Genomic DNA, 57,671 nt, shown 5'->3' on the forward strand with positions numbered 1-57,671 from the left:
TAGGCATAATTTCACAGCAATATAAAAGCAATCTTACCATTTCTTCAGCACGTTCATCATCAGAAATCCAATCATTATACTTTACATAAACTGTAGCCTTAAGCAGTTCCTCAAACCAAAATTGATATAATTTGTTTTCTATTTGAGGATTATTTACAAAATCTTGATGACCTATGAGCCATGTCGAAATGTGAATTGAACGCCAATGATTATCATCGATCAGCTTTAAATCGAAATTTGTTGGATTTTTAAAATCCTTTTTTAAAAAATTATTGCTTACAATCCTGTAAGTATCAGAAATCAAGGCAATGGAATTTAGTCCTCCCGCTACAAAAAAATCAGACGGTTTTAAATAAGAATCTGGACATTTCCTTAAATGTGTAACCAGTTCAAAAACATCATATTTAGACATAAGCATAATTTTGTTGTGAAAACTCTGATGCAAACTTTAAAAGTTCGGCCTCATTTGTAACATAATAAACATTCCATCCCATTTTTTCCAATCGAATTACCAAATCTTTATTATAATGAGGAGGAGAATGCAAGACCATTGTTCCATGTCCGCCAGCATTTTTTAAGGCAATTTCGGCTAGTTCCCAATGTGTTTGTTTTGTTCCTGTATTGGCATCCAGCATACTGAATATATCGTTATCTGTTACAATGACAATATGTGATTTTTTATCTGGTTTTACTTCAAAAGGTTTTCGTAATCGTTCAATTCCATAGGCATAACCGGTTCCCAAATAAGAAGTTAAAGTTGTTAGCAAATCTGTTTCATCTGTAATAAAACCATTTGTTTCCAAATAACTTCCGGGTTCGCCAGAAAGACATCCCATAACAGAAGCTCCTGCGCGCAAAGCAGACAATCCTATAATTGTGGCCGCCAAAATTGGCCAGGAAAAGTTGTGTCTCGGATTTCCCATCGAACCTGAACAATCTATACCGAGATATACATTTAGCGGTTTTTTTGAAATGGAATTATCTGAATCTGAACCATATGTTCTCTTTTGCGTCGTTAATCCCGGAATAAGCTCAGGCGACAAAATCGCAGACTGCAACCAATCTACCTCTTCAATAGCATCGCCAATATCCCAGGTTTCCAAACCTTCTGGTAAATCCAGCGATACATTTTCAGAAATTTCTACGGGAAAATCAATTAAGTGCGGTAAAGCAATTTCTTTGTAATAGGCATTGATCAAACGCTGTTCATCAGCATTTGGATTGACCTGCTTCATCAAATCAATGTAACTTCCCGGCCCCATATAACCTTCTCTTGGTCCGTGTCCTCCCATTTCATTTTTTTCAAAACCTAAACTTTCTTTTTTATGTTTATCGTCATTTTTTTCTTTTGAGTCTAGGGCTTCTTTTCGCATATCAATTATCTCATCATAGCCTTCTAAATCAAGCTTGGTTAAACCTGAAATATCCATAGCGCCTTTTCCTGCATCCTCGGCGTCTAGTAGTATCAGAATCTTTTTTCGTGCATCTTGAAATTTTTTGTCATCCATCAAATAAGGATATAACATTACGGCAAAACGGCCACCGCCATGAATCCAATTTTTTGAATAACTTCTTATCAAAGAGGCTAATAATGACGCATCAGAATCTATCTTTTTACTATGAAGAGATAATTTTGTTGCTAATTCTCCCCTATTTAAACGCCACAAATATTCATAAGTACGCATCATCAGCGTCCAAAATTCCGAAAAACTATCCTCCGAATTAATCGCTTTATAAACTTCTGACATTCTTAATTTATTGATGCGCTGTAACTTATCATTTATTAAAAAATCAGCGTATAAATTAGCGACCATTGGCGCCCTATCCTCGATACCAGGCAATCCTAAACGAATTCTGTTTAATAAAATAGCATTATCATATAAATTTGCTGGCGTAAAAATATGATGTCCAATTTCATGTGCCAGCACTTCAAGAGGATAATTACTAATATTGCGTTCGACGATTTCTTCTAAATTAATCACAATGCGATGATCCGTTAATCGAATCATTGCAAAACTGCCTGTAAGCCCTTCTTTGTAAGCGTCCTGATGCAACAAACACCAAATAGGTTCTTGCAAACGCAACATAGGATTCCATTCCAACTTTGCCTGTTGCCAATGTGATTTCCATAAGGAGAGCGTTTCTTCTATTTTGGCTTGTTTATGCATTTCCAAGACTGTATAAATATATAAAATAGGAATTCTCTAATGTAAAAACCAACGTATCTCGTGTTGCTACAACAGATGAAATAGCAGCTGTATCTATTTCATTACTATCTCTTCCTAACCATTTTTCTAAGCTTGTAATTCGTTTAGAATTTGATGAAATATCAGTTGCATCAACAGTGTTGGCCGGAATTAAAACCTTGCCAAATTGATCCGCAAATAACGCATAACTGCTTTTTGAATCGGCAACAAAAATATATTCTCCCATTTGAGCCAGCAATGGCGGTTCCTCAAAAAAACCAGTCATGCCTTTAAAACCGCCTTGGACACCTTCAAATTTTGCTTTATTATTTTTCCATGGATTTTCAAAAAACCGATTTGCATTAACAGGCACATTAATAGCTTTGGCAATTGTATGTTGCAGTCCTTCAGAAAGTCCATCAAAATCAGCTTTTAAACGAATTCTTAAATGAGCCAAACCGCATTTCCATGCATAAATACGTCCTACGGTTTTAAAATCTTCAATCGTTTTAATCTCGGTACAACTAATCTTAACCAGTTTGCACCACTCTATAGTTTTCTCTGGAGCATGCACTTGAAGATTGGAAAGCACATCATGCAGCAATGAAATGGTTTTTATCGGAAATTTCACCGCTAAATTTGGTATTTGTACCATTAATAGCCAAGCTTCTTTATACTCGTCTTTATAACGAATTGCCATACCGCTTCCAATTAATTTCAACGATTCCAAGTAAAGTGCTTTTACTACTTCATGAATTTTTTCTGAGGCAGTGTTTAAAGCAACAATAGCTTCAACAATAGGTTCAACAACTTCTACCATCCAGTTGGCAATAATGTGAGCATCTAAATTGCCAAATTTCATTTCACTTTCATTGTACCATTGATTGTACAACGCGCTATTATCGCTTAATTCTGTAATGAGTGGCGGAAAGCTTATTTTTTCCATTGCAGCCATCTTTTATAATTAGTATAACGCTGGTGCAGATATTTCAGTTTTAAAATATCATCTGCTCTGTATCCATAAAGCTTTTTCTCCTGAGACCATATCTGAAGCTGTTTTTCGATATTTAAAAGTCTATTATCAATTTCTTTTGAAGATATATTTTCAAGTCCTTTTTTAAATTCTGCTTCAAAATTATCTACAGGATCATTTCTGTCTAAATCTTGGCTCACATATTCAGCACAAGACAAATCAAACAATTCACGAAGCCATACAATTCTGTCCACTCTATAGACTTCGTTGCCTGCTTGATCAAAAAATGGCGATTCTAAATGTGGTGTCAAGCTATCATGCAAAACAAATGGCAAAACTTGTCTCACATCTTCTAATTCAACTTTTTTATTGCCTCTAAAATAAGCCAAAGCCTTAGAAAACATCAATAAAGTCATTATTTTTCTGACTGACAAACCGTTTTTTGCCTGAGACCCTAAATCTTTAATTGGATCTTTTCCTGTTTCTTTTCTAAAAAGGGTGCGCATGTCTATACCCGACAATTTTGCCGTGTCTTTTGTCATGTATTCCAATCGATTCGATGCCGGTTCAAAAAACTCAAACTGACGGCAAAAAAACTCGATTCGTTTACGTAATTCGGGCTCTATCTGAATACCTCTAATTTGTTTATTTATGGTATTCAGCTCTTCTTCAGTAAAAATAATTTCCTCTGGAATTATGGATTCTGGCTTAAAATTGAGTTCTATGCGCTGCAATAAATCATCAATAAATCTTGTATTAAAGTGCATGGCTCTAATCACGATATCTATTCTGTCTTTTAGAGCTTCAATTACTTGATACGTTCCTCCGCCCGCATCATCATTGGCAGTTAAATACCAAGCGCCGTCAGGGCATTCATAAATCTGATCAAAGATTTCAGCATAATTATCCGCCAGAACCGTTAATAAAGCAGATTGTGTTCTGGTGGGAATTCGGTTGTATTCATCAATGATTTTCACTCTCATACCCAGCCATTTTCTCCAAGCAATTCTTATATCCGAAGTTTTTTCAGCCTTTACCATGTCTGAAGGCAATGGATGTCCTAACAAATCTGAAATTGTCATTTGAGGCTGACCGTGCTGAATAGCACGCATTACGTCCTTTTTGTCATATCCCGCCAACAAACCCATCAAAACAGAAGTAGCTGTTTTTCCACGGCCTGGTCCTCCAACGATAAGACATTTGCCATTAGAAGCTAAATTCAACAAAGGCATTAATACAAAACTGGAATAACTTTGATCTGTTGGCAAATAAACAGGCACTTTGCTGTCTCCAAATAAAAACTTTTTAGGATCGCCATCGTTGAATTCTATATCATAATACGGACTGATAACGGCAGTATTTGTAATCCAAAAATACGCTTGACGTAGTTTTTCATCCAAAGCAACAGCATCACTTGATTCATTTTGGTCATTATCGCTTGAATAAAGATCTTCAATTTGAAATTTGGTCGTTTTATGAGTTTCTTGCGGATTTGTAGGTGATTCTGGGACTTTCTTAAAAAATCCCATTGTTTTATTTATTAAATCAGACATGGTTATATTTTATTTCTAAGTTAGATTAAATTTACTGTTTTCTTTAGCTGCTACTACTTTTGACACCTGTTCAATTCTTTCTTCAATGTTACCGCTGAGCATATAATATTTAAGATTTCTGGCGTTTAAATCGTCAATTATTCTTTCTTGAAATTGCTTTCTTTTCACATCACCAGATCGATCCCAAGTATCATCATAAGGAATATCGGTATCACATACAAAGATTATGTCGTGTCTGCTTTCGGCAATTTTAGCTAAATCTTCTAAGTCTTTCAGCGCTTTTCCATGATAATCCAACGAAAACAAGTACGTAGTAATAGCATTAGTATCAGAGAACAAAAATTGGTTTGACTGCAACACCAAAGCATCTTCTTTTTCAATATGGATTTGAGCAATTTTTAAGAGATCTTCTAAAGTAAGTCTTTTATTTATTTGGTGTTTTTCCCAATATTCTCTCCCATATTCAGGCATCCATTGGGTATCAAAATGGATTGCTAGTTTTTCTGCCAAAGTCGTTTTGCCAGTTGATGGTGCGCCAAGCAATACCACTTTTGTAATTAAATCGCTATATACTTTAGGATGAACAAATTCCTTGTGTTTATAAGAATCATTTCTGATTTTCGTTGCTGATATTGGAATGGTATGCCGACTGATATCAACCTGCCTATTCATTGCTTTAAGAGCAACGCTCATGTGTTCGCCATAAGGTTCACTAGAATAAAAATGTGAGACTGTACGGTCGTCCAAAATTTTCAGAACATAATCCTCCTGAATTTTCATAATTTCAGACGTATACCCACTATCGTTAGGCGAATTTGTGCCTTCAATAACTGTAATTTCTGGATATATTTCACGAATCCAGCCCGCTCGTATGGATAACGGAATATTGATTATTGGATCATCGTAAACCAGTACTATCAATTCATCAACTTCCTTAATAGCCGTTTCTATTAATAGTTGATGGCCTTTATGAAAAGGAGCAAATTTTCCTAATGTTAGTCCAACTGTATTTTTAATTCTCATAAATAAATTCTTGATTGTATGCTTTTTTCCATTCGAAGTAACCAAATATTGCCATAATCAAAAAAAGCACATACAATACTGCGGTAAAATATAACTCTTTATAGGCATATACTCCAATGGCAACTACGTCAACAGCTATCCAAAAAAGCCAAGATTCTAATATTTTAATAATCATCAAATATTGAGCAACTAGACTTGCAACCATTATAAAAGCATCTATATAAGGGCAAGATGCATCAGTTCTTGTCTGCATAAAATAACCGACCAATAGGGATATAAAAATCGTTAAACCGATCCAAAGAATTCTTTTCGTAAGCAGTGTAATACGCAATTCATCTTTATTGGCACCACCATATTTCCAACTATACCAGCCAAATACCTGCAGGAATACATAAATAATATGCAAAATCATATCTGAATATAATTTTGATGTGTAGAAAACAAAGCAATATAACATTACCTGAATTAAACCAAAAAACCAACACCAGATATTTTGTCTGATTGTAAAATAAACGGCCAAAAAGCCGAAGATTGCGCCAAAAATTTCTAAAACTTTATCCATAGTAATGGATAAAGATATAATAATGAATTGAAATTTTAGAAGCTATATTGCATTTTTTGAAATAGTATTTTACTATAATTTCGTCTTACAATTTTTACTGCAAAATCGGCATTTATTAAAAAATGCTATACATTCCTCCGCCAAAAATATGTAACTGGCCAAAACCAAAATGATCTAATAATATTAGTACAATTCAATACTTACAAGCAACAGAAATTTGTTTACGGGCAACGATATTAAACAGCTATTTTAAAGTTTGTTTCAAATTATAAGATGAAACAACCTTCATCAACATTGCCATACAGCATAATCGGAAATGATTTAATTTTATGATGTCTGAATGATTTTTTAAAAACCGTCCAAAGAATCAATCCCCTATAGCTTTAAATCAAATCAAGAGCGCACCCCAAATTAAAAAAGAGTTTTTTAACGAACCTTTATTCTTTTACTATGAACGACACATCACAACTTCGAAGCTCCATTTTTAGACATCTTGATGGTTTAGCCACTGCGCCAGTTGCAATAGCACTAAAAAACAATGGCGTTTTAGAATTTATTTTGGATAAAAAACAAATAAATCTGACAGAGTTGGTAAGCGTTTTTAAAGCAAATGAAGGCTATTTGAACATAGGTTTGAGAATTTTGGCTTCGCAAGGCTTTTTAGATTATGAAGTTCACAACAGTACACAGGAAATCATAATTTCTGTAAATGAAAAGACTGAAATAGCTTTTTCAATGTTTCATCTTTATGAAGATGTCGTTGATTTGCTTCAGTTTTCAGGCCAGTTTCATCCACGTCTTTTTGAAGATGCTCCATTTGAAAAACTCGATTTAATTTTCGAAAAATATAAAAAGAATTATGGTATTCTGCCTTCTGGTGACTCCCTGACAAATAGTATCCAAGAACAAATTTTAAAGCATATTGAAGGCTATTTAATTGGCCCGACAATAGTACGCTTGGCGATGAAAGGAATGTTTCACAAATATTTCATGGAAACCTCATTCAAACCAGAAGAGTTTCATAAATCACCAGAAAATTTCAAAAAAATATTAGACTTTTTTGCGCATCTTGGATGGTTTACCGAAAAAAAAGGCAATTATCAATTTACAGAAATGGGATTGTTTTTTGCAAAAAGAGCAAGCGCTTATGGCGTTACGGTGTCCTATTTGCCAACATTTGCCAAAATTGAAGAATTGATTTTTGGAGATCCGGCCGTTTTAAGAATGATTACGGAAGGCGAAAACGAAATTCATGTTGACCGTGAAATGAATGTTTGGGGAAGCGGCGGTGCTCATGACACCTACTTCAAGATTGTCGATGAAATTATAGTAAAACTTTTTAATCTGCCAATTGAAGAACAGCCAAAAGGAATACTCGATATGGGCTGTGGAAATGGTGCCTTTCTGCAACATATTTTCGAAGTAATTGACAGGCAGACTTTAAGAGGAAGAATACTTGATAAATATCCATTGTTTTTAGTTGGAGCCGACTATAATCAGGCAGCATTAAAAGTAACTCGAGCTAATCTTATAAAAGCTGATATTTGGGCAAAAGTAATTTGGGGAGATATTGGGCGTCCAGATTTGCTTTCAGAGGACTTGAAAGAAAATTACAATATTGACCTAAGAGATTTGCTGAACGTACGGACATTTTTAGATCATAACCGAATTTGGGAAGATCCTAAACACGTCAACAAAGACAGAATCAGTAAATCAACCGGCGCATTTGCCTTTAGAGGAAAAAGAATCAGCAACAATCTAGTAGAAGATAATCTATTGGAACATTTACAAAAATGGTCCCCTTATGTTCATAAATTTGGACTTCTTTTGATTGAACTTCACACCATAAATCCCAAACTTACTGCCAATAATTTAGGAAAAACTCCTGCAACAGCTTATGATGCCACTCATGGATTTTCTGACCAATATATTGTTGAAATTGATGTTTTCAATAAAGTAGCTGCCGAAGCTGGATTATTTCCTGATAAAACATTTTTCAGAAGATTTCCAGACGCCGATACTGCAACTGTAAGTATTAATTTATTGAAAGGAAAAGATTTTTAACCGTATTTTGAAACAAAAATAATGCACGCCTATATGTTTTAGGCATTCAATTTTAAGCATAAAAAAACCTCCAAAACTAAAAAGCTTTGGAGGTTCTTTTATATTGAATACAATGTATTACATTGAATCGTTGAATTCGTGTAATGATTTCAATGTGCTTTCGTAAAACAAAATAGCAGCGATAAGGTTACCTTTATCTGAATATGGCATCATTTTTCTTTGAAACTCTACTGTAGTATCTAAGAAAGTTGTAGTACCAACTGCTTGACCATCTAATACTTTTTTGTGCTCAGCGTCATCTGGAATACCTAAGTCTGACATTGTAACTCCTGGTTTAGTAACCAAAGCGATGTAAGGAAGAGTTTTAACTAAAACCTTAATACGCTCAATATACAATTCCAAAAGTTCTCCTTTTTGCATACCGCTCAATTCTTTTTGATCATGGTATTTACGGATAATAGCTGTTGTACTGATAATACTTCTTGGAGCATTTTTAGCCTGCGCTGATACAGCTACAGTTGCCATGAAGCAAAGGAAACTTAGTAAGAAAATCTTGCTCTTCATTTGTTAGTAGATTTGGTTAATTGGATGGAAACAAAAATATATAAATTAACTTAAATTGCAACTTTATTAATTTCTTTTTTGCAATTATTTTTTCACTTTGTAATTTATGTAGTTAAAATACTACATTTTATATTAAAAAATAATCAATAATAAATCATTTAAGATTTGATTATTCTAAAACGGCCCGGATATTTTATCCAAATACTTTTTTTATTGCCGTAATAGTCCATATAATCTTCGCAAACAAATACGGCATGCGCTGTAGACCACGCTACAACACCGCAAAATTCACTTCCTGATTCCCTTTTTAATTTTTCGATTTGCTTGCCTCTTTGAAATCCTAAATATTTGTATATCGTTGGAGTATAGACCTCACCACTCTCTAAATCCTCTAAAGCTCTGTCAAAAGTATCTTCTTTATCAATAATCTGCTTGTATTTTGCCATTACGGCGTAAGTCAATATTGCATATTCGATAATTTTCTCGTTTTCACAATTATCCTTGATGCAGATAAAATCAGCAGAAATTTTTGCTTTGCCTATTTCATCACTATTAAGATTAAATGACTCATTATTTTTCAGCGTTATTTTTTGAAGATTGTCGTCTATTTTTTCAGTAACAAAAAGGTTATCCAATCCATAAATATTTAAAGAAGCCTTAATAAAAGCAATCGATGAACAGTTTGTTCGTTCTCCTTGCTTAAAACTTTCAAATATTTTATCTGAACTTAATTGCGCATAAGAACTTGACCAGACAAACATTAAAAATAAAAATATTGAAGTAACAGATTTCATTGTCTTTAGATTTTATTATTGTTTCTCAACTTATCTTTAGAATGCATTGATTTTACAAATCTATAAAAATCAGCTTATACTTTTTTTTTCTTCTCAAATTTTATTGAAAAATCTATAAACAATTCCGCAGACATCCTTTTGAGCATACTGTAGCTTAATTTTCTCGCTTATTTGCTCATCAAAAATTTCCCTTTTCACAAACCTTGTTAACTATCAAAAAAGTTAAAAATCTAATTTTATAAGCGCCACAGCCTGACGTTCTAATTTTAAATCTAATACCGCTTGCCCCGAAATTATTTTTATTTTTTTATTTGAGATTCGTTTCAATTTACCTGATTTTTCCAAAACTGCAATTTGTTTGGCAGTGGGATTTTGAGGAGAACCCATATTTTTCCAGACCTCGTACGAATTGCTGTTTTCCTTATCAATCAAATAAATATTTACATCAGCTTTTGTGGCTGGTATATTTTGGAGTACTATTTTTACTGTTTCTGCTTGAGCTGGCTTGTCTTCATCATGATAATTCCATACCATTACAGCAGCAGATTTTGCATCTTTTGTACCGATTGCTCCAATATCGGACTGTGCTCCTCTTACACTCGATTTCAATACTTCTGCAACAGGATACATACGATTACTTTTCACATTTAAACGGTTACCTTTCATCATTCCAAACATCCTGAACACATTCAAAACCGGCTTATCAACTCCGTTTGTTGCAAGATCTCGAAAACCATAAAACCAAGGCTGATTTTCAAACTCAAAAGACCAAGAAACTGCACCCAGAAAATTAACCTTTGTCTGGTCTGCCAACAGATATTTTCGTGCAAAAGATGCGGCTGTATAACTGGAATACATAGTACCGTTGCGATAAGCATTTTCAGGATTGGTGGCCATACCGCAGGCAGCGCATCCTTCTGGATCAGATTCGCCAATAATTATGGGCAGATTTTTTGTCTCCTCATAGGACATTGTAAGTTTAAAACCCGTTTCTATATCATTGAGCTGTGGCGCCATATCCATTCGCACTGAACCATCAATCAATTTAGGCGATCCTTTTGCATGAAAAAGTATAGCATCCATAGGTGCTCCTTTTTTTCCTGTTGCATAGTTTGTACCGCTGATGCAATGTTTAATAAAATCATTTGTCCATTCCTGAGCGCCTTTTCCTCTGGTTCCTGCAATATTTATTCCGCCAATTTTTGCTGTTGGTAATGCTTGTTTAAGGCCATCTGCAGCATAATCATACATCTTGAAAAATTCCTCTCTTGTGCCTTTCCAATAATGTCCATTTGGCTCGTTCCAAACTTCCCAATACCAGCTTTCCACTTCTTTTTGTCCGTACCTTTCAACCGAATGTTTTACCCATTCATAAACAAGTTTTCTCCATTTATCATAATCTTTTGGCGGATAAGCCCAGCCGGTGATAATATCTGTGTATGGATCTCCAGGTTTCCAATAATGTCTATAAGGTGTAGGATGAGTTGACAATGCTTCGGGCATAAAACCTATTTGTGCCAAAGGTTTCATTCCTCTGGAAACATAAGTGTCAAAAATGCTGTCCACTATTTTCCAATTATAAACTGGATTACCATTGCTGTCCTCTGTATAAGCATTGGTTGAACCCCATTTTAATGCGGCAGTTCCATCACCAGTTACCAGCAAACTGTGCGTGCGTACATAAACCGGCACAGGACTTAAGGAAGCAATTTCACTAAGCAATTTTTTTCCGTCTTTCATATAAGTGTAATTTGGCTCATCATAACCAAACCAAGCCCACACAGGATTCATAGGTCCAATTTCTTGTTTAAGATCAACCACAATTTCTGGCGCCTGACTATATAGTTTTCCTGAAAAAGAAAGAAATACAAAAAAAGCAATGAAGTACTTAAAAAATTTTAGCATAGTATAATTTCATTTTATGCGAAAATAACGCATAGATTAAATTTAGAAAACGAGTTTACTCCTATTCAACAATGTTGATAAAGATATAGAAATATATTATTAAAACAGTATCTTTATATTAAATTTAGATTCAAGCTATCAATTAAATGGCTCATTTTTAAATCTTCTATGTATTATTAAATGCATTATTGCAACAAAAGCGAACTAACTATTTTGGAAAAAGAAAACAAAAACAGCACTGCTATTATTGGAAATGATATTGAAGTTGGTACAAGAATAAAATTGCTTCGTACAAGCCAAAAAAGAACGCTGCAGGAAATCGCCGACAGTTGCGGATTATCCAAAAGCATGATTTCCAAAATAGAAAACAATAAAGCTGTTCCTTCCGTTGCTGCTCTTGTAAAAATAGCTTCGATTTTGGGCACTTCTATCTCTGGTTTACTGGAACAGGAAAGCTGGGATAAAACTATTGTAACAAGCTATAAAACTGCAATGGATAAATTGATAAAAACAGAAAAAGGGTATCATATTTTTCCTTATGCATCTGCATATCATAATAAAAAAATGCAGCCTTTTTTGTTTGTAGCCCGCAAAGGCGAAGTTATCCCGCATCAATTATCGCATGAAGGAGAAGAATTTGTTTTTGTAATTGAAGGCAATATGAAGATGCAGGTTGGCGATACCGAATATGTACTTAAAGCGGGAGACAGTTTATACTTTAATGCACTTCATAAACACGGTATCACTCCATTATCTGATGAAGTTACTTATATTGATATTTTTGTTTAAAAAGGCACAAGATTTCAATATAAAAAGACAAAAGGATTGTTTCAAAATAAATGAAACAATCCTTTTTTATGTATTCTAAAATTTTATTATCCAAATATTGGAAAGTCTTAAAACTTAAACGTCACATTTGCTGTTACACGTGTTGGATTTTGTGCAGCAAGCCTGTATGACCAGTATTTTTCATTCGTTAAGTTATCTACCTTTAGACCAAGCCTATATCTTGGCTGATCATAAAAAAGCGAAGCATCCAGAACTGTATAAGACGGAATTGAGAATTTGAAAGTTGTTGTATTCGTCTGATAATATTCACTTCCGTAAATACCTCCAAAACCAATTCCTAAACCTTGCGCAGGACCTGTAACAAGTCTATAACTTGCCCATAAGTTAGCTGTTCTCGGAGATCCGGCAGTTGTTGGCCTTAAGCCTTGAACACTGGCGTTACTCTTTTCGTATTTACTATCATTATAAGTATAACCTGCAACGATATTTAATCCTGAAATCGGATTGGCAATCAACTCTGCTTCAAAACCTTTACTAACCTGCGTTCCATCCTGAATGGAATAGTTAACATGATCAGGATCATCACGTGTTATATTGGTTACAGCAATATCATAATAACTAAGTGTAGCCGATATTTTATTGAGATCAAATTTAAAACCACCTTCCCATTGATTAGCCTGATTTGGTTTGAAAGTATTTCCGTAGAAATCAGAACCAGAAACATTACTAAAACCATTCATATAATTACCAAACGCTGCAACTTTATCTTTTACGATTTGATAAACAACACCAAATTTTGGAGAAACTGCTGTCTGGTTATAATTTCCTGCAATAGAATCCTTGCTAGGATAATAAGTGCCATGATTCTCATATTTATCAATACGAACACCACCCATCACTAATAATTTCTCGGTTACATTCAAAACATCAGAAACATAAGCGCTATATGTATCCTCATCGTTAGATACAAAATTTGTAAAAGTAGCATTGGCAAACATTGGCTCTACTTTTTGGATATTAAAGTTATCGTAAGCCGCACCTGGCTTCTTATAATCCATTGCTGGCATATTCACTATCGCATCATTTCTTGTAGCACGCAGACTATAAAAATCCAAACCAGCCACTACTCTATTTTTAAGTTTTCCAATATTAAATTTCCCAATAAAATTTTGCTGAATATCAGTTCCATAAAATGGTGATTCCTGAAAGGTTACCTGCTGTCTTAATGTTGTAGGCGATCTCATTTGCAAAGCCACTACATAACCATCAGACGATGATCTTGTTCTTGACAATATAGTTTGAGAGGTCCATTCATCAGACATTTTATATTTCAACTGCGCAAAAATATTGTATTGCTGACTTGTATAATTGATCGTATTATTTGCAAATGATAATTTATAAGGGATATCAAGTGCCTCAATACTACTTTGTGTGTTTGCCACAACAAACGGAGCAAGTCTAGTTGGTGAAGTAGCTTTGTACATACTAAATTCGGCATCAATTAAAAGTGTTAATCGGTCATTGATTTCGTATGAAAAACTTGGCGCAATAGAAAAGTTTTTATTGAATCCAGCATCCTGAAAACTTCTTTCACTGTGCAACGCCGTATTAATTCTCAATAAAGCCGTTTTGTCTTGATTTATAGGCGTATTAACATCAAAAGTCAATCGGTTAAGGTCCCAGCTCGCTGCTGAATACGACACTTCACCTTTAAAAGTGTCAAAAGGCTTTTTGGTTACACGGTTAAACAAACCGCCAAATGATGATAATGTACTTCCAAAAAGTGTTGCAGACGGCCCTTTGATAACCTCAATTCGCTCTAAATTTGAAGGGTCAATTGTAGTGTATGTAAAGCTTCCAACACCGTTTCTAACCACTTGCGGCGTAGGAAAACCTCTTGAAATTGAAGTAGTACGACCTTGGTTTCTAACTTCGGCAATACCAGCACCTGGAACATTTTTAAAAGCACTGTTATAATCTGTTACAACCTGTTCCTTCATTAATTCTTTGCTGACCACAATATAAACCTGTGAATTTTCAATGTTTTTCAGAGGCATTTTAGCAACATCAATACTTTCTTTTTTCGCAAATCTGTTTCCTCCAGTTCTAATGACTACATCATCTAAATTTTCTATCGATGAATTTACTTTGATATCAACAGCAACTGATGGTGTTTGTTCTGTAACTTCAACAGTTTCTAAAGAAGATTCATAACCTGACATGGTCACTTCTAAAGTATATTTTCCAAACGGAACTTTTTTAAACTCATAATTTCCAGCTGAGTTGGTCACAGCGGTTTTATTTACTTCAACCAATTTTACTACTACTCCTTGACCAGCATTTCCTTCATTGGTAATTACACTTCCAGAAATTTGCCCTGATGAAGCGGTTTGGGCTTGAAGAAATCCACAATTAAAAATAGTAAAAAACAGCATAATGGCTGCATTGCTTCTAAAACTGGATAATTTTATAAATGTGGGAATTAAATGTAATGCTATCTTCATGTTATTCTTATTTATACTTATTCTAAATTAAGGCGCAAAAGAACAATATTAAATTGAAAATATCAACTGAAGTTCGTTATTTTTTCAGAAAAAAAATTTAAATATAAACGTGTAATACAAACTAAAGGATAACAGTTTATTGCTCTATTATTATTTGGACTGTTTCTAAAATACAGTTATATTTGCCCGCATCATCTTAATATTCTGCCAAAGAATTACCTCTTTTTATGATTTCAAAACAAATTAAAAATACAGCGCGCCAAATTCATTTATGGATTGGATTAGCAACCGGACTTATTGTTTTTATAATTAGTATTACGGGCTGCATTTATGTTTTTGAAGAAGAAATAAGAAGTTTCTCGAAAGAAGAAAAAGTAGTTGTTCCAATTCAGGAAAAACCTTTTGCTGGACTTGAAAAAATTGTCAGCAGTTTTCAGAAGGAATTTCCAAAGGAAAAAATTACTTCGATCAAAATCAATCAAAAAAATCCGAATGCCGCGGTAGAACTTTCTACAAAAAAGAAAACCTATTATTTTAATCCGTATGATGCAACTTTAATTAACAGCGAAAAACAAGATTGGCTCACTATTGTTAGAAAGCTTCATACAGAACTGCTTTTAGGCGAAACAGGAAGTTTTATACAGCGCTGGGCAGTTGTACTTTTTGCATTGATGCTTATTACCGGATTAATTTTATGGTTTCCACAGCAAATGAGATCTTTAAAACAATCTCTGACTATTAAATGGAGCGGTTCTATTAAAAGAGTTAATTATGATTTGCACAATGTATTAGGATTTTATGCTTCCTTTTTTTTGATTGTAATTGTATTTACAGGGTTATTTTTTGCTTTTAAAGAAGTTAAAAATGTGACTGCTTTTGCAACAGGAACAAAACTCAGTGAAGGTCGAGAAGTAATAGCTCAACCAATTTTACAAAAAGAATCTTTGGCAGCGCGTTATGACAGAATCTACAAAACTGAAAATCAAAACTATCCCGGTGCAAACACCGTAACATTTTCAATAAAAAAGGGGAAAGAATTACGATTAAGAATGCTTTACCCTTATAAGTGGTCACGAAAACAAAATACATTTTATTTTGATCCAAAAACGGGGCAAAAGCTTCGCTATAAATTGTACGAAGATTTTAATACTGCCGATACAATAGAAGCTTCTAACTATGATATTCACACGGGAAGATTTTTCGGGTTATTTGGCAAAATCATCGCTTTTCTTGCCAGTTTGATTGCTGCGAGTCTGCCAATTACAGGATTTATTATTTGGCTGAAAAAGAAGAAAAAAACAAAGAAACAATCTTCAGCAAAAGCGGTTCATAAAAAATTGCATAAGGCGGTCGTTTAAAGATCGGCTTATGCTGAATTCAATCCGTTGAGCATAATTATTTTCAACACATAGAGACATAGATTTTGTAAACTTATAGAAGGCGTTTCACTTTTAATAACAAACATAGCTATGTGTGAAAATCTAGATTTTTTACCATTATCTTTTTTTAACATTTTAAAATCTATGTTTCTATGTGTTAAACCATTTTTTTCTATTATTAAACCCAATAAACTTATAGTTTAAGCTTTAACACCATAAAGAAAAATTCTCTTAAAAGCATAAATAGCGGGAAGTTTTGGGAAATTAACTGCTATTCTCTCTTTAAATTTCTTAGCAAAAAGTTGCTGTTGATCCTCTTGCAAAAGTTCCATATACGGAATCAGCGCGGAACCTGAAATAAAATCGAAAAGCGCATCGTGATTTTGAGCGATTATGGGATATACTTTTGTCATAATCTGAATATTTTCAAGATTTCCGTCAAACATTATTTGCGCATATTGATCCATGCTCAAAACTGGAGAATCTCTTTTCCAACCTTTGAGATAGCTTTTAAAAGGCTCTTCATTTGCTACGTCATATAATAGTTTATTCAGCGTATTTTCTTTCTGAACAGGCATTTGAACAGCAAACTGTCCGCTAGAATTTAGTGATTTAATCAATTTTGGAAATAAAGCTTCATGATTGTCTGACCATTGCAATGCTGCGTTGCTGAAAACTAAATCCCATTTTTTATCAGAATCGGCGATGCCTTCAATTGTCGATTGCTGAAAATGAAGATTTTCTGTCTCAAAAACTTTTGATTTCTCCAGCATTTCCGTTGAGGAATCAACACCTAAAAAGTTTAGTTGCTTAAATTTTTCTGCTAAAAAAATCGACTGCTCCCCTGTTCCACAGCCCAAATCAATGGCATTTCCAGAATCAATCGGTTCTATAAGATCCATCAAATCAACAAAAGGCTTAAATCGAATATCTTTAAATTTATTATATACTTCAGGATTCCAAGGCATGTTTTGCTCTATTTACTAATTGTTAGTATTTAATTTATTCAATAAATCTGTTGGCGCATATCCAAATCTCTTCTTAAATGCAGCCGAAAAATGCGAAAGGTTTTCAAATCCAGTTTCGAAACAAACATCAATTGGTTTTTTCCTTTTTTCTGCAAATTGGTAATGTGCCAATTCTAATCTTTTCCTAGTAAGCCATCGCTGCGGCGTGGTGTCAAATGTTTTGCTGAAATCTCTTTTAAATGTAGTCAAACTTCTCCCGGTCAAATAACTGAATCTTTCTAAAGGCAGGTTGAACATAAAGTTCTTCTCCATATATCCTGCTAAATCAATTTTGCCGGGTTCTTCAAAATTAGCCAACACATGATCAATGTCTTTGTCAATTGTTCTAAGAATTGTGATTGCTTCTGTTATTTTCAAATGAGCAATATCATTTGGCAATTCTTCCATATCAAAATAGGGAATCAATGATGCCAGACAACTTTCCAGCAAAGGATGATTATTGAAACTGTGAATTTTTTGTGATTCTAAAGCTTTTGGTTTTATATCTTGTTTGGCATAAAAATCACGCAGTTTTTGTATTGATAAATGCATGACAACCGTTTTATGTGGCTCTCCGTCTTTAGGATAATTAATGATAGTTGCTAATTGATTTCTTGGTATTAAAAAAATATCTCCTTTTTTAAAAACATAAGTCGCATCGGCCTGCACAATTTTTGTTTCGCCCGAAATAAACCATATCAGCATATGATGTTCAAACATAATATCTGACTTGAAGAACGTGTCTTCATATCTGGAAAGCTTAATATCTTCGGTAATGTATTTTGCTTCGTAATTCATTTTCTTTTTTCTAATAAAAAACACTGCTTTTATTATTTAATCTTTATTCTTCTAAAGATATTAAAAAATAAAAAAACAGTGTTGATTTTGCTTACTTAATATTGAATTTAATACCTGTCATTTCTTCACTTAAAGTCCACAAACGTTTAGCATTATCTTGATCTAATGAATAGGTTTTAACGCCCGGAGTTATTGAATCGCCAATAGCAATTGATGCAATTTCTGAATCTTCACAATAAACGCCTCCAATAGTATTCAGTTTTGGACTCACTGCGCACCAAACTGTAGTTGCGGCACCTTGAGGTATTGTTTTAAGAGAAGCTGCAACTTCTGGCTGAATATTTCCTTCAGCATCGCAAAAACCCATTTTAATAAATAATTCCAGTGGTGCTTCTCTGGCTAATTCGGTTCCGCCAATTGAGCCTGGATGGAGTGAATACGCTCTCACTTTGTGTTCTTTTGCCCTTTGGTCTAATTCTAACGCAAATAAATTACTCGCTGTTTTTGACTGACCGTAAGCCTGCAATGTCTCATATTCACGATTAAAAAAATTGGGATCATCAAAATTAAAATCACCAAACTGATGTCCTTGCGAAGATACATTAACGACTCTTGCTCCATTTGCTTTTTTTAAAGCGGGCCATAATCTAGCGACAAGTTGAAACTGAGCCAAATAATTAGTTGCCAATTGTGATTCGATACCTTTGCTGTTTCTGCGGAGTGGTACCCACATTATACCTGCATTGTTAATCAGTAAATGAAGCGGTCGATTTGAACTCAAAAATTTTTCGGCAAATGCATCAATCGATTTTGGATCCGTTAAATCCATTGCTTCAACTTCTGTGTTTTTAATTTCGGCCAGATTTCGATTTGCTTTTTCAATATCTCTTGCCGCGACTATAACTGTTGCGCCTGCATTTGCCAGTGCTTTTACGGTTTCCAAGCCAATTCCCGTATTTCCTCCTGTCACGATTGCAATTTTGCCTGTAAGGTCAATGCCTTTTATTACATCACTTGCTGTTGATGAAGAATTAAATCCAGAATTAACTGGTTTTTGCTGTGCTCCCTGATAATTATTCTGTTCCATTTTTTGAAAATTTTTAATTGTTTCTGAATGGAACAAAGGTATAGGTGACACAAAGCATCAATTTTGTTTAAACGTCCGAATATACTTTGTTTAAACGTCCATAAAATTTATACAGCAAAATTATTTAGTAACATAGGGTAAGATTCGCTAAAAAACTCAAAAAGAAAATTTCAAAAACCTCTGATCTTCAATTCATTTATATTTTTTACTTCCTAAAATCACGAGCAATGTGATAATTATATAACATTGTACTAAAATCATGTAAAAGAAAGGGAAATCTTATTTCTACTTTCATAGACGAATTAACACCAAAAATTCTGAATTCTATGAAACATTTTTACTTCAAAATACACACTGCTGTTTTTTTTATCTCAATTACAAATTATAGCCGTGTACCTCAATATGATGATGAAGATTACGCCCAAGCTTTTAATCATCAACAGACATTTTTAAGCGCTAAAATTGACTAATAAATTCCCCATTTATTATTTAAAATATTGTATTGGCGTTTAATTAACCAAATAATGCAGTATACGAGATTCATCTTTTAATTAAACCAAAAACATATATGATTTATAAAAATATACTGCAAATTGACGATGATGTTGACGATTGCGAGTTTTTTATGGAAGCACTTCAGGCAGTATCTGATGCTGATTATACTGCAATGCACAATGCTGTTGAAGCGCTCAATAAACTAATTCGTCAGGAACTTAGCCCAGATATTATATTTCTTGATCTGAATATGCCTATCATGTCTGGTTTTGAATTTCTAGCGGCAATCAAGACACAAAAACGTATTCAAGATATTCCAATCGTAGTTTTTTCAACTTCACAATTCGAAGAAACAAAACTAAAAGCCAGAAGTTACGGAGCGCAAGAATTTATTTCGAAACCTAGTGATTTCAATGAACTAAAGAAGATTATAAGCGATTTTACATTATAGTTATTTTTTCGAAAATGCAAAATATGTCCAATTTCAGATAATTTATTTTTTAATTATTTAATGCGATTTTCTTAACAGAAGAACAATGAAATTATCCACTCAAATAATTTTAGCTTTTACGCTTATCATTTTGCTTTCTGCTGCAGATTCGTATACGAATTACAGGTTGTCTCTTAAAGTAAATCAAAACTCACAGTTTCTTTCAAAATCAGAAGCCGTAATTCGCAATTCAAATAAAACACACAGAGCTATTTTACAAATGCAAAGTGCTGTACGAGGTTATTTACTGACTAATGACAGTACTTATCTAGCACCTTATTATGGCGGAATAGAAAAAGTACCTGGTTATTTTATAGAACAGCATACGCTTATTGACAGCAATCAGATTCAATCTTCAATTCTAGATTCAATAAATACTCTTCACGGTCAATGGCTGTCTTATACATCTGAATTAATTCGGGCAAGAAGAGAAAATCCTGCAACATATCAATATCTTTTAGATAATAAACTGAAAAAGCATATTGGAAAAAATATCAACGATTCTATTACCAAAAAGTTCAAAACATTTGATAAAATCGAATACAAAACAAGAACGCATCATAGCGAAATGCTTATGCATTCGTTAAAAAATGCTAGAACCTATTCATTAGTTTTTTTATCGCTGACAATTTTCGTCGGAATATGCAGTACGGCATACATTGTAATGATGATTACTAAACGAATAAATTCGATGGTACGTGTGGCTGATACGATTTCGAAAGGCCGTTTTACAATTGTTCAGGATTATAAGAATGATGAATTGAGTGCACTTGCATCATCTTTAAATATCATGTCGCGCCGCCTTGAAAAGAATATTCAGGAACTGGAAAACAAAAATGAAGAACTTAACAAGTTTGCTTATGTTGTTTCTCATGATTTAAAAGCGCCATTGCGTGGAATTTACAATGTAATCAGCTGGATTGAAGAAGATTTATCAAACGAGCTCTCTCCCGCTCTAAGAAATTATCTGAATATAATTCCGAAAAGAACACAGCGTATGGAGGCTTTGATTAACGGACTTTTAGAATACGCCCGTATCAACAGAAGAACTTCTCCCGAAATTGTCGATACGAATTTACTTGTTCATGAAATTGCCCAATCAATAGTTCCGAGAGCATTCAAACTCGAAATAATTAACCTGCCAGAACTTGTTACAGAACGCTTAAAACTCGAACAGATTTTTTCAAATTTAATAAGTAATGCTGTAAAATATTCGAAACCCGAAAATTCATTTATCGAAATAAAATGCATTAAAGTGAACAACATTTATGAGTTTTCAGTAAAAGACAACGGCATTGGCATCGCTGAAGAATATCATCAAAAAATATTTGAAATTTTCCAGACATTGAGAGAAAAAAATGAAATGGAAAGCACCGGTGTAGGTCTTGCCATTGTTAAAAAAATTATTGACGATCAGGGAGAAAGCATTCATGTCGAATCAAAACTGGGCGAAGGAACCACAATTACCTTCACCTGGAGAAATAACAAACAATATGAGAAAGCCTAATATTTTATTAATAGAAGATGATGAATTGGATACAATTTCAGTAGACCGATCATTAAAAAAGCTGGAGATCAAATATGATCTTCACACTGCCTATAATGGTCTTGAAGCACTTCAAATGTTGCGAAAAAATGAAAATCCGCTTGTACCAGATGTCATTCTACTGGATATTAATATGCCCAAAATGAACGGAATTGAATTTTTAAGAATCCTAAGAGCCGATGAAAACTTGAAAGACTTAAAAGTGTTTATCATGACAACTTCGTCTGAAAGCAGTGATCGCGAAACTGCCGAAAATTTAGGAATTTCAGGCTATATCATAAAACCACTTAATTATACTGATAACACAAAAAGATCTGACTCAATGGATGCATTTGTCCAATTTCATTTAAGGAAAATTTTATTGAATGAAAACGTATAAATAATTATGAGTTATAAATTATGAGTTAAAAGTGAAATATAAAAAAATAAAACTCATAATTCATAACTTAAAACTACCAAATCTCCAAAAACTAAACCTGCTGCAACGCCACCAATTATGAAAAATAAAATTCACAAAAATAAAACACCAAAAAATGACGTGCTGATTGCGCTGCCTGTTATTACAGAAGAACAAACAGCAGAACGCAAAAGCAAGAAAAATAAAACTGAGGAATCAATTCTTAGTGATGCTGAATTTTTGAAGATTTTGCTGAAAGTCAAAAACGGTAATTTTTCGCAACGTTTTCCAACCGATCAAGATGGAACAAAGAGAGCTATCTGCGATACATTAAATGAAATCATTGACCTTAACGAAAGAATGGTTTTTGAATTTCAAAAGGTTGGAAAAAGTATTGGTAAACAAGGAAAACTGACCAATCGCGTAGTGCTCGACGGTGCGCGCGGTTCTTGGAGTTCGTGTGTTGATTCTGTAAATACCCTAATTTCTGATTTGGTTCACCCAACGATTGAAATTGCACACGTAATTACATCAGTTGCAAAAGGAAATCTATCACAGGAAATGCCATTAGCTATTGAAGGAAATCCGTTGCAGGGAGAATTTCTTCGAATTGCCAAAGAAGTAAACGGAATGGTAAAACAGCTGAACCTTTTCTCTATGGAGGTTACGCGTGTGGCGCGCGAGGTTGGTACCGAAGGAAAATTGGGAGGTCAGGCAAAAGTTCGTGGTGTTGGTGGTGTATGGAAAGATTTGACCGATTCTGTAAATAAAATGGCGTCAAACCTTACTGGTCAAGTTCGTAACATTGCCGATGTAACAACCGCGGTAGCAAAAGGCGATTTATCCAAAAAAATTACCGTTGACGTAAAAGGAGAAATTCAGGAATTGAAAAACACCATTAATACGATGGTGGATCAGCTAAACTCTTTTTCTTCAGAGGTAACCCGTGTGGCGCGTGAGGTTGGTACAGAGGGAAAATTGGGCGGTCAGGCACAAGTAAAAGGTGTTGGTGGAACCTGGAAAGATTTAACCGATTCTGTAAATCAGATGGCTTCAAATCTTACCGGACAAGTTAGAAATATTGCCGATGTAACAACAGCGGTGGCAAAAGGAGATCTTTCGAAAAAAATTACCGTTGACGTAAAAGGAGAAATTCTTGAGTTGAAAGATACCATTAATACGATGGTGGATCAGCTGAATTCCTTTTCTTCTGAGGTAACACGTGTATCACGTGAAGTAGGTTCAGAAGGAAAACTCGGTGGTCAGGCAAAAGTACGAGGTGTGGGTGGCGTTTGGAAAGATTTGACCGATTCTGTAAACCAAATGGCCTCCAACTTAACCGGACAAGTACGTAATATTGCCGAGGTTACAACTGCCGTAGCAAAAGGCGATTTATCTAAAAAAATTACTGTAAACGTTGAGGGCGAAATCCTCGAATTAAAAAATACCATCAATACCATGGTGGATCAGCTAAACTCATTCGGTTCTGAGGTAACGCGTGTGGCGCGTGAAGTAGGTTCTGAAGGAAAACTCGGTGGTCAGGCAAAAGTAAAAGGTGTTGGTGGAACATGGAAAGATTTAACCGATTCTGTAAATCAGATGGCGTCAAATCTTACGGGACAAGTTAGAAATATTGCCGAGGTAACTACTGCCGTGGCCAATGGTGACCTTTCGAAGAAAATTACGGCTGTAGCCGAAGGCGAAATCCTTGAGTTGAAAAAAACCATTAATACGATGGTGGATCAGCTGAATTCCTTCTCTTCTGAGGTGACGCGTGTGGCACTTGAGGTTGGTACCGAAGGAAAACTGGGTGGTCAGGCTAAAGTAAAAGGTGTCGGAGGAACCTGGAAAGATTTGACCGATTCTGTAAACCAAATGGCCTCTAACTTAACCGGACAAGTACGTAACATTGCTGAGGTTACAACAGCCGTGGCAAAAGGAGATTTATCACGTCAGATTACCGTTGATACTAAAGGAGAAATCTTAGAGCTTAAAAATACCATTAATACAATGGTGGGTCAGCTGAATTCATTCGCTTCCGAAGTTACCCGTGTGGCACGTGAAGTTGGTACTGAAGGAAAACTCGGTGGTCAAGCACAAGTAGAAGGTGTTGGTGGAACATGGAAAGATTTAACTGACTCTGTAAACCAAATGGCTTCTAACCTTACAGGACAAGTAAGAAATATTGCCGAAGTAACGACAGCGGTAGCAAAAGGAGATTTATCGCTCCAAATTACCGTTGACGTAAAAGGAGAAATCTTAGAGCTTAAAAATACAATTAATACGATGGTGGATCAGCTTCGAGGTTTTGCTTCGGAGGTAACAAGGGTTTCTCGAGAAGTAGGAACTGAAGGGAAATTGGGAGGACAGGCCAACGTGCCAGGTGTTGCCGGAACATGGAAAGATTTAACCGATTCGGTGAATCAGATGGCAGGAAATCTTACCGCTCAGGTACGTAATATTGCCGATGTGGCAATTGCCGTGGCAAATGGAGATATGTCCAGAAAGATTACCGTTGACGTTCGTGGGGAAATTCTTCAATTAAAAGAAACCCTGAATACGATGGTGGATCAGCTTCGTGAGTTTGCCTCTGAGGTAACTCGTGTGGCGCGTGAGGTGGGTACGGAAGGAAAATTGGGAGGTCAAGCCAACGTACCGGGTGTTGCCGGAACTTGGAAAGATTTAACCGATTCTGTTAATCAGATGGCGGGTAACTTAACAACTCAGGTACGTAATATTGCCGAGGTTACAATTGCCGTGGCGAATGGAGATATGTCGAAAAAAATTACCGCTGACGTTCGTGGAGAGATTCTGCAATTAAAGGAAACGGTAAATACCATGGTAGATCAGCTTCGTGCTTTTGCTTCTGAGGTAACTCGTGTGGCGCGTGAGGTTGGTACCGACGGAAAATTAGGCGGTCAAGCGTTCGTTCCCGGAGTTGCAGGAACATGGAAAGATTTAACGGATTCGGTTAACCAGATGGCCTCCAATTTAACAGGACAGGTACGTAATATTGCCGATGTAACCAAAGCGGTTGCAAATGGTGACCTTTCGAAACAAATTACCGTTGACGTAAAAGGGGAAATTCTCGATTTGAAAAACACTTTCAATACGATGGTGGAACAATTAAATTCATTTGCTTCTGAAGTAACGCGTGTGGCTCGTGAGGTTGGTACGGAAGGAAAACTTGGAGGACAATCTGAAGTAAAAGGGGTTGCGGGAACATGGAAAGATTTAACAGATTCGGTTAACGTAATGGCATCCAACTTAACAGGCCAAGTACGTGGAATTGCGAAAGTGGTAACTTCTGTAGCAAAAGGGAATTTAAAGCAAAAATTATCTATTGATGCTAAAGGCGAAGTAGCGCAATTGACCGATACAATCAACGAAATGATTGATACGCTAGCTACTTTCTCTGATCAGGTAACAACAGTTGCACGTGAAGTTGGTGCCGAAGGAAAACTTGGAGGTCAGGCAAACGTTCCTGGAGCTTCTGGAACTTGGAAAAACCTAACGGAAAACGTAAATCAGTTGGCTGCGAATCTTACTACACAGGTTCGTGCTATTTCTGAGGTTGCATCGGCAGTAACCCAGGGCGATTTAACGCGAACAATTGGTGTTGAAGCAAAAGGTGAAGTTGAAGCACTTAAAGACACTATCAATCAAATGATTTCAAATCTTAAAGCAACTACCTTACGTAATCAAGAACAAGACTGGCTGAAATCAAATTTAGCCAAGTTTACACAAATGCTTCAAGGTCAAAAAGAGCTGAATGCCGTTACTAAAAAAATCCTTTCTGAACTTGCAACTGTTGTTACAGCACAGCATGGACTTTTCTATATTTTGGAAGAAGATGAAGAATTCATGGATTCAAAACTGAATTTAATCGCTTCTTATGCTTATATAAAACGTAAAGATTCGATGACGCAATATGCAATGGGCGAAGGACTTATTGGTCAGGTGGCAATTGAAAAAGAACGTATTATTTTAAGTAATGTCCCAAAAGATTATATCCGAATTAATTCGGGGCTTGGTAATGCAAAACCGCAAGATGTAATTATTCTTCCCGTTCTTTTTGAGGGCCGACTTAAAGCTGTTATTGAATTGGCTTCTCTTGATACATTTAATCAGACGCACTTAGATTTCCTTGAAGGATTGACAGAAAGTATCGGAATTGTACTAAACACGATTGAATCTAATTCAAGAACTGAAGAATTGTTGGTTCAATCACAATCTTTGGCAAGCGAACTAAAAAGTCAGCAGCAAGTATTGAAAAATACGAATGAAGAATTAGAAGAAAAAGCAATTTTGCTAGCCAATCAAAAAGAAGAAGTGGAACTTAAAAACCAAGAGGTTGAGGTTGCCCGAAAAGCACTGGAGGAAAAAGCAGATCAGCTTACACTGACTTCAAAATATAAATCGGAATTCCTGGCGAATATGTCACATGAGTTACGTACACCTTTGAATAGTTTACAGATTTTAGCTAATGAATTAATCGCGAACCGAGACGGAAATTTATCTGAAAAACAAATTCAGTTTGCTAAAACTATCAACTCCTGCGGTGATGATTTAATTCAGCTGATTAATGACATTCTGGATCTTTCAAAAATTGAATCTGGTTATATTTCTGTTGATTATAATCCGATTAGTTTTGCCGAAATCAGCCGATTTGTGGAATCTACCTTCAACCCTATTTCGCAGGCAAAACATCTAAATTTCGAAATTTTAATGGATGCGAATCTTCCTGAGGTAATGGAAACGGATTCGCAACGATTAAATCAAATTCTAAAAAATCTATTATCTAATTCCTTCAAATTCACTGAAAAAGGCGCTGTTAAACTAAACATTTATAAAGCAGATAATAATTGGAAAACCAAAAACTCCAGTTTAGAAAACGCTGAAGCTGTAGTTGCTTTCGAAATTTCAGACACCGGAATTGGGATATCGAAAGAAAAACAAAACATCATTTTTGAAGCTTTCCAACAGGCAGAAGGGTCGACCAGCCGTAAATATGGCGGAACTGGTTTAGGATTATCAATCAGCCGTGGTCTTTCTGACTTATTGGGCGGTAGTATCGAATTGGAAAGTGACACCAACATTGGAAGTAAATTCACACTGTTTTTACCTTTAAAATTCGTTCATCTTGCTGAAATTGAAGACATAAACGTCAATGAAGAATTGAATGTTATTCACGCTGGAAAAAGTCGTTTAAAATCGCTTCCTTCTTCAAGTTTCAACAAATCGGATATTGATTTATACTTTGCAGATGAAGTTGGCGACGATAGAGCCATTATTAAACCCGATGATAAAGTATTATTAATTGCTGAAGACAATTTGACTTTTGCAAAAATTTTATTGGAAAGAGCGCATCAGCATGATATTAAAGTTGTGGTGACTACAAAAGGGAATGATGTGATCGACTACATCAATCAGTTTCATCCTCACGCGATTACAATGGATCTTAACATGCCAGATACCAGTGGCTGGAAAATTCTGGACCGATTGAAAACTGATTTTACGCTTCGACATATTCCGGTTTATATTATTTCGGGCGAGGATGAAAGAAATAAAGGTTTAAAACGCGGTGCTAGAAACTTTCTCGTTAAACCGGTTAAAAATGATTTATTGACGGCTCTTTTTAATGATATTCATGATTTTAAAAATAAAAAAGAAAAGAATTTATTAGTCGTTGATGATAATCAAGCAGAAGTAAACCGAATTGTCGAAGCCGTTGAAGGAGACGACATTTCGATCTCGACTGCTTTAACAGCAAAAGACGCAGTTGAACTTATCAAGAAAAAGTCATTTGATTGTATTATCTTAGACTTGGTGCTTCCTGATGCAGATGGATTAGATTTATTAACTGATCTTGAAAACAATATCAGCGGACAGGAAACAGCTATTATTATTCATTCTGCCGGCGATGTCAATAAAAAACAGCGCAGCAAACTCAGCCGCTTTGCACACAGTATCATTACTAAAAGTGCTGTTTCAATAGACGAACTTGTTGACCAGGCTGCCCTATTCCTGCATCGCGTGCATAAAGATTTGCCGGAAAGTATGAAAGAGCGCATTGAAGCTTATTATTTGAAAGAAGATGTTCTGATCAATAAAAAAGTACTTTTGGTAGATGATGATGTTCGAAATTTATTTGCGCTGACAACTGCACTGGAACGTTTTGGATTAGAAGTTATTAGTGCCGAAAGCGGTCATGAAGCGATTGAAATTTTAAATCAGAATACTAAAATGGATATCGTTCTGATGGATATCATGATGCCAGAAATGGACGGTTATGAAACCATGAAAATCATTAGACAAAATGCGAAACATAAAGATTTGACTATTATAGCCGTTACAGCAAAAGCCATGAAAGGAGACAGACAAAGATGTATAGAATCTGGCGCGTCTGATTATATAACAAAACCAGTTAATGTTGAGCAATTATCTTCGTTGATGAGAGTTTGGTTAAAATAATATTTTAAATAAAAACAAAATGGAACAAACTCCTATTAAAATATTATTAGTTGATGATAAAAAGGAAAATCTACTTTCGCTTCAGGTTATTTTGGCCAATATGGGTTATCAATTTGTCGAAGCATCATCGGGCAAAGATGCCTTGCGAATTCTCCTGAAAAACCAGGATTTTGCTATTATCTTGATGGATGTGCAAATGCCTCTTATGGATGGATTTGAAACCGCTGAACTCATTCGCCAAAGTGATAAACTAAAACATGTGCCTATTATTTTCCTTACGGCCAATATGAATACTTCAGATTATATTTTTAAAGGATATCAATCTGGTGCAGTCGACTATATGATCAAACCATTATCTGCCGAGATTCTTAAGGCTAAAGTTATGGTTTTTACAGAATTGTATAAAAAAAATCGGGAATTACAAATTAAAGAAGAAGAAACAAACGCGCTAAACGCCAAGATTACAAAAGCCAATGAAGATTTGGCTTCACAATATCTTGCCATCGAAAAATATGCGAACGAACTAAAAAGAAAAAATACAGAACTTGATGCATTTACCCATATTTCAAGTCATGATCTTCAGGAACCGCTAAGAAAAATCCAGACTTTTTCGAACATTATTCTCGCAAAAGAATACGACAATTTAAGTCCTGACGGAAGATTAAAATTTGACCGAATTTTGTATTCTACAAATCGAATGCGGGAATTAATCAATGATCTTTTGGCTTTTTCAAGAACCAATATCATCGATCGTATTTACGAAAATACCGATCTTGAAATTATTGTTGATAATGTAAAAGAAGCGCTTAAGGAAAACATTAAAGAGAAAAATGCCTTAATTACCACTGATTTGCATGGAAAAGTCAATATTATTCCGTTTTTATTTATTCAGCTTCTTGAAAATCTAATAAATAATTCGCTCAAATTTTCGCAAAAGGAAATTCCGCTTCAAATTACAATCAAAAGCCGAATGGCAACGGGCAAGGATTTGCATAATGACAAATTGGTTCCGCTGGAAAATTACTGCCATATTAGTTTTCAAGATAACGGAATAGGCTTTGAACCAGAACACAGTGAAAAAATATTTGGTGTTTTTCAACGTCTTCACACCAGAGATACTTATGATGGAACCGGAATTGGCCTTGCGATTGTGAAAAAAATAGTTGAAAATCACAACGGAGTAATTATGGCATCGGCACAACCTATGAAAGGTGCTACTTTTGACATTTATATTCCGCAGTAAGTCATTATTATTTATTAATTTGCTTTAGTTTTTTAATAGAGCGATGAAATTACCCAAAGACGAAAAAAAATTTTGGCAACGCCATTACGGTATCAAAAACAGGAATGATATTCCGGTAGACTGGGATATTTTTAAAGCAGTTGATTCAGATTGTGACGATGAATTTATTTATTTTTTGAGTCTGAGAGTGCTTTCTATAGAAGAAATTCATCTCAAAGAAACTTTGGTTACAAGCGAAGGAGTTAAATATATGTGCGGTTTTAAAAATTTAAAAACGCTTTATTTAAGAAAGCATGTTGGAATTACAAAATCCAGTATTCCCTATTTTAATGAAATGAAGGATTTAGAAAGTCTAAATATCACCAAAACCAATATTACACTTTCTGATTTATGTGAAAATTTGAATAATCAAAGCCTTAGAGAAGTCTTTTTATCCTCTGGGGAAACAGAAGAAAACATAACCGAAAAAGGTTTTATTTTAAAAGAACGAATGCCAAAATGTGATTTTTATCTAAATACTTCGTTTACTACTACTGTTTTTGACCATCCAATTAAACCTATTTTTTAATCAAGAAATTTAATATTTCTCTGATTCAATTAACTGTTTTTCAGAATTCATAGAAGAAGCTTCACCATTTATTTTTTCTTTTCTAAAAGTCAAAACTGTTCTTCTAAAAATAAATAAACAGACCGCAAATCCCAAAACAATAAAGGTTAATAAAATGATATCTACTAAACTGTTTTCTGATATATAAGTGATCATATCTTTTGTTTTAAAGATTAGGAAAAGAAATCGGCATTTTTTTTATTATTGATCTCTACGAAATTAGCTCAATTATAAATCATAAAAAATACTCCAAAAGGTGTATTTTTATGACTGTAAATATTTAATTATCAACACTCTTCGTTTAAAAAGTATTTCAATCCAAAATCAATATTTATCAAATACTTTCTTTCCCGTTATATTTTTCTGCGAAAATAGTGTTATTTTTACACTTATTAATGTTTTCAAAAACTTTCTACTATCCTAACCAACCAAAACACCACAAAAATGAGATATCTTTTTATTAGTTTTCTTCTATTTACAATTTCAAATTCGCTTCAAGCACAACAACTTTCAACATTAAGTCCCGATAAAAATATTAAACTTGAAATTTCTCTAGATAACGGCCTTGCCTACTTCCAAGTATTTTATCAGAAAGAGGAATTTCTAAAAAAGTCACCTTTAGGATTATCAAGTTCCGCGGGCGATTTTACAAAAGAACTTAAATTGATTGGCAGCAAAACAGCTAAAATTCAAGAATCATATAAATTAAATCGTTCTAAAGTAAGTCAGGTGAATTATAAGGCAAATGAAATCAATTACATCTTTAAAAATTCGACTAATGACACGATAAATATTATTTTCAGAGTTACCAATACAGATATTGCTTTTAGTTATTTGATTCCGAAAACCACAAAAAATAATGGAAAGTGCATTATTGAAAAAGAAATTACTGGTTTTAAACTTCCTTTACAATCCACCACATTTATTACACCGCAGGCTCCTCCGTTAAGTGGTTGGGAAAAAACAAAACCATCTTATGAAGAAGAATATACCAGAGAAGCATCTATTGCAACAAAATCGCAATACGGATTAGGATTTACTTTTCCAGCACTTTTTCATGTTGAAGATAAAGGCTGGATTTTAATTTCTGAAACTGGCATAAATGGCAATTATCCAGGAACTCGATTGAGTGATGCATCTTCAGACGGAATTTATACAATTAATTTTCCGCAGGAAGCCGAAAATAACCATCAAGGAGCCACGACTGCATCTGGAATTTTGCCCATGCAGACTTCATGGAAAACAATAACATTGGGTAAAACCTTAAAACCAATTGTCGAATCAACAGCATCAACAGACGTAGTAAAGCCGCTTATAAAAACTTCAAAAATATTCAATGCCGGACGCGCAAGCTGGAGCTGGATTGTGTGGCAAGATGAAAGCTGCAACTACAAAGATCAAAAAACCTTTATTGATCTAGCAGCGGATATGAAATGCGAATTTATTTTAATTGATGCGCTTTGGGATGTGAATATTGGAAAAGAAAAAATGGCTGAATTAGTCGATTATGCAAAATCAAAAAATGTAGGCGTTTTGCTTTGGTACAATTCTAACGGCAATTGGAACACTGCTCCACAAACGCCAAAAAACAAAATGAATACACAAGAAGTCAGACGTGAAGAAATGAAATGGCTGCAAGAAATTGGTGTAAAAGGTTTAAAAATAGATTTCTTTGGCGGAGACAAACAGGAAACAATGAAACTTTATCATGATATACTTACAGATGCAGCAGAATTTGGACTGAATATCAATTTTCATGGCGCTACATTGCCTCGAGGCTGGGAACGAATGTATCCTAATTATATGACAAGTGAGGCCGTTCTAGCCTCTGAAAATTTAGTATTTCAACAAGCATTTAGTGATCGATATCCTTCAACTGCAACAATTTATCCTTTTACAAGAAATACCGTTGCTTCAATGGATTTTGGACCTGTTTTTCTAAACAAACGTTTCAATCGTGAACCAAACAAAGGTACTATACGCCGAACGACAGATGCTTTTGAAATGGCAACAGCAATTGTCTTCTTTTCGGCCGTTCAACATTGGGGATTAACACCTGAAAATTTGACTGAAAAGCCAGCTTACCTATTTGATTATTTAAAAAATGTTCCAACCGTTTGGGACGAAACAGTTTTTATAGACGGTTATCCAGGAAAATATTGCGTAATTGCCCGCAGAAAAAACACAAAATGGTACGTTGCTGCCATTAACGGTGAAAATAAAGCAAAAACTATCACAGTAAATTTACCAATGCTGAAGGGCAAAAATGTTTCTATAATAAGTGATGGCGAAGGTCAGGAATCAAAATTCAGTACTAAAAAACTAGAAAAAGGTTCTTACAATCTGGAACTTTCTGCAAATGGTGGAACAGTTTTATTTACGGAATAAGTCATTAAATTTACAACCAAATAAAAAAGCTGAAATGTTGAATTTCAGCTTTTTTATTATAATCAATTATTCTTTTTTGGTAAATCCTTTTCTGGTCATTTCGCCCCAACCTTTAGTTCCCATTACTTTTTCTTTATAACCAACTAAAGCGGCATAAACCGTTAATGGATGAAAATAAAAAGGCTCAATAAAAGCTGCCAGAAGCAATTTGAAAAAATCAACATGTTTTGGGTATTTGTGAAATGTACGCTCCTCGCTGAAAAGTGCCAAAACCGAAAAGAAGACAGCAAAACTGTAGACAAAAAGCAACAGCAAAAGGAAAAAATGCCAATTCAGCAAACCGCAAAATATAAATACAAGTGTAATAACAAGACCAATAAACTCAATACCTGGAGCAAGAAATTCAAATAAAGTCCAATAAGGCACGCTGAGCATTCCTAACTGTTTGTATTTCGGATTCAGGAACATTCTTTTATGAAAACTTAGTGTTTCGATTGTTCCTCTCATCCAGCGGCTTCGTTGTTTTTTGAATATTTTAAAATCTTCGGGAGCTTCTGTCCAACATAACGGATCTGGAATATAACTTACTGAATAGGGTAATTTATTTTCGAGCATATAACGGCGCATACGCACGACAAGTTCCATGTCTTCCCCTACGGTTTTTGTGCTGTAACCGCCAGCAAGCAAAGCAATTTCTTTATCAAAAGCACCAAATGCTCCACTGATAAGCAAAAGCCCATCGAGTCTGCCCCACGCCATTCTTCCTAAAAGAAAAGCGCGCAAATATTCAAGAACCTGAATCCTCGCAATCATATTATCAGGAATATTAACTTCGACCAAACGGCCATTTTTAATAATACACTGATTTGCAATTCTAACCACACCGCCTGTCGCGATGATACGTTTTTCGTACGATTCTAAAAACGGTTTTGCCAGTTTTAAAAGAGAATCTTTATCTAAAATGCAATCAACATCAATACACACTACATAGGGGTTTTGCGCAATGTTTAATCCAACATTTAAGGCATCGGCTTTGCCTCCATTTTCTTTATCGGCTACAATTAATTTTTTGAATGCAGCGTTTCTGGAAATATAAATTCCTTTGAGTTTTTTAGTTTCAATCTGCTCGTGAAAATCAAATTCTGTCAAAACAAGATCATATGTTTTGATCAGGATTTCCATAGAGTTATCCTTGCTTCCGTCATTTACTACAATAACCTCGTAATTATTATAATTCAAAGAAAGTAAAGACTTTACATTTTCTTCAATAGTAAAACCTTCGTTGTAAGCGGGCGCAATTAAAGAAAGTTTAGGTGCAAATTCACTTTTAAGAAGTACATCATAATCAACAAAACTATTTTTTTTAAGATAGCTTTTAAGAGCTCTTGAAGAAAGATAGGCTAATATTAGGTACGAAGACATGATCAATATTGCATAACCCAAGATTAGGACTATGTAAAGATACAGAAACCATGTTAATTCGTTATTTAAAAAATCCATTGACTTATAATTAAACAGTTAATGACTGCAATACATTTTGCGCTTCGTACTTGATTGCTGTATTTGGAGCCTTCTCAACTAATTGTGCTACATACGAAACTTTCTGTGTAAGTTTCAATTCTTTTATAAGTTTCAATCCAAGCGTGACAACTGTTGTATTTTTTGATTCTAATAAAAGCTCAACACCTTTTGTGTCGCCTATGTCGTGTTTTTTAAAAGCACCTATAATATTCACCTGCGTCCAATCGTCAATAGGATCAGGATGTTCTACAAGATTTACAATACCTTTTGTTCCCGCAAGTTTAATACCTGCGTTAATTGCCGTGATTTTTAAAGTCTTTTTTTTCTTTTTAGAAAATGTTATAATCTTTTCAAAAGCTTCGGTAATATTAAATTCTGAAAGTTCAGTAATTCCTTTGCATTTTATTTCCCAACTCAGGTTTTTAAGTCTTTTAAACGAATCGTTTATTAACCCTGAATCTTTATAAAACTGTTCCAATTTTTGAGCATAAACGCCGTCATAATTTTTATGAAGATTTATAATTGTTTCCATTACAGTTTCCCTAAAAAAGTTATTTTTGAAAAGCACGCCAACTTCTTTATCCTCTTTTACAACAGAAAACGCGACATTTTCAAAAACTACTGCCGACATCATTTTTTCAATCAATAAACTGTATTCTGTTCTTAATCGGGCTCTTTTTATTTTTTTATTTCGGCTCCAAATAATTATCAGATATAAAATAATGGAGGCACCAACAAACAAGCTGATCGAAAAAATCAGAAACGGTATAACCCAATCGCCTTTCTCATAAAGTTCCCAAACTTTTACCATATTAAAAGCGTTTAGTAACAATTAACTGAACATTGAATCGGTTTCTATACTCATCCGGCAAATATTCTTCGTATTCGTAAAGAAAAACGGGGCGCACAAAAAACGATTCACCAATACGATGTTGATATTGCAAACCAGCGCGGTAAGCTTTTAAAGGCTGAGTAAAACCATTATAGAGATATAAATACGGAACTGTTCCGTATTGAAGTTCAAATCGGATCAGGTTTTCTTTTTCCTCATTAACGTTCTGAACACTCAAAACATGCGAAAACAAGGCGTTTCCTGTGTCATAATAAGGTCGGTAAGCAAATGTATAATTACCCGAATTATACGCAACTTGACCTGTAAGCAATGTTATATCATCTGATTCAAAATGCATGAATCTGGCTCCAAATGCAAAATCAAATTTTTTAACCGGCGCAAAATAATATTCTAAACCCGCTTTTCCGACAGGAAAAACAGTTTCGCCTGTTGAAAGTCCTGCATTTGCATACAAATAGCTTTTGTTTTTGAAAGTCTGATAAAAATCAGTTTCAAAAAGCATTTCGGTATCATTATTTACATGGCCCACATTTGCCCTTCCAACAATTGCTGCACTACTGAATTTATGTGAATACTCGACATAGCCATAATGCAAAGGCGACTGCCCCGGATTTGAAGTTGAAATATTTAGATAAGAAGCAGAAACAGCATTTTTAGCTTTTTTGCCAATAAGTGTACGAATGCCTCTAAATGGCTGAGTGCTATTGTCTGCCAATGATGCTTTTTCTATAATTTCTAAGGCTTCTTGATCACGATTCAGTTTTTCAAGACAGGAAGCTTTAATCTTTATAACAGCTGTAGATTTTGAGTCTATTGCCAAATATTTATCACAGTAAATAATACATTTTTCATATTGTTCTGACCAAAAATAGGTGTTGATAATTGCCAGCAAAGCATCCGGATTTGGGTTCGCTTTATCTGTTAATGGCGTCAATATTTTTATCGACTTCGTATAGTCTTTTTTCCAGCTGTAAATTCGTCCTTCAAAAACCTGAATATCTTCATTTTCAGGAAATTTTGCGCGCAAAGGCTCAATTAATGACAAAGCTTTATCAAAATTGTTTTTTTCGGTTTCTTGTCTTGCCTGAGCCAGAACTGCGTCAATATTTATTTCTTGTGCAAAAGAAACCGCAGAAACAAACAGCAGAAGAATGGAATAATATAAATACTTCATTAAGCTTTGATTTTTAATAGCTTATTAATTCGTACTAAAAGAACAGCGGGGCTAATTGGTTTTGCAATAAATTCATTTGCACCAATATCAAAAGAGTCCAGTTCCGTTTGCTCAACACCAGAAGAAGTAAGTATAATGATAGGAATATCCGAATTAATAGTTTCTCTGACATACTGCGTAATTTCCATTCCGCTGATGCCAGGCATATTTATGTCGGTCAAAATGATGTCGTAGTTATTTTTTTCGATGGCTTCAAGCGCATCTTTTCCGTCAGAAAACTGATCAACAGTAAATCCTTTGGACTCTAGGAAAAAAGACAATGATTTGCGTAGGATATCATTATCTTCGGCTAAAATTATTCTCATTGGTATTTGTATTTGGAGGCAAAATTCGATTTATATTATCCGTGTATTGTAAAGCTAAAGCTTATTTTTCTTTAATCAAAGCTCCTTTAAGATTTTAACGGTCTCTTCGATACCACATTTCAAAATGTTTATTTTATCTGCAGTCTCTGATGTAAATTCGCCAAACGAAGCTTCTTCTTCAATAGTATTTAAGCAATTAGTAAGATCTGTCAGCATGAAAATATCTAAACTGGATTTCATATTATGTGCCAGTTTTTTTGCGGTATCATGTTCGCCGTTTTTAAATGCTTCGATTAATTGCTCTGTCTGGCTTGGAATTTTTTCTAGAAATAGATTAATCATTTCTTTTCTAAAATTCACGTCACCACAAGCCATTTCGTCTAAAATAGAAAAATCAATAATTCGTTTTTTTTCCTGTTCATGATCTTTGCTCATTACCGTTTTTATAGCTTTTAAAAGTGCTGGCTGTTTGAATGGTTTTGGCACATAAGCATCCATTCCAACCTTATAGCAGCGTTCTTGTTCCCCCACAAGTGAATGTGCCGTCATTGCAATAATCGGAATATTTAAATTCATTTCATTTCTGATGTATTCTGTTGTCTGGTAACCATCTTTTACAGGCATCTGAAGATCCATCAGTATTAAATCATATTTATTTTGCGATAAAAGTTCAATTCCTTCTTCACCATTTTCGGCAATATCCAATTCAAAACCAAAATTATGAATGACGCTTCGCACTAATTTTTGGTTTAAAACATTGTCTTCGCAAAGCAATATTTTTAAAGTGCCGAGTTCATTTTTTGATAAAGGTTTTACAGCCGCAGCTATAGTTGATGCTTTTTTATAGTTAATTACAAAGAAAAATTCTGAACCTCTTCCCTCTTTGCTTTTTACCTGAATTTGAGTATTTTGCAATTCAACTAATTGTTTTACAATATTTAGCCCTAATCCGGTGCCTCCAAATTTTCTCGTTGTACTTTCTTCCGCTTGGGTAAAACGTTCAAAAATAGTTTTAAGCTTATCTTCAGGAATACCTATTCCGGTATCTTTAACCGAAAATCGCAATGAATAATCATCATCGGTTTCGCCTACTTTTTTAACCGAAACCGTAACATCTCCATCATGTGTAAACTTAAGTGCATTGCCTATTAGATTAACCAAAATCTGATTCAAACGCACTTGATCACCAACAACAGTGTCTGGCATATCGGCATCTAAAAAGAGATTGAATTCTACTTCTTTTGGAACTTTTACTTTTAATAAATTATAGACATGTTTGAGTGTCTTTTTTAAATTAAAAGGTTCTGCATCTATGGTTAAATTTCCCGATTCAATTTTAGAAAGATCCAAAATATCATTGACAATCAAAAGCAGATTTTCGCCTGCAATTTGAACACTGTCAATATAATCGCGCTGTGTTTCATCGAGTTCTGTTTGTGCCAAAAGATCTGTAAAACCTATAATTGCATTTAATGGCGTTCTGATTTCGTGGCTCATATTGGCCAAAAAACTGTCTTTTGCAAAAACGGCTCTTTCGGCAATTTTTTTCTGAGCGGCTAACTCAATATTTTTTGTCTGAACTTCTAACTGATTTATGACGTGTTTTGCAATAATTGAAAGTGCATTTCGCTGATTTTCATCTAATGTTTTAGTAACATGATCGATCGCACAAAGGGTTCCAATATTAAATCCGTCGGGTGTTGTAAGCGGTACTCCGGCATAGAATCTAACTTTAAAACCGCCGGTAACATTTGGATCATCTTTTAAACGGTCATTCAAAAATGTGTCGTTAATTTCGACCATTTCAGACTCCATAATCGTGTATTTGCAAAAACTGATTTCGCGTGGCACTTCGGAAACTCCGATTCCAATTTCAGATTTAAACCATTGTCTGCTTTCGTCTATAAACGAAATATGAGCAATAGGAACACCGCAGATGTATGAAACGAGTTTTGTTGCATCATCGAAAGCATGATCAGGAAGAGTGTCTAATATATTGTAACGTTTTAAGGCTGCTAAACGTTCAAGTTCGTTTTCTGGAATTGGGATTTCTATGCTCATCTAGTAAGTAATAAAGCGTATAAAGATAAAGCATTTCGACCAAAACTCCATATAAATTGTGGTTTCGGGGCCATGCGATGCGTTATAACAATACATTTATAAAAATTGTAGTCCGTTTCAGATTGAATGCGCGTCTTTATTTAAACACATAGAAACATAGATTTTATTTAAAGGAAAGGGTTTAAAAAGAAACTAGTTTCTAACACATAGCCAGCTATGTTTGTTTAAATAATTGAAACTCCTTTTTTAAGCATTCTAATCTATGTTTCTATGTGTTTAAAAACTGCATCCAACAGATTAAAAATTGAAAAAAAACAAAAACAGCAGTAAAAAAATTACTGCTGTTTTCTTCAATATAACCAACAACTAAGTAAAAAAACAATTTATCTTTAATCTGGATTTGCCAGTATTTTATATAATTCAGCATTTGAAATATAGAACTGATTCTCGATGCTGATTTGTGACAATTTTGCACTTACCAGATTGTTTTCTCTGGAATTAATCAAGAAAATGGAACTTTCGCCAAATGAAAACAGTTTTTCCTCTGAAGTAAGCATGGTCAAATAGTCTTTTACCAAATTATCAATCACGTTTTTTTGTCTTTTTAAAGATGAAATTTCAGTCTGCTGTGCCTTAATTTTATTTTTAAGTTCCAGTCTTTGCTGTTCGATATCAAACTGAATATCCTGAATTTTGAATTTTGCAATTTTGAGGCTTCCTCTTTCTTTTCTTAAAAAAATCGGAATACTGAAATCGACATTAAACTTATAGTCATCAGCATTAAAAGAACTCCAATACGAAGGCTCTGAAATATAATTATATCCAACATTCAACTTTGGAAGCAATGAATTTGCCTTCAATTTTCTATTGATTTCCAGCATATCCATTTTTGTTTCCAAGGCCTGAATTTTAGGATGCGATTCTAAACTTTCAACGTCTACCATCATCGCAGCTGTTTTCAGGGTTTGTTCCAATGTTTGAATCAAATTTTCTTCTGGTTTCACCATTTCATCTAACTCAACCGGAACATTTTCAATCCATAAATAATTGGATAAATATAATTTGGCTTTAGCTAATTTCAGATTTCCATTTTCAACATTCAATTGTCTGTTTCTTACAGTAATTCCAGCTTCAACGCTGTCGATTGCCGGAGCGTCGCCCAATTCAATCAATTTTTTCACACCTGCAAAACGCGTGCTTGCAAAACCTAAATACTTATTATAAAGTGCTGCTTCGTTATAGCTTTTTCTCCATTCAAAATACGCTTCGCTGGCTTTATACAGCACTTCAATTGCTTTTAATTTTCGCTGTGCATCGCTCAATTTCAACTGTAATTTTCCCTCTCTAACATCGGCCATTCGCTGATTGATGAACATTCCTTGCCCTAAAGCAACGCTTACGCCTAGAGAAGTCAAACCTGCTTCAGGAGTTTTGTTCTGCGGATTAAAATATTGCCCATCAGTATCATCAAAACCCGCTTTTATTTCGATTCCGTACCAAGTTGGAATCTTAAAACTGCTATTTAGCAACGAATAATATTCGGTTCCTTTAAACTCTTTTTTACTGTAATCAACTTCAATTTTTGGATCAAACCCGCCACGTGCCATCATAAGCGTAGCCTGCGCATTGCTTATTTCAAGATTGGCCTGTTTTACCAGCGGATGATACTTTTTTACATATCCCAAAAATTCGCTGTAACTCAATTCTTCTTTATTAAAATCCTGACCATACAAAACAGAAAATCCGAATAAAAACAAAAGAGAAAACAGTCGTGCAACGTATTTCAAATTATTTTTTGTCCTTGTCATTTTTTGCGTCTTTTTCATCTGCTTTATAATAATTTGGCGGAAAACCATTTAGGTTTCGCCATACTTCATACCATACCGAAACCGTTTCTAATAAAGCAATACTTTGTGCTCCTGCTCCAATACTCAACTCTTTTGGCCATTTATTATCTTCACCGTCTGGTGAAATAAGCACTCTGTATTTTCCATTTGAACTAATGAAATTTTCAATTGCCACGATTCGTCCGCCATAGGTACCGTAAGATAATCCAGGCCATCCTGAAAAGACAATTCTTGGCCATCCGTCAAACCAAACGCGGACTTTTGCCCCACGATGCACTAGCGGAAGATCAATTGGATCGACGTAGGTTTCCACAGCAATATCATAACTTGAAGGCATGATACTCACAATTGGAGTTCCTTCTTTAATAGTTTCACCAAGGCCAGCCAATAAAGCACGGTTTACATAACCGCTTTGTGGTGCTGTAATGTAATACAAACCATTTCTAAGACTATAGTTTACGTATTGATTTTCCAGCTTATTTACTTGAGCTTCTGTATCATATTGCGTGCTCAAGGCCGTGAATTTATCGCTTCTTGATTTCGAAATTTTCTCAGCATATTCGGCTGTAATTCGGTTAATTTCGACTCTGGCATTTATCAATTCGTTTTTACTGCTTAAAAGCTTGTTTTGCTGTGTAATGATATAGGCTTCAGATTCTTGAAGTTTCAATCTTTTCTGTTCAACATCTGTCATCGGTTTTAGGCCTTCTTTATTCAAAGCAGTCGAACGATCGAATTGTGTTTTGGCAATTCGCAACTGCGTTTTAACTGCCTCCAAATCCATGCTGTCACTTTTGATTTTAAGCTGTGACTGTTTTATTTTATTTTGAGCCTGTTGCAGTTTTAGTTCTCTTTCCGTATTAAGCGATTTTGCCTGAACTTCAAGTGAATTTACTTTGTCACCATAGGATTCGACAGCCATTTTTTTAGCATCAACCTGTTGTTTTGTATTACCAACAAGATTAGGATCAAGGTAATCCTCTTTTACTTCAGAAATAAAAACAATCGTATCGCCTTTTTTTACATAATCGCCTTCTTGAACATACCATTTCTCGATTCTTCCAGCAATGGCATTGTGCACCGTTTGAGGTCTTTGATCTGGTTTTAATGTTGTAACCGCACCACTTCCTGAAATATTTTGAGTCCAAGGAAGAAAAAGGCAGGCCACACAAAACACTAAAAATCCGATTATAACTCTGTTTAAAATTTTATAATGAGGTCTTCGGGCAACACTGGTTATAGAAGTGTACTTTCCCGGAGTGATGAGTATATTATTATCTTTAGATATATTGAGCATGATTATAGCTTTAGGTCGTTAATAATTTTTCCGTCGTCAATTGTTATCATACGGTCGCATTTATTCTTCCAAATATCATTTTTAGAAGTTACGATTACCGTCCAGTCATTTTCTTCAGAAAGTAAAAAATCAACAATTTTTCCTGATGTTAATTCATCCATTTTATCAACAGGATCTTCAAGGAATAATATATTAGGTTTGTGAACAATACTTCGGGCAAGCAATATTTTTTGAATATCTGAAGCCGAAAGTTCATGTCCACCCGGATGAACCTGATGTTCTAGACCGTTAGGGAAAGTTTTAATATCTGGTGTCAAACCAACACTATCTAAAGCCCATTTTAGATCATCATTGTTTAGCGCTTCGTTTCCAAAAAGAATATTCTCTCTGATTGTACCTGCAAAAAGCGTATCGCCTTGCAAATAAGTACCTGCTTGTGCTCTATAACTATCTTCATCAAGACGATTCATAAATGTATCCGTCACATACATGGCACCACTCTCTGGCTCAAGCAAACCTGCCAGCAATCGAAGCAGTGTACTTTTTCCTGCACCATTTGTTCCGCGCAATATGATTTTTTCTCCTTGATTGACTTTTAGATTGATATTTTTGAGTGATTTTTTATTGTGTTCCGGATAATTATAAGCAACACTTTCGGTTTCAATTGTAATACCGCCTTTATTTATTGCTGATTTTTCTGGAATGCATGAAATCTCCATATCAGTTACCTGACCAATTTTTTCGACAGATGTCAATACATCATAAAATGATTCCAGTCCGAAAATGATTTTTTCTACCGAGTTGATCAACAATACAATAACTATTTCAGCTGCTACAAACTGCCCAATGTTCATTTGATGGTGAATTACCAGAAAACCACCAATAGACAGCAAGGCAGCTGTAACAATAATTTTAAAAATAGTAAGCTGAATGTATTGTTTTTTCATTACCTGAAAGTGTTTTTCGCGGTAATCTACATATTGTGTCACATAGCCGTCATTACGTTTTAATGCGTATTCGAAACCGCCTTTTTTGCGAAAACTTTCACGATTTCGAGCAATTTCCTGAATCCAGGCCGCCACTTTGTATTTAAATTTTGACTCGTTAAGACTTGTTTCCAAACCATCTTTATATGAAAATTTAAAAATGATGTATAAAATAGCTATAAACAAAAGCCCAATTACCATAAAAAAGGAATGGTATAAAACCAATAATATGATTCCCAAACCAACCTGCAGAAAAGCAGTACAAAAGTCAAGAAGCAGTTTTGCGGTTCCTTTTTGAACCATAAGCGTGTCGAAAAATCGGTTTGCTTTTTCGGGAGCATATTCCGAATACATTTCTTTGAATTTAATCAAAGGCATTCTGTAGGCGAACTCAAACGATGAACGCACAAAAATTCGCTGTTGCAGGTTTTCTACAATTCGAAGCTGTAATATGGTCAAAACGCCACCAAAACCAACTCCAATTGTTACTAGAATTACCAAGATAATCCAAGAAACACTAAGTTGTCCGCTTTGAATAAAGTTGATAATGGCCTGAATTCCTAAAGGAAGCGAAAGATTTACTAAACCGGCAAATGCGGCGTAAAATATAATTTGATATACATCGCGCTTATCTAGCGTAAGCAAGTTGTAAAAACGTTTAAAAGGTGTCATGTATTTATGTATAATATTACATTAATAGATAATTAGTAACATACGAAAAAACCTATACTATGGATTTAGTACATCATTTTTTTGTATCAGAAAAAAATACTATTTACGCAATATTTTGAGGAGGACGCAAATGAATTTTGCCATGAAATCCAAAAGAGAAAATTGGATTATCAATATATTTTTTGTCTTTGGCATTAGCCTGAAAATACAGATTTGCCATTGAGGAATCAAATGGCATTATATATTCAAATAACGGAATGCCTTTTGCCTGTTTCGTTGTTTTGGTTTCCTTTGTTTCGTAATCATCCAGTTCTTCAGAGATACTGTCACATTTGAATATTTTTTTTAAGAAATTGCAGGTCATTCCTTTTACAGAATGCTGTTCGGTATTATTATTTACAATTCTCGCAAATGTGCCAGACATATTAATACTGTTCATTAAAAAGTAGCCGATCAGCAATGCGTGAACGCATTTACAAAAGATACTATTTTTAATTTTTCTCAACATTTTTCTGCTCTTAAAGTGGTGCAAGTTAGGACGAAATTTTCGGCGCTACATTAAAATAACATTAGAATTGAATCCGCATCTGTTATTTTTTTCTTAAAGAAAAATGGGGATCAAAGAACGTCTTTATGACTGCATTTTCTTCCTACTTTATTTTGAATAAAGGGCAAAGTTTTTTTCTTCTTTTAGAGTAAAAACAAATACTATTTCTCAATATTTTCACAAAATCATTTACATTTTGATTTGCTGAAACAATAAGTTTCATTTCAATTCTTATTTAATAAAACCTTCAATTGCAACTTGTTTTTATGTTGCAACATCTAATTTATTGTTTCATTTTATAATTTGAAACATTAAAAAAAGGCTTTACACCTTTACTTTTTATAAATTTGATAACCTCCCCTGCAATTCATTCGCAACCTGCAAATCACTCATAAAGTTATTGTTAATTCACACAATGTAATTATTAATTTAAGGTAGCTGTAAAATCATTACTGCAGCCTTTAAAATTCTGATTGCTTATGCCACATTTTTACTTTTATTCTGCGTTTACTACTTTTTCTAAAAAACTGTATCTAGCAATTATTTTAATTATTTTAAGTACTATAAGCTTAAACGCCCAAAACTGTACTGTTAATGCAGGAGTTCTAAACACTACTATTTGCGAGACAGATGCTTTAGTTTTGGAGGGAAATTCGCCTAGTCCTATTATTGGTACTGTTTTATGGACTCAGATATCTGGACCTGCAGTTGTGATTAATACTCCCAACAGTCCTACCACAACTATATCAGGATATACTGGAGGAAATACATATATTTTTAGATACAGTGCAACATGTGGCGATGGAATTTTGTCCTATCAGGATAAAGTTGTCAATGTAAAACCAATAACTCAGGCAAATGCAGGAGGCAATATTGCAAGCTGTCCTAGCAATAATGGTACATTAGCAATTATTGGGAACACTCCTCAAAATACTGGAGAAACTGGTTATTGGGAAATAGTTGGAGCAAATAATGCCGGAGTGATAATTAATTTTCCAAATTTAGCTACCTCAACAATAACTTTACCAGATACAAGCTGTGGTGTTACAACATTGCAGTGGGTTATTGAAGGTCCTGAATTTGCACCAGGACAACGCTGTCGAACAACCTCTCAGATTACAGTTACCAACTATGGCGGTGTAAAACCTGTTTCTGCTGGTCCAGATCAAACTTTAAGTAATTGTTATACCACCACTCAATCTACTGACCTCAGCGCTACTTATGGTGGATGTGGACTTAATGGACAAAGTGGTCAATGGACATTTGTTTCAGGACCAAATACTCCAACTATAGCCAATCCAAATTCTAATAACACTGGTATTTCAAATCTAACAGAAGGGACCTATACTTTTAGATGGACCGTAACCGGATCTTGTGCATCTGGCAATGATTTGGTAGTAATTACTGTACCTCCGGCAACTCAAGACGTAACGCAACTATCTGGAGGAGACGAAAATATTTTCTTTTGTGACAATACGATAAATCAGGTAACTCTTGTTGCACAAACACCATTGTATGCAGGTGAAACTGTTCAGTGGAGCGTAGTCTCAGGCGGCCCTCCAAATGCTATAATTGCATCACCTACAAATCCAACCACATTAGTAACTAATATTTCTGAAGCAGGTAGCCCGTATCGCTTTCGTTATACGTTAACTAATACCAATACTGGCTGTATTTTTACGAAAGATTATATTGTTCAGTATAATGGTCCTACACGTACGATTGTAGCAAATAATGGCGATGATATTGTAGGAAGCTGTAATGCGACTGTATTTACTATTCCGTTGGCTGTTACAGGAACAGGATCTAATCAATACCGAATTGTTAGTGGGCCAGTCCTCTCGCCATTAGGACCATTTCCGACCGCTTTACAAGATACCGGAAATTCTCTGACTTTAACGCTTACGGCTCCAGGTGATTATACAGTAGAATTTATAAGAAAACAAACCGGTGCATTAACTGTACAATGCGACTATGGTTTTGATACCATTAATGTATTGGTTTCTGGCGAACCTACACCTTCTAATGCCGGAACGGATGTTAGTTTACCCTGCGGTGATACTGCTACCATACTTTCTGGCGTCAGCACTGATGACGGTCTACATTTTTGGAGTCAGCTCAGCGGTCCTAATATAGCGGTTATTGATGATAATTTTGCTGTTAACACACAAATAAGCGGTCTTGTTTCTGGAACGTACGTTTTTCAATATATCACAAAAGGGGGCGGCGCAACGTGTGGATTTTCAGTATCGACAGTCAACGTTTATGTGTCAGACAGTACCATTGACAATGTTAATGCCGGACAAGATCAAGTGATATGTACAAATTCACAAGTACCACTTGCCGCAGATCAGCCAGATGATGGCGAAATTGGAACTTGGAGTCAAGTTTCGGGACCGAATACTATCATGTTTTCAAATGTCAATGATCCTAATGCGATTGCCACTGGTTTTTTAACTCCAAGTTCAACATATGAATTACAATGGACCGTTTCCTATTTACATCCTGGCCCGTCATGTGGTTCGGCAATTTCAGATAATGTAATCATAGCTACAAGTGAACTTCTAGCTCCAACACCATCAGACGCAGGACCAGATGCTTGTTATAGCTCTGGAACAACAACTTTTAATCTTAGCGCTAATTCAACAACACCAATAGAATATGGTACCTGGACAGTACGACCAGTAGCCGGAGTTGTTATTGCCAATGAAAATGATCCAAATACTGCAGTAACAGTTCCTGGAAACGGAACTTATGTATTTACGTGGACAATTGTAGCCAGACTTAGAACTTGTCTTCCTAGTGAGAGCAGTGTATCCGTAACTGTAGCAGAGACGCCGCCGACAGCAAATGCCGGTCCAGATCAGGAAATTTGTGGTAACACTATAATAATGGCAGCAACGCAAAGTGGAGGATCAATTGGTACATGGAGCAGAATTTCTGGTATCGGAAATTATACGGTTAGTGATTTACATGACCCTAATGCTGTTTTTACGTTTGATTATAGTGGTTACTATATTTTCAGATGGACAGTAGATGCTAGTATTTGCGGTCAGGCATTTGATGACATCAACCTTACTGTTGGAATTCCCCCAAAGCAAGCATTGGCTGGTCCAGATCAAAATATATGCAATAACAGTTCTGTGACAATGGCCGGAAGTACTTACGATAGCTTTTTTGAGCTGGGACAATGGTCTGTACTAACAGGCGCTCCAAATCAGCCTACCATTGTTAATCCTTCAAACCCAAATACTGTAATTAATGGTTTGATTGCTGGTACTTATACTTTTAGATGGACTGTAACCGCAAAAAGTATTTTTTTATGTCCAGGTTCTTATGATGATATGATCGTTATTGTAGACCCGGCAGCTGATGCCGGACCTGACCAAACCTTTTGTGATGTTACCAGCGTGCAACTTAAAGCAAGCGAAAACTCAAGAGGAACATGGACACTTACAAGTACAACCGGAAATACAAGTGATGTTGTAATAACACAATCTCCTTCTGATAGTTATTTAGCAAATGCAACTGTCGTTCCGGGAAATGAATATGTTTTTACATTTACAACCTTTTCTTACTCATTTCCTGATGGAAGTTCTTGTGCAGGAACATCAGATTCTGTAAACATTACTATTTACAGCGGTGCAAGCATTGATCCAAATGCTGGGCCCGATCAAACTTTATGTATTAATGATGTTGCAGGAGAGACAACCATGAGCGGGAACATTCCGCCTGCTGATGTTGACACAGCTGAATGGCGTTTTGTTTATCAGCCAGCAGGAAGTATTGCTGTTATTGAAACTCCCTCGGCACCGTTAACAAGAGTTCTAAATCTAACCGTTCCTGGACTTTACATTCTGGAATGGGTATTTGAAAGTAATAACTGCCGCTCACTATCTGACATTGTCCGAATTGAAATGAATGCACCGCCAAGCACTGCAGATGCAGGTCCTGACGATACTGTTGCTTGTCAAACCAGTTATAAAACTGCTGCTGTCCCACCGGCAGTTGGTATCGGGACATGGACCATTACATCTCAGCCCCCTACTTCAAATGCTGTTATTGACAATCCTAACAGTCCGGTTACTACATTGTCAAATGTAATACTTGGTACTTACATCTTAACTTGGACAGTTACAAATGGACCTCATACTAGTCCCTCTTTATGTCAGCCGTCATCAGATACAGTTACAATAACCTTTAATGATACTCCGCCATCTATTGCCAATGCAGGACCTGATCAGGAATATTGCGATGTAGACAGTTTTAACTTAAATGCCGTACCAGTTACATCAGGTATAGGAACATGGACTCAGGTTTCTGGCCCTTCTTCTAACATTGGTTCTGTAAATAGTCCAACCTCTTTAATATTTGGAATTAGTAACCCTGGAACATATGAATATCGTTGGACTACTACTACATTAAACAATAATGGATGTACTTCCGCAGATACTGTTATCATAACAATATATGACACTCCATCAACAGCTGATGCAGGACCAAATCAAATTGTTCCTCAATTTACACCTATTAATCTAAATGCAGTTGCACCAACTGTTGGTACTGGATCTTGGACGCAAACTGGAGGACCAAGTATAATAGGATTCACAGATCCAACAAGTCCAACTTCAGCCGTTACCGGAACTCTTCCGGGGATCTATACCCTACAATGGAATGTTACTAATGGAAATTGTACGGTATCAAGTGATACCATGAATCTTACCATATTGGCAGTCGCAGATCTAGAATTAACTAAAACAGTAACGCCTACAACAGGAAGCATTGGTGATGTTGTAACTTTCAATATAAACGTCTTTAACAATAATAATGCGCAAGGAGGCACTGTTACAGCAACCAATGTAGCTATACGTGATTATATTCCGTCAGGATTTATAATTGTTCCAGGATCTGTAAACTTGGCTGGACAATATAATGTTGGAGATAATACTGTTACCTGGACTGGTCTAACAATTCCGAGTGGTAATATTTTGAATTTAACTTTTCAAGCTACAATTTTATCTACTGGATCATATGTAAACAGTGCAGAAGTTATCGCTTCAGATCAATTTGATCCTGATAGTACACCAAATAATGGTGTTTCAACTGAAGATGATCAGGATAGTGCTACTGTAATTCTGGATGTAGCCGACTTATCACTTCAAAAAACAGTTTCCCCTACTTCAGTTAGCATTAATGATAATGTAATTTTCACCATTAGAATTACTAATAGTGGTCCAAATAACGCAACAGGAATAAGGGTTTCAGATCATTTGCCACCTGGATATACTTATGTAAGCGACAACGGAGCAGGAAAATACAATAATACTACAGGTATCTGGAATGTTGGTAATCTAAACAACGGAAACTCTCTTGCTTTACAAATTACTGCAAAGGTTAATGTGGTAGCTGCTTTATCAAATTATGTAAATACCGCCGAAATACAAACGGCAAAACAAAAAGATCCCGACAGTACACCAGGTAACGGATTACCGGAAGATGATATCGCAAGTGCCAACATAACCTTAAAAACGGCTGATTTAGAACTGACTAAAGCCGTTACTCCAACAAGCGGAGCAGCAGGAGATCAGGTAGAATTTACGCTCACCGTCCTGAACAACGGTCTAGGAAATGCAACCGGAGTTAGTGTACAAGATGTTATTCCTGAAGGATTTACGTTAATTCCTGGTTCGGTATCAAATAACGGGCTTTATAATGTTGCAACTGCAACTATTACCTGGCAAAATTTAGCCATATCGAATGCATCAACTGTAAATTTAACATTTAGAGCAATTGTAAATCCATTAGGTAATTATCTTAATATTGCACAAATAACGGCAAGTGACCTTGCTGATCCGGATAGTACACCAAATAATGACGATGGAGATCAGAGCGAAGATGATGAAGATAACGCGCCATTTACTTTTATTGGCCCAACAGCGGACTTATCCCTTATTAAGCGTGTTGTTACCGGGAACACAAGTGCGGTAATTGGAAGTCAAATTTCCTTTGAGCTTATTATTACGAATAATGGGCCAAATACTACAACAGGTGTACTTGTTAAAGATCTCATACCTTCAGGTTATGAATTTGTAAATTACAGCTCATCAGCAGGTCTTTATGAAAATACTTTTGGAATATGGAATGTCGGCAGTATTGCCTCAGGAGTCTCAGAATCTCTTATTCTTGATGTAAAAGTCCTTCCAACAGGTGATTATTTGAATACAACCCAAGTAACTGCAAGTGATCTGACTGACCCTGATAGTGCACCTAATAATGACGATGGTGATCAAAGTGAAGATGATGAAGCCAATGCTGTAATCACACCAATACAACCTTCTGCAGATTTATCGCTAACAAAAACAGTCAGCAACCCTACACCATTGGTAGGATCGTTTGTCACATTTCAAATTATAACCACAAATAATGGCCCTCAAGACGCGGCAAATGTTACGGTTACAGATTTACTTCCTTCCGGATATACCTTTAGCAATTTTAATGCAACAAGTGGAACTTATGACAGCTCAACCGGCATTTGGTCATTGGATATCCTGAAAAATACGGAATCTGAAACTTTACAGATAACAGGCATCGTAAACCCTACAGGAGATTATACTAATATTGCCGAAGTAACAAGCAGTGATATAACTGATCCTGATTCTACACCAAATAATGGTGTTACAACTGAAGATGATTACGGTTCTGCAACAACTACTCCAATTCCGCAATCTTCTGACTTATCCTTGACCAAAACTGTAAGCGATGCAACTCCTTTAGTAGGTTCTCAGGTTACTTTTGAAGTCGTAGTAACTAATAGTGGACCGCAGGATAATACTGGTGTTCAAGTGACCGATTTGCTTCCATCAGGATATACCTATGCAGGTTTTACTGTTTCAACTGGAACTTATAATCCTACAACTGGATTATGGATCGTTGGAAACTTAGTTAATGGAGATGCAGAAACACTGCAGATAAGAGCAACCGTCAACGCAACAGGAACTTATCTAAATACTGCTGAAGTAGCAGCAAGCAATCTTCCTGATCCGGATTCAACTCCAAACAATGCTTCAACAGCAGAAGACGACTATGCAGAAATTGCAACCACTCCTGTTCTACAATCAGCCGATCTATCCCTTACTAAAACAGTAAGCAATGCAGCGCCTTTAGTAGGTTCGCAAGTAACTTTTAGTGTTCAGCTAAGCAATGCCGGACCTCAGGATACAAACGGTGTAACTGTAACAGATTCATTGCCTTCTGGATACACATATGTTTCATACACAGCAACGGCTGGAAGCTATAATTCAGCTACTGGTTTATGGACTGTGGGAAGTGTATTAAATGGTGCTTCGCATACTTTGCAGATAACAGCAACGGTTAACGCAACAGGAACTTACCTGAATACTGTCGAAGTAACAGCAAGTGATCTTCCTGATCCGGATTCAACTCCGAATAATGCTTCAACAACAGAGGACGACTATGCAGAAATTGCAACCACTCCTATTCCTCAATCAGCTGATTTATCAATTACTAAAACAGTAAGCAATGCAGCGCCAGTAGTAGGTTCGCAAGTAACTTTTAGTGTTCAGCTAAGCAATGCCGGACCTCAGGATACAAACGGTGTAGCTGTAACAGATTTGCTACCTTCCGGATATACATATGTTTCGTACACAGCAACGGCTGGAAGCTATAATTCAGCTACTGGTTTATGGACTGTGGGAAGTGTATTAAATGGTGCTTCGAATACTTTGCAGATAACAGCAACAGTAAACGCAACGGGAACGTATCTAAATACTGCCGAAGTAACAGCAAGTGATCTTCCTGATCCAGATTCAACTCCAAATAACGCTTCAACATCAGAAGATGATTATGCGACAGCAACAATTACTCCGACATCACAAGCTTCTGATTTATCGCTGACTAAAACGGTAAACAATACAACACCTTTAGTGGGGGCACAAGTCACTTTTGAAATTGTAGTGACTAATAACGGTCCGCAGGATAATACGGGCGTTCAGGTTACAGATTTAATTCCATCAGGCTATACTTTCAGCAGTTTCACTAATTCAACAGGAACTTATAATCCTGCAACAGGAATATGGAGCGTTGGCAATTTGCCATTAGGTCAATCAGAAACTTTACAAGTAATTGCAATTATTAATGACGCGGGAATTTATACTAATATTGCCGAAGTAACTGCTGCAGCTCTTCCCGATCCTGATTCAACACCAAATAATGGGATTGATACAGAAGATGATTATGCAAGTGCAACCGTTACACCTGTAAGACTTACTTTTGATTCTGATTTATCATTAACGAAAACGGTTAATAATACTACACCACTAGTAGGTTCACAGGTTACTTTTGAAGTAGTAGTCACAAATAATGGTTCGCTTGACAACACTGGGGTTGAAGTAACCGATTTACTTCCTTCTGGTTATACTTTTAATGCCTATACGATATCATCCGGAACATATAATCCAACCACTGGATTGTGGATTATTGGCAATATTATTAATGGAAAATCAGAAACACTACAAATAACAGCAACAGTAAACCCAACTGGGAATTATACCAATAGTGCCGAAGTAACTGCCGCAGATGAAGATGATTTTGACTCTGATCCAAATAATGGCCCAAATACAGAAGATGATTATGCAGAGGCTTCAACTACACCGATAGGTCTTTCTTCTGATTTATCGCTGACTAAAACGGTAAACAATGCGACACCTTTAGTGGGATCACAAGTTACTTTTGAAGTAATCGTAACCAATAACGGTCCACAGGATAATAGGGGGGTTCAGATAACTGATTTGCTTCCGACAGGATACACTTATAATGGATCCACGGTTTCAGCAGGAAGTTATAACCCAACAACAGGATTATGGACGGTAGGAAACCTTAATAATGGACAATCTGAAACATTACATATTACCGCAACTGTTAATCTTACTGGTGATTATCTTAATATTGCAGAAGTTTCAGCCGCAAATCTTACTGATCCGGATTCGACTCCAAACAACGGAGTTTCAACAGAAGATGATTATGCAAGCGTGGCAACAATACCTATTACACAAGCTTCTAATTTATCTTTGACTAAAACAGTCAATAATGCTACTCCGCTAATAGGTTCAGCTGTTACTTTTGAAGTAATTATAACAAATAACGGTCCTCAAAATACGGCAGGTGTTGAAGTAACTGATCTATTACCTTCGGGATATACATTTACCAGCTATACTGCCACTAAAGGAACTTATAATAGAACTACCGGAAAATGGACTATTGGTTCTCTAATTAATGGTGATTCGCAAACTTTACAAATTACCGCAAATGTAAATTCGGCCGGCAATTATAGTAATATTGCTGAAGTTACAGCAAGTGCGCTGCCGGATCCAAATTCAACACCAAATAACGGAAATACAACCGAAGATGATTATGCGACGGCCAGTACAACTCCAATTGCTCCTATCGCCGATTTATCACTTACAAAAAATGTAATTGGAGGTAATTTAAGTCCAATATTTGGTGCAACAATAACATTTGAGTTAACGGTAAAAAACAGTGGTCCCCATACGGCGACTGGAGTACGAGTTAAAGACATACTTCCAAGCGGTTTTGAATATATTGTATATAGTTCAACAACCGGCCAATACTCGAACTCAACAGGAACATGGGATATTGGTACAATTCCGAATGGAGCATCAGAAACGTTAATGATAGGCGTTAAAGTTAATACAACTGGAAATTACAATAATACTGCAGAGATTTTTACTTCAAATGAACATGATCCTGACAGTACTCCAAATAACAATGTGGTTGGAGAAGATGATCAAGATGCGCAATTAATTACACCTGTACCTGCACTAACTGATCTTTCGATAGAGAAAAACGTTGTTGGCAACAATCTTACTCCTACTGTTGGATCACAAATTGCATTTACAGTCACAGTAACTAATAATGGTCCAAGTTCATCAACTGGTGTTACTATTAAAGATATTCTTCCACTTGGTTATCAGTACGTATTTTATAATTCAACATCTGGAAGTTACGATGCTGCAACCGGAATATGGACACCGGGAATTATTTTATCAGGAAACAGTCATACTTTATTGATAAATGCATTGGTAAAAAATCCGACAGGTACGGCAGGCGAATATTTAAACACTGCTGAAATTATGACTTCGGATCAACTTGACCCTGACAGTACTCCTGGAAATGGAGTAACAACAGAGGACGACTATGACAGCATTTCTGTAATACCTGTAATTGTTATGGCCGATTTATCTATAACTAAAACAGCACTGAATCAAAGTGCAACTTACGATGTTGGTGCAACAGTTATTTTCACAGTTACGGTTAAAAATGATGGTCCTGCAAACGCGAGTGGCGTATCTGTAAAAGATTTATTGCCGCCTGGATTCAAGTATGTAAGCAGCGCTCTTACCGGCGGTCTTTATAATTATATAACCGGTGTCTGGAATGTAGGAATTGTTACAGCAGGTAACAATGAATCGCTCGAAATCTATACTACTGTAAACCCTCCAACCGGCGCAGCAGGCGAATATACAAACACAACTGAAATTATCGCAAGCAATCTACCCGATCCGGACTCAACTCCTAATAACGGCATAATAACCGAAGACGATTATGACAGTCTTCAAATTAACGTAGCTGTTGCCGATTTAAGTCTAGATAAATCTGTAAGCAATAAAAATGCTAATGTAAATGAAATTATAACCTTTACATTACAGCTTGATAATGCTGGTCCAAGCATAGCAACAGGTGTAAATGTTGATGATATCATTCCGTTAGGCTATCGCAATATTGCAAACATCAGCAATGGAGGAATATTCAGCAACAACACCATAAAATGGGCAAACTTGACTGTCCCTGTTGGCGGTGCGACACTCACTTATCAAGTTACCGTTGCAAATCCTAAAGGCCTTGATCATGACGATTACTTAAACATGGCTCAGGTTACTGCTTCGAATCAGTTTGATCCTGATAGTATGCCAAACAACGATAATGGTGATCAAAGCGAAGATGATGAAGATTCAGAATTCATCAACATTCCGTCAACTGATATTGCAATAAATAAAGAAGTTGACAAAACCGATGTTGCAATGTACAGCAGCGTAATCTTTACCGTTACAGCCGATAACCTTGGAAATTTAACGGCAACAAATGTTGAGGTAAAAGACCTGCTGCCAAAAGGATATGAATTAGAAACTGCAACAGCAACAGCTGGTTCATACGACAGTGCAACTGGAATTTGGAAAATTCCAAACATAGCAGCAAAAGGCAGTCAAACACTGACTTTAAATGTCAAAGTTGTTGATATTAAAGATTATTTAAATATTGCGCAACTGGTTTCAATGGATCAAATTGATACAAACGCATCAAATAACCAAGATAGTGCAACAGTGTCACCAAATTGTTTAAAAATTTGGAATGAATTTTCACCAAATGATGATGGTCAGAATGAAACTTTTTACATTGATTGTATCACACAATACCCAGACAATCAACTTTCCATATTTAACCGTTGGGGTAATTTAGTTTACTTCAAAAAAGGTTACGACAACACTTGGGATGGTAAAGAAGAAGGATCAGCAAAAACACTTCCAGAGGGAACCTATTTCTACATTTTAGATCTTGGAGATGGTTCTGAAAAAACTTCTGGCTGGCTTTATTTAAAAAATTAGGATAACCAAAATAATTGGCTATGATTAAAGATATAAAAAAGGTTTTTACGATAATTACGATGCTTTCTGTATTTGGAACTTACGCACAGCAAGAACCGCAATACACGCAGTATATGTATAATACACTCACGGTAAACTCTGCTTATGCAGGATCGCTGGGGCATTTAGCAATAACTGGTCTATATAGAACACAATGGGTTGGTCTTGAAGGAGCTCCAAGCACACAGTCTTTTACGCTTGATACTCCAGTAGGGAAAAATGTAGGTCTTGGTTTGTCTATAGTCAGTGAAGAGATTGGTCCTTCAGAAGAACAATTCATTGATGCCAACTTCTCCTATACCATTCAATCTGGACAAACGCATAAATTGTCTTTTGGTGTAAAAGGCGGCGGACGCGTTTTAAATATCGACTGGTCAAAAGGAAGCCACCGTGATCCTGATGTTCAATTTCGTGAAAACATTACTAATAAATTTCTGCCTGTTGTAGGCGCCGGATTATACTGGCATGGCGAAAGAGATTATATAGGATTGTCGATTCCTAATTTTATGACCAGAGAGCGATATAATTATGATGATATTGCTGATGATCTTGTGAACGAGAGAATGCATTTATATCTTATCGGAGGAATCGTTTTTGATCTCTCAGCTCATACAAAATTTAAACCTGCAATGTTGCTTAAATATGTATCTGGCGCACCTTTGATTGCAGATTTTTCGGCCAATTTTATGTTCAACAATGCTATTACTCTGGGAGTTTCCTATCGCACATCTGATTCTGTGAGTGCGTTGGCCGCTTTGCAGATTACACCTCAGTTTATTGTAGGTTATTCCTATGACTATACAACAACTGAATTACAAAACTATAACAGCGGAACGCACGAAATTATGCTCCGATTTGAATTAGTATCACGCAAAAAGGGATTAAAATCTCCGAGATTCTTTTAATACTGTCCTAATATGAAAAGAAGAATTACTATACTTGTACTGCTGGCCATGCAAATGGTTTTTTCGCAAACTAAGAACAAAACGGCTGATGCTCTCTTTGATAAAATGTATTATGTAGAGGCAGCAAAGTCATATGAATTGTCCATAAAAAATGGAGATACGTCTAAAGAAATTCTGCAACGTGCCGGAGATGCGCATTATTTTAATACCCAAATGGAAAATGCCAGCAAATGGTACGGCAAACTGCTTACAGATTATCCAAATGAAGTTTCTGCCGAATATTATTTTCGCTATGCACAATCGCTGCAAGGCATTCAAAATTATGACTTGGCGAAAAAATGGATGAAAAACTTTTCTGAAAAACAAAAATCATCCGATTCCAGAGCTCAGAATTTTTCGCTTAAAACAGTAACACTCGAAGATATTAAAAAACTGAAACCTCAGTTTTTACTTGAAAACCTCGAAATTAATTCGGCGTATTCTGATATGGGGCCAATGTTTTACAAAGGCGATTTAGTGTACTCCACAACTGTTGATTCCTCCTATTTAAAAACAAATAAATATGGATGGAACGATCAGCCATACTTAAACATGCAGCTTGGAAAAATTAGTCCGCAACAAACCAATGTAAGTTTCAAAGAACGTTTCGGAAAAGAAATTACAACACAATATCATGAAGCCTGTGTGGCATTTTCGCCCGATGAACAAACTATTTATTTTACTAGAAATAACTATAACGGAAAATTAAAAAGAGACGATAAAGGTGTAAATAATTTAAAAATTTATTCGGCTACCGCTGTAGAAAGCGAGAATGGATCCGTTCGATGGGAAAATATAAAAGAATTGCCTTTTAGCAGCGATAATTATTCGGTTGGAC

37 protein-coding genes (2 of these 37 only partly in view) are annotated in these 57,671 nt (G+C 35.5%); 14 read left to right on the top strand and 23 right to left on the bottom strand.

Features of this window, described 5'->3' with window-relative positions; all coding sequences use genetic code 11:
* The 6 genes in view from EV145_RS04845 to pnuC are tightly spaced (at most 15 nt apart) and all read right to left on the bottom strand, a layout consistent with a single transcriptional unit that may run on beyond the window.
* On the bottom strand, positions 1–412 hold the 5' portion of the coding sequence (locus EV145_RS04845) for a hypothetical protein (protein WP_133524091.1). Its footprint begins 170 nt before the window's first position; only the first 412 of its 582 coding nucleotides appear in the window; its start codon is at positions 410–412; its stop codon lies off the left edge, out of view.
* On the bottom strand, positions 405–2,168 hold the full coding sequence (locus EV145_RS04850; RefSeq protein WP_133524092.1) for a hypothetical protein: 1,764 nt from the start codon (positions 2,166–2,168) through the stop codon (positions 405–407). The genes EV145_RS04845 and EV145_RS04850 overlap by 8 nt, the downstream gene beginning before the upstream one ends.
* Positions 2,161–3,132 carry a hypothetical protein gene (locus EV145_RS04855; RefSeq protein ID WP_133524093.1) on the bottom strand — a complete coding sequence of 324 codons (972 nt, stop codon included), beginning with the start codon at positions 3,130–3,132 and terminating at the stop codon, positions 2,161–2,163. The genes EV145_RS04850 and EV145_RS04855 overlap by 8 nt, the downstream gene beginning before the upstream one ends.
* Positions 3,120–4,712, bottom strand: coding sequence for an AAA family ATPase (locus tag EV145_RS04860; protein WP_208110893.1), 1,593 nt, complete (start codon positions 4,710–4,712; stop codon positions 3,120–3,122). The genes EV145_RS04855 and EV145_RS04860 overlap by 13 nt, the downstream gene beginning before the upstream one ends.
* Positions 4,713–4,727: 15 nt before the next feature.
* Positions 4,728–5,735, bottom strand: coding sequence for an AAA family ATPase (locus tag EV145_RS04865; RefSeq protein ID WP_133524094.1), 1,008 nt, complete (start codon positions 5,733–5,735; stop codon positions 4,728–4,730).
* Positions 5,725–6,297 (bottom strand): nicotinamide riboside transporter PnuC, encoded by a 573-nt coding sequence (gene pnuC, locus EV145_RS04870; protein ID WP_133524095.1) that lies wholly within the window; start codon positions 6,295–6,297, stop codon positions 5,725–5,727. Before pnuC ends, EV145_RS04865 begins: the two co-directional genes overlap by 11 nt.
* 450 nt (positions 6,298–6,747) lie before the next feature.
* Between pnuC and EV145_RS04875 the strand changes: the two genes are divergently transcribed.
* Positions 6,748–8,361 carry a class I SAM-dependent methyltransferase gene (locus EV145_RS04875; protein ID WP_133524096.1) on the top strand — a complete coding sequence of 538 codons (1,614 nt, stop codon included), beginning with the start codon at positions 6,748–6,750 and terminating at the stop codon, positions 8,359–8,361.
* Between the two features lie 117 nt (positions 8,362–8,478).
* Here the strand turns inward: EV145_RS04875 and EV145_RS04880 are convergent, their stop codons facing one another.
* The 3 genes from EV145_RS04880 to EV145_RS04890 all read right to left on the bottom strand — a co-directional run bounded on the left by EV145_RS04880 (position 8,479) and on the right by EV145_RS04890 (position 11,624).
* Positions 8,479–8,925: a hypothetical protein gene (locus EV145_RS04880; protein ID WP_133524097.1), complete on the bottom strand. Its 447-nt coding sequence runs from the start codon at positions 8,923–8,925 to the stop codon at positions 8,479–8,481.
* Between the two features lie 158 nt (positions 8,926–9,083).
* The gene (locus tag EV145_RS04885; RefSeq protein ID WP_133524098.1) at positions 9,084–9,719 is read right to left on the bottom strand and encodes a hypothetical protein; all 636 of its coding nucleotides are present in this window, start codon (positions 9,717–9,719) and stop codon (positions 9,084–9,086) included.
* Positions 9,720–9,941: 222 nt separating this feature from the next.
* Positions 9,942–11,624, bottom strand: a complete 1,683-nt coding sequence (locus tag EV145_RS04890; protein ID WP_133524099.1) for a GH39 family glycosyl hydrolase — start codon at positions 11,622–11,624, stop codon at positions 9,942–9,944.
* 213 nt (positions 11,625–11,837) lie between these two features.
* Here EV145_RS04890 and EV145_RS04895 point away from each other — a divergent pair, with 213 nt between their 5' ends.
* The gene (locus EV145_RS04895; protein WP_243739198.1) at positions 11,838–12,413 is read left to right on the top strand and encodes a helix-turn-helix domain-containing protein; all 576 of its coding nucleotides are present in this window, start codon (positions 11,838–11,840) and stop codon (positions 12,411–12,413) included.
* A gap of 107 nt (positions 12,414–12,520) precedes the next feature.
* On the opposite strand, the gene EV145_RS04900 is transcribed toward EV145_RS04895, so the two are convergent.
* Positions 12,521–14,917: a TonB-dependent receptor gene (locus EV145_RS04900; RefSeq protein ID WP_243739199.1), complete on the bottom strand. Its 2,397-nt coding sequence runs from the start codon at positions 14,915–14,917 to the stop codon at positions 12,521–12,523.
* Positions 14,918–15,144: 227 nt separating this feature from the next.
* Between EV145_RS04900 and EV145_RS04905 the strand changes: the two genes are divergently transcribed.
* Positions 15,145–16,275 (top strand): PepSY-associated TM helix domain-containing protein, encoded by a 1,131-nt coding sequence (locus EV145_RS04905; RefSeq protein ID WP_133524100.1) that lies wholly within the window; start codon positions 15,145–15,147, stop codon positions 16,273–16,275.
* Positions 16,276–16,496: 221 nt separating this feature from the next.
* Here the strand turns inward: EV145_RS04905 and EV145_RS04910 are convergent, their stop codons facing one another.
* The 3 genes from EV145_RS04910 to EV145_RS04920 all read right to left on the bottom strand — a co-directional run bounded on the left by EV145_RS04910 (position 16,497) and on the right by EV145_RS04920 (position 19,188).
* Positions 16,497–17,264 carry a methyltransferase domain-containing protein gene (locus EV145_RS04910; RefSeq protein WP_133524101.1) on the bottom strand — a complete coding sequence of 256 codons (768 nt, stop codon included), beginning with the start codon at positions 17,262–17,264 and terminating at the stop codon, positions 16,497–16,499.
* 15 nt (positions 17,265–17,279) lie between these two features.
* Positions 17,280–18,101, bottom strand: coding sequence for an AraC family transcriptional regulator (locus EV145_RS04915; protein WP_133524102.1), 822 nt, complete (start codon positions 18,099–18,101; stop codon positions 17,280–17,282).
* Positions 18,102–18,192: 91 nt separating this feature from the next.
* A complete protein-coding gene (locus EV145_RS04920) occupies positions 18,193–19,188 on the bottom strand; it encodes an SDR family NAD(P)-dependent oxidoreductase (RefSeq protein WP_133524103.1) in 996 nt (331 codons plus the stop codon).
* Between the two features lie 326 nt (positions 19,189–19,514).
* On the opposite strand from EV145_RS04920, the gene EV145_RS22350 reads away from it, so the two are divergent.
* The 7 genes from EV145_RS22350 (at position 19,515) to EV145_RS04950 (ending at position 30,401) form a co-directional block, all read left to right on the top strand.
* Positions 19,515–19,658 carry a hypothetical protein gene (locus EV145_RS22350; RefSeq protein WP_166638409.1) on the top strand — a complete coding sequence of 48 codons (144 nt, stop codon included), beginning with the start codon at positions 19,515–19,517 and terminating at the stop codon, positions 19,656–19,658.
* Between the two features lie 98 nt (positions 19,659–19,756).
* On the top strand, positions 19,757–20,134 hold the full coding sequence (locus tag EV145_RS04925) for a response regulator (RefSeq protein ID WP_133524104.1): 378 nt from the start codon (positions 19,757–19,759) through the stop codon (positions 20,132–20,134).
* An 85-nt stretch (positions 20,135–20,219) separates the two neighbouring features.
* A complete protein-coding gene (locus EV145_RS04930) occupies positions 20,220–21,680 on the top strand; it encodes an ATP-binding protein (protein ID WP_133524105.1) in 1,461 nt (486 codons plus the stop codon).
* On the top strand, positions 21,667–22,098 hold the full coding sequence (locus tag EV145_RS04935) for a response regulator (RefSeq protein WP_133524106.1): 432 nt from the start codon (positions 21,667–21,669) through the stop codon (positions 22,096–22,098). Before EV145_RS04930 ends, EV145_RS04935 begins: the two co-directional genes overlap by 14 nt.
* Positions 22,099–22,215: 117 nt before the next feature.
* Positions 22,216–28,590: a HAMP domain-containing protein gene (locus EV145_RS04940; protein WP_133524107.1), complete on the top strand. Its 6,375-nt coding sequence runs from the start codon at positions 22,216–22,218 to the stop codon at positions 28,588–28,590.
* 19 nt (positions 28,591–28,609) lie between these two features.
* The gene (locus EV145_RS04945; protein ID WP_133524108.1) at positions 28,610–29,833 is read left to right on the top strand and encodes a hybrid sensor histidine kinase/response regulator; all 1,224 of its coding nucleotides are present in this window, start codon (positions 28,610–28,612) and stop codon (positions 29,831–29,833) included.
* A gap of 43 nt (positions 29,834–29,876) precedes the next feature.
* Positions 29,877–30,401, top strand: coding sequence for a hypothetical protein (locus tag EV145_RS04950; protein WP_133524109.1), 525 nt, complete (start codon positions 29,877–29,879; stop codon positions 30,399–30,401).
* Positions 30,402–30,410: 9 nt separating this feature from the next.
* Here EV145_RS04950 and EV145_RS04955 read toward each other — a convergent pair whose 3' ends face one another.
* A complete protein-coding gene (locus EV145_RS04955; RefSeq protein ID WP_133524110.1) occupies positions 30,411–30,596 on the bottom strand; it encodes a hypothetical protein in 186 nt (61 codons plus the stop codon).
* A gap of 288 nt (positions 30,597–30,884) precedes the next feature.
* On the opposite strand from EV145_RS04955, the gene EV145_RS04960 reads away from it, so the two are divergent.
* A complete protein-coding gene (locus tag EV145_RS04960; protein WP_133524111.1) occupies positions 30,885–32,828 on the top strand; it encodes a glycoside hydrolase family 97 protein in 1,944 nt (647 codons plus the stop codon).
* Positions 32,829–32,894: 66 nt separating this feature from the next.
* Here EV145_RS04960 and EV145_RS04965 read toward each other — a convergent pair whose 3' ends face one another.
* The 9 genes from EV145_RS04965 to EV145_RS05005 form a co-directional block, all read right to left on the bottom strand.
* Positions 32,895–34,328, bottom strand: coding sequence for a glycosyltransferase family 2 protein (locus EV145_RS04965; RefSeq protein ID WP_133524112.1), 1,434 nt, complete (start codon positions 34,326–34,328; stop codon positions 32,895–32,897).
* Between the two features lie 10 nt (positions 34,329–34,338).
* A complete protein-coding gene (locus EV145_RS04970) occupies positions 34,339–35,160 on the bottom strand; it encodes a hypothetical protein (protein ID WP_133524113.1) in 822 nt (273 codons plus the stop codon).
* 1 nt (position 35,161) lies between these two features.
* Positions 35,162–36,376: a YaiO family outer membrane beta-barrel protein gene (locus EV145_RS04975; protein WP_133524114.1), complete on the bottom strand. Its 1,215-nt coding sequence runs from the start codon at positions 36,374–36,376 to the stop codon at positions 35,162–35,164.
* Positions 36,376–36,741, bottom strand: a complete 366-nt coding sequence (locus EV145_RS04980; protein ID WP_133524115.1) for a response regulator transcription factor — start codon at positions 36,739–36,741, stop codon at positions 36,376–36,378. The genes EV145_RS04975 and EV145_RS04980 overlap by 1 nt, the downstream gene beginning before the upstream one ends.
* A 75-nt stretch (positions 36,742–36,816) precedes the next feature.
* Positions 36,817–38,802 carry an ATP-binding protein gene (locus tag EV145_RS04985; RefSeq protein WP_133524116.1) on the bottom strand — a complete coding sequence of 662 codons (1,986 nt, stop codon included), beginning with the start codon at positions 38,800–38,802 and terminating at the stop codon, positions 36,817–36,819.
* Between the two features lie 389 nt (positions 38,803–39,191).
* A complete protein-coding gene (locus EV145_RS04990; protein WP_133524117.1) occupies positions 39,192–40,610 on the bottom strand; it encodes a TolC family protein in 1,419 nt (472 codons plus the stop codon).
* Positions 40,591–41,946, bottom strand: a complete 1,356-nt coding sequence (locus tag EV145_RS04995; RefSeq protein ID WP_133524118.1) for an HlyD family secretion protein — start codon at positions 41,944–41,946, stop codon at positions 40,591–40,593. The genes EV145_RS04990 and EV145_RS04995 overlap by 20 nt, the downstream gene beginning before the upstream one ends.
* Positions 41,947–41,948: 2 nt before the next feature.
* Positions 41,949–43,604, bottom strand: coding sequence for a peptidase domain-containing ABC transporter (locus EV145_RS05000; RefSeq protein ID WP_133524119.1), 1,656 nt, complete (start codon positions 43,602–43,604; stop codon positions 41,949–41,951).
* 103 nt (positions 43,605–43,707) lie between these two features.
* Complete coding sequence (locus tag EV145_RS05005; protein WP_243739200.1) at positions 43,708–44,028, bottom strand: hypothetical protein; 321 nt, start codon at positions 44,026–44,028, stop codon at positions 43,708–43,710.
* A 602-nt stretch (positions 44,029–44,630) separates the two neighbouring features.
* Between EV145_RS05005 and EV145_RS05010 the strand changes: the two genes are divergently transcribed.
* The 3 genes in view from EV145_RS05010 to EV145_RS05020 are tightly spaced (at most 20 nt apart) and all read left to right on the top strand, a layout consistent with a single transcriptional unit that may run on beyond the window.
* On the top strand, positions 44,631–55,850 hold the full coding sequence (locus EV145_RS05010; RefSeq protein ID WP_133524121.1) for a PKD domain-containing protein: 11,220 nt from the start codon (positions 44,631–44,633) through the stop codon (positions 55,848–55,850).
* 20 nt (positions 55,851–55,870) lie between these two features.
* On the top strand, positions 55,871–56,794 hold the full coding sequence (locus tag EV145_RS05015) for a type IX secretion system membrane protein PorP/SprF (protein ID WP_133524122.1): 924 nt from the start codon (positions 55,871–55,873) through the stop codon (positions 56,792–56,794).
* 12 nt (positions 56,795–56,806) lie between these two features.
* Positions 56,807–57,671, top strand: the 5' portion of a protein-coding gene (locus tag EV145_RS05020; RefSeq protein WP_133524123.1) for an OmpA family protein. Its footprint extends 1,064 nt past the window's final position; only the first 865 of its 1,929 coding nucleotides appear in the window; the start codon lies at positions 56,807–56,809; the stop codon falls past the right edge of the window.

The sequence above is a fragment of the Flavobacterium sp. 245 genome, from assembly GCF_004362055.1.
Lineage (GTDB): Bacteria > Bacteroidota > Bacteroidia > Flavobacteriales > Flavobacteriaceae > Flavobacterium.

Coding starts and splice junctions, on each gene's coding strand:
- EV145_RS04925 (WP_133524104.1), top strand. CDS start 19,757: ATGATTTATAAAAATATACTGCAAATTGACGATGATGTTGACGATTGC.
- EV145_RS04900 (WP_243739199.1), bottom strand. CDS start 14,917: ATGAAGATAGCATTACATTTAATTCCCACATTTATAAAATTATCCAGT.
- EV145_RS04990 (WP_133524117.1), bottom strand. CDS start 40,610: ATGACAAGGACAAAAAATAATTTGAAATACGTTGCACGACTGTTTTCT.
- EV145_RS04975 (WP_133524114.1), bottom strand. CDS start 36,376: ATGAAGTATTTATATTATTCCATTCTTCTGCTGTTTGTTTCTGCGGTT.
- EV145_RS04955 (WP_133524110.1), bottom strand. CDS start 30,596: ATGATCACTTATATATCAGAAAACAGTTTAGTAGATATCATTTTATTA.
- pnuC (WP_133524095.1), bottom strand. CDS start 6,297: ATGGATAAAGTTTTAGAAATTTTTGGCGCAATCTTCGGCTTTTTGGCC.
- EV145_RS04945 (WP_133524108.1), top strand. CDS start 28,610: ATGGAACAAACTCCTATTAAAATATTATTAGTTGATGATAAAAAGGAA.
- EV145_RS04970 (WP_133524113.1), bottom strand. CDS start 35,160: ATGGTAAAAGTTTGGGAACTTTATGAGAAAGGCGATTGGGTTATACCG.
- EV145_RS04940 (WP_133524107.1), top strand. CDS start 22,216: ATGAAAAATAAAATTCACAAAAATAAAACACCAAAAAATGACGTGCTG.
- EV145_RS04935 (WP_133524106.1), top strand. CDS start 21,667: ATGAGAAAGCCTAATATTTTATTAATAGAAGATGATGAATTGGATACA.
- EV145_RS05000 (WP_133524119.1), bottom strand. CDS start 43,604: ATGACACCTTTTAAACGTTTTTACAACTTGCTTACGCTAGATAAGCGC.
- EV145_RS04855 (WP_133524093.1), bottom strand. CDS start 3,132: ATGGAAAAAATAAGCTTTCCGCCACTCATTACAGAATTAAGCGATAAT.
- EV145_RS05005 (WP_243739200.1), bottom strand. CDS start 44,028: ATGTCTGGCACATTTGCGAGAATTGTAAATAATAATACCGAACAGCAT.
- EV145_RS04910 (WP_133524101.1), bottom strand. CDS start 17,264: ATGCCTTGGAATCCTGAAGTATATAATAAATTTAAAGATATTCGATTT.
- EV145_RS05010 (WP_133524121.1), top strand. CDS start 44,631: ATGCCACATTTTTACTTTTATTCTGCGTTTACTACTTTTTCTAAAAAA.
- EV145_RS04890 (WP_133524099.1), bottom strand. CDS start 11,624: ATGCTAAAATTTTTTAAGTACTTCATTGCTTTTTTTGTATTTCTTTCT.
- EV145_RS04960 (WP_133524111.1), top strand. CDS start 30,885: ATGAGATATCTTTTTATTAGTTTTCTTCTATTTACAATTTCAAATTCG.
- EV145_RS04860 (WP_208110893.1), bottom strand. CDS start 4,712: ATGTCTGATTTAATAAATAAAACAATGGGATTTTTTAAGAAAGTCCCA.
- EV145_RS04865 (WP_133524094.1), bottom strand. CDS start 5,735: ATGAGAATTAAAAATACAGTTGGACTAACATTAGGAAAATTTGCTCCT.
- EV145_RS04920 (WP_133524103.1), bottom strand. CDS start 19,188: ATGGAACAGAATAATTATCAGGGAGCACAGCAAAAACCAGTTAATTCT.
- EV145_RS04965 (WP_133524112.1), bottom strand. CDS start 34,328: ATGGATTTTTTAAATAACGAATTAACATGGTTTCTGTATCTTTACATA.
- EV145_RS04930 (WP_133524105.1), top strand. CDS start 20,220: ATGAAATTATCCACTCAAATAATTTTAGCTTTTACGCTTATCATTTTG.
- EV145_RS05015 (WP_133524122.1), top strand. CDS start 55,871: ATGATTAAAGATATAAAAAAGGTTTTTACGATAATTACGATGCTTTCT.
- EV145_RS04905 (WP_133524100.1), top strand. CDS start 15,145: ATGATTTCAAAACAAATTAAAAATACAGCGCGCCAAATTCATTTATGG.
- EV145_RS04915 (WP_133524102.1), bottom strand. CDS start 18,101: ATGAATTACGAAGCAAAATACATTACCGAAGATATTAAGCTTTCCAGA.
- EV145_RS04995 (WP_133524118.1), bottom strand. CDS start 41,946: ATGCTCAATATATCTAAAGATAATAATATACTCATCACTCCGGGAAAG.
- EV145_RS04950 (WP_133524109.1), top strand. CDS start 29,877: ATGAAATTACCCAAAGACGAAAAAAAATTTTGGCAACGCCATTACGGT.
- EV145_RS04980 (WP_133524115.1), bottom strand. CDS start 36,741: ATGAGAATAATTTTAGCCGAAGATAATGATATCCTACGCAAATCATTG.
- EV145_RS04875 (WP_133524096.1), top strand. CDS start 6,748: ATGAACGACACATCACAACTTCGAAGCTCCATTTTTAGACATCTTGAT.
- EV145_RS04850 (WP_133524092.1), bottom strand. CDS start 2,168: ATGCATAAACAAGCCAAAATAGAAGAAACGCTCTCCTTATGGAAATCA.
- EV145_RS22350 (WP_166638409.1), top strand. CDS start 19,515: ATGAAACATTTTTACTTCAAAATACACACTGCTGTTTTTTTTATCTCA.
- EV145_RS04880 (WP_133524097.1), bottom strand. CDS start 8,925: ATGAAGAGCAAGATTTTCTTACTAAGTTTCCTTTGCTTCATGGCAACT.
- EV145_RS04985 (WP_133524116.1), bottom strand. CDS start 38,802: ATGAGCATAGAAATCCCAATTCCAGAAAACGAACTTGAACGTTTAGCA.
- EV145_RS04885 (WP_133524098.1), bottom strand. CDS start 9,719: ATGAAATCTGTTACTTCAATATTTTTATTTTTAATGTTTGTCTGGTCA.